Origin of the sequence: Streptomyces sp. ISL-94, from assembly GCF_018614075.1 — a bacterium.
Classification (GTDB): domain Bacteria; phylum Actinomycetota; class Actinomycetes; order Streptomycetales; family Streptomycetaceae; genus Streptomyces.
In genome coordinates, this window is the sequence record NZ_JAGGOZ010000006.1 from 1 (window position 1) to 44,864 (window position 44,864).

The 44,864-nt window shown below is 72.9% G+C and carries 41 protein-coding genes; 26 read left to right on the forward strand and 15 right to left on the reverse strand.

What is annotated here, in order from left to right; genetic code table 11:
* Nucleotides 1–8: 8 nt before the first annotated feature.
* Entirely contained in the window at nucleotides 9–398 is a 390-nt protein-coding gene (locus tag J7E94_RS01640) for a hypothetical protein (RefSeq protein WP_215011642.1), read from the reverse strand.
* 124 nt (nucleotides 399–522) lie between these two features.
* Here J7E94_RS01640 and J7E94_RS01645 point away from each other — a divergent pair, with 124 nt between their 5' ends.
* Both J7E94_RS01645 and J7E94_RS01650 read left to right on the forward strand, forming a co-directional pair.
* Entirely contained in the window at nucleotides 523–1,158 is a 636-nt protein-coding gene (locus J7E94_RS01645; RefSeq protein WP_215011644.1) for a TetR/AcrR family transcriptional regulator, read from the forward strand.
* Nucleotides 1,159–1,329: 171 nt separating this feature from the next.
* Nucleotides 1,330–1,929, forward strand: coding sequence for a 1,4-alpha-glucan branching protein (locus tag J7E94_RS01650; RefSeq protein WP_215011646.1), 600 nt, complete (start codon nucleotides 1,330–1,332; stop codon nucleotides 1,927–1,929).
* Nucleotides 1,930–1,944: 15 nt separating this feature from the next.
* Here the strand turns inward: J7E94_RS01650 and J7E94_RS01655 are convergent, their stop codons facing one another.
* Nucleotides 1,945–4,932 (reverse strand): bifunctional [glutamine synthetase] adenylyltransferase/[glutamine synthetase]-adenylyl-L-tyrosine phosphorylase, encoded by a 2,988-nt coding sequence (locus J7E94_RS01655; protein WP_215011648.1) that lies wholly within the window; start codon nucleotides 4,930–4,932, stop codon nucleotides 1,945–1,947.
* Between the two features lie 381 nt (nucleotides 4,933–5,313).
* On the opposite strand from J7E94_RS01655, the gene J7E94_RS01660 reads away from it, so the two are divergent.
* From J7E94_RS01660 to J7E94_RS01670, 3 genes are all read left to right on the forward strand, one after another.
* Nucleotides 5,314–7,791 (forward strand): PIG-L family deacetylase, encoded by a 2,478-nt coding sequence (locus tag J7E94_RS01660; protein ID WP_251055977.1) that lies wholly within the window; start codon nucleotides 5,314–5,316, stop codon nucleotides 7,789–7,791.
* Between the two features lie 330 nt (nucleotides 7,792–8,121).
* Nucleotides 8,122–10,173 (forward strand): PIG-L family deacetylase, encoded by a 2,052-nt coding sequence (locus J7E94_RS01665; protein WP_215011650.1) that lies wholly within the window; start codon nucleotides 8,122–8,124, stop codon nucleotides 10,171–10,173.
* Between the two features lie 165 nt (nucleotides 10,174–10,338).
* On the forward strand, nucleotides 10,339–11,190 hold the full coding sequence (locus J7E94_RS01670) for an MBL fold metallo-hydrolase (protein WP_215011652.1): 852 nt from the start codon (nucleotides 10,339–10,341) through the stop codon (nucleotides 11,188–11,190).
* Nucleotides 11,191–11,322: 132 nt separating this feature from the next.
* On the opposite strand, the gene J7E94_RS01675 is transcribed toward J7E94_RS01670, so the two are convergent.
* On the reverse strand, nucleotides 11,323–12,684 hold the full coding sequence (locus tag J7E94_RS01675) for a glutamine synthetase family protein (protein WP_030717411.1): 1,362 nt from the start codon (nucleotides 12,682–12,684) through the stop codon (nucleotides 11,323–11,325).
* Between the two features lie 174 nt (nucleotides 12,685–12,858).
* On the opposite strand from J7E94_RS01675, the gene J7E94_RS01680 reads away from it, so the two are divergent.
* The 4 genes from J7E94_RS01680 to J7E94_RS01695 all read left to right on the forward strand — a co-directional run bounded on the left by J7E94_RS01680 (nucleotide 12,859) and on the right by J7E94_RS01695 (nucleotide 15,210).
* A complete protein-coding gene (locus J7E94_RS01680) occupies nucleotides 12,859–13,239 on the forward strand; it encodes a hypothetical protein (protein ID WP_215011654.1) in 381 nt (126 codons plus the stop codon).
* Between the two features lie 56 nt (nucleotides 13,240–13,295).
* Nucleotides 13,296–13,958, forward strand: coding sequence for a DUF3105 domain-containing protein (locus tag J7E94_RS01685; RefSeq protein ID WP_215011656.1), 663 nt, complete (start codon nucleotides 13,296–13,298; stop codon nucleotides 13,956–13,958).
* Complete coding sequence (locus J7E94_RS01690) at nucleotides 13,955–14,632, forward strand: DUF305 domain-containing protein (RefSeq protein WP_308344373.1); 678 nt, start codon at nucleotides 13,955–13,957, stop codon at nucleotides 14,630–14,632. The genes J7E94_RS01685 and J7E94_RS01690 overlap by 4 nt, the downstream gene beginning before the upstream one ends.
* Before the next feature lie 158 nt (nucleotides 14,633–14,790).
* Nucleotides 14,791–15,210: a CBS domain-containing protein gene (locus J7E94_RS01695; protein ID WP_215011658.1), complete on the forward strand. Its 420-nt coding sequence runs from the start codon at nucleotides 14,791–14,793 to the stop codon at nucleotides 15,208–15,210.
* On the opposite strand, the gene J7E94_RS01700 is transcribed toward J7E94_RS01695, so the two are convergent.
* Nucleotides 15,195–15,776, reverse strand: a complete 582-nt coding sequence (locus J7E94_RS01700; protein WP_215011660.1) for an alpha/beta fold hydrolase — start codon at nucleotides 15,774–15,776, stop codon at nucleotides 15,195–15,197. The two genes, J7E94_RS01695 and J7E94_RS01700, sit on opposite strands and share 16 nt — an antisense overlap.
* A gap of 72 nt (nucleotides 15,777–15,848) precedes the next feature.
* Between J7E94_RS01700 and J7E94_RS01705 the strand changes: the two genes are divergently transcribed.
* The 3 genes from J7E94_RS01705 to J7E94_RS01715 all read left to right on the forward strand — a co-directional run bounded on the left by J7E94_RS01705 (nucleotide 15,849) and on the right by J7E94_RS01715 (nucleotide 19,779).
* Nucleotides 15,849–16,214: a hypothetical protein gene (locus J7E94_RS01705; RefSeq protein ID WP_215011662.1), complete on the forward strand. Its 366-nt coding sequence runs from the start codon at nucleotides 15,849–15,851 to the stop codon at nucleotides 16,212–16,214.
* Nucleotides 16,215–16,307: 93 nt separating this feature from the next.
* Nucleotides 16,308–17,966, forward strand: a complete 1,659-nt coding sequence (locus tag J7E94_RS01710; RefSeq protein WP_251055978.1) for a multicopper oxidase family protein — start codon at nucleotides 16,308–16,310, stop codon at nucleotides 17,964–17,966.
* A 58-nt stretch (nucleotides 17,967–18,024) separates the two neighbouring features.
* A complete protein-coding gene (locus tag J7E94_RS01715) occupies nucleotides 18,025–19,779 on the forward strand; it encodes an NAD+ synthase (protein WP_215011664.1) in 1,755 nt (584 codons plus the stop codon).
* 85 nt (nucleotides 19,780–19,864) lie between these two features.
* Here J7E94_RS01715 and J7E94_RS01720 read toward each other — a convergent pair whose 3' ends face one another.
* Nucleotides 19,865–20,893: an endonuclease/exonuclease/phosphatase family protein gene (locus J7E94_RS01720; protein WP_215011666.1), complete on the reverse strand. Its 1,029-nt coding sequence runs from the start codon at nucleotides 20,891–20,893 to the stop codon at nucleotides 19,865–19,867.
* A 288-nt stretch (nucleotides 20,894–21,181) separates the two neighbouring features.
* Here J7E94_RS01720 and panB point away from each other — a divergent pair, with 288 nt between their 5' ends.
* The 3 genes from panB (at nucleotide 21,182) to J7E94_RS01735 (ending at nucleotide 24,074) form a co-directional block, all read left to right on the forward strand.
* Nucleotides 21,182–22,051 (forward strand): 3-methyl-2-oxobutanoate hydroxymethyltransferase, encoded by an 870-nt coding sequence (panB, locus tag J7E94_RS01725; RefSeq protein ID WP_215011668.1) that lies wholly within the window; start codon nucleotides 21,182–21,184, stop codon nucleotides 22,049–22,051.
* Between the two features lie 143 nt (nucleotides 22,052–22,194).
* The gene (locus J7E94_RS01730; RefSeq protein WP_374224367.1) at nucleotides 22,195–23,217 is read left to right on the forward strand and encodes an ATP-binding cassette domain-containing protein; all 1,023 of its coding nucleotides are present in this window, start codon (nucleotides 22,195–22,197) and stop codon (nucleotides 23,215–23,217) included.
* Nucleotides 23,214–24,074 (forward strand): ABC transporter permease, encoded by an 861-nt coding sequence (locus J7E94_RS01735; protein ID WP_215011672.1) that lies wholly within the window; start codon nucleotides 23,214–23,216, stop codon nucleotides 24,072–24,074. The genes J7E94_RS01730 and J7E94_RS01735 overlap by 4 nt, the downstream gene beginning before the upstream one ends.
* Nucleotides 24,075–24,144: 70 nt before the next feature.
* Here J7E94_RS01735 and J7E94_RS01740 read toward each other — a convergent pair whose 3' ends face one another.
* Entirely contained in the window at nucleotides 24,145–27,687 is a 3,543-nt protein-coding gene (locus J7E94_RS01740; protein ID WP_215011717.1) for a BTAD domain-containing putative transcriptional regulator, read from the reverse strand.
* Nucleotides 27,688–27,794: 107 nt separating this feature from the next.
* Here J7E94_RS01740 and J7E94_RS01745 point away from each other — a divergent pair, with 107 nt between their 5' ends.
* Nucleotides 27,795–28,595 carry a site-2 protease family protein gene (locus J7E94_RS01745; RefSeq protein ID WP_215011674.1) on the forward strand — a complete coding sequence of 267 codons (801 nt, stop codon included), beginning with the start codon at nucleotides 27,795–27,797 and terminating at the stop codon, nucleotides 28,593–28,595.
* A gap of 18 nt (nucleotides 28,596–28,613) precedes the next feature.
* Here the strand turns inward: J7E94_RS01745 and J7E94_RS01750 are convergent, their stop codons facing one another.
* Together J7E94_RS01750 and npdG are read right to left on the reverse strand one after the other, a co-directional pair.
* Complete coding sequence (locus J7E94_RS01750) at nucleotides 28,614–28,808, reverse strand: hypothetical protein (protein WP_215011676.1); 195 nt, start codon at nucleotides 28,806–28,808, stop codon at nucleotides 28,614–28,616.
* Nucleotides 28,809–28,898: 90 nt separating this feature from the next.
* Nucleotides 28,899–29,615, reverse strand: a complete 717-nt coding sequence (gene npdG, locus J7E94_RS01755; protein WP_215011678.1) for an NADPH-dependent F420 reductase — start codon at nucleotides 29,613–29,615, stop codon at nucleotides 28,899–28,901.
* 94 nt (nucleotides 29,616–29,709) lie between these two features.
* Between npdG and J7E94_RS01760 the strand changes: the two genes are divergently transcribed.
* Nucleotides 29,710–30,315 (forward strand): hypothetical protein, encoded by a 606-nt coding sequence (locus J7E94_RS01760; RefSeq protein ID WP_215011680.1) that lies wholly within the window; start codon nucleotides 29,710–29,712, stop codon nucleotides 30,313–30,315.
* A gap of 55 nt (nucleotides 30,316–30,370) precedes the next feature.
* Here J7E94_RS01760 and J7E94_RS01765 read toward each other — a convergent pair whose 3' ends face one another.
* On the reverse strand, nucleotides 30,371–30,607 hold the full coding sequence (locus tag J7E94_RS01765; RefSeq protein WP_215011682.1) for a hypothetical protein: 237 nt from the start codon (nucleotides 30,605–30,607) through the stop codon (nucleotides 30,371–30,373).
* A gap of 72 nt (nucleotides 30,608–30,679) precedes the next feature.
* On the opposite strand from J7E94_RS01765, the gene map reads away from it, so the two are divergent.
* Both map and J7E94_RS01775 read left to right on the forward strand, forming a co-directional pair.
* A complete protein-coding gene (gene map / locus J7E94_RS01770) occupies nucleotides 30,680–31,537 on the forward strand; it encodes a type I methionyl aminopeptidase (protein WP_215011684.1) in 858 nt (285 codons plus the stop codon).
* Nucleotides 31,538–31,667: 130 nt separating this feature from the next.
* Nucleotides 31,668–32,315 carry a heme oxygenase (biliverdin-producing) gene (locus J7E94_RS01775; protein WP_215011686.1) on the forward strand — a complete coding sequence of 216 codons (648 nt, stop codon included), beginning with the start codon at nucleotides 31,668–31,670 and terminating at the stop codon, nucleotides 32,313–32,315.
* A 29-nt stretch (nucleotides 32,316–32,344) separates the two neighbouring features.
* Here J7E94_RS01775 and J7E94_RS01780 read toward each other — a convergent pair whose 3' ends face one another.
* Nucleotides 32,345–33,010: a PhzF family phenazine biosynthesis protein gene (locus J7E94_RS01780; protein ID WP_215011688.1), complete on the reverse strand. Its 666-nt coding sequence runs from the start codon at nucleotides 33,008–33,010 to the stop codon at nucleotides 32,345–32,347.
* A gap of 19 nt (nucleotides 33,011–33,029) precedes the next feature.
* Nucleotides 33,030–33,182, reverse strand: coding sequence for a hypothetical protein (locus J7E94_RS01785; protein WP_215011691.1), 153 nt, complete (start codon nucleotides 33,180–33,182; stop codon nucleotides 33,030–33,032).
* A gap of 214 nt (nucleotides 33,183–33,396) precedes the next feature.
* On the opposite strand from J7E94_RS01785, the gene efeO reads away from it, so the two are divergent.
* Genes efeO through efeU form a run of 3 tightly spaced genes read left to right on the forward strand, consistent with a single transcriptional unit; the run spans nucleotide 33,397 to nucleotide 36,760 of the window.
* On the forward strand, nucleotides 33,397–34,551 hold the full coding sequence (efeO, locus tag J7E94_RS01790; protein WP_215011693.1) for an iron uptake system protein EfeO: 1,155 nt from the start codon (nucleotides 33,397–33,399) through the stop codon (nucleotides 34,549–34,551).
* A gap of 31 nt (nucleotides 34,552–34,582) precedes the next feature.
* Nucleotides 34,583–35,887, forward strand: coding sequence for an iron uptake transporter deferrochelatase/peroxidase subunit (efeB, locus tag J7E94_RS01795; RefSeq protein ID WP_374224369.1), 1,305 nt, complete (start codon nucleotides 34,583–34,585; stop codon nucleotides 35,885–35,887).
* 21 nt (nucleotides 35,888–35,908) lie between these two features.
* Nucleotides 35,909–36,760 (forward strand): iron uptake transporter permease EfeU, encoded by an 852-nt coding sequence (efeU, locus tag J7E94_RS01800; RefSeq protein ID WP_308344379.1) that lies wholly within the window; start codon nucleotides 35,909–35,911, stop codon nucleotides 36,758–36,760.
* 45 nt (nucleotides 36,761–36,805) lie between these two features.
* On the opposite strand, the gene J7E94_RS01805 is transcribed toward efeU, so the two are convergent.
* From J7E94_RS01805 to J7E94_RS01815, 3 genes are read right to left on the reverse strand one after another with little or no spacing between them, the layout of a single operon-like run.
* Nucleotides 36,806–37,369, reverse strand: coding sequence for a GNAT family N-acetyltransferase (locus tag J7E94_RS01805; protein ID WP_215011697.1), 564 nt, complete (start codon nucleotides 37,367–37,369; stop codon nucleotides 36,806–36,808).
* Entirely contained in the window at nucleotides 37,366–38,238 is an 873-nt protein-coding gene (locus tag J7E94_RS01810) for a PhzF family phenazine biosynthesis protein (protein ID WP_215011699.1), read from the reverse strand. Before J7E94_RS01810 ends, J7E94_RS01805 begins: the two co-directional genes overlap by 4 nt.
* Nucleotides 38,239–38,264: 26 nt before the next feature.
* Nucleotides 38,265–39,026, reverse strand: a complete 762-nt coding sequence (locus J7E94_RS01815) for an SDR family oxidoreductase (RefSeq protein ID WP_215011701.1) — start codon at nucleotides 39,024–39,026, stop codon at nucleotides 38,265–38,267.
* Between the two features lie 108 nt (nucleotides 39,027–39,134).
* Here J7E94_RS01815 and J7E94_RS01820 point away from each other — a divergent pair, with 108 nt between their 5' ends.
* Together J7E94_RS01820 and J7E94_RS01825 are read left to right on the forward strand one after the other, a co-directional pair.
* A complete protein-coding gene (locus tag J7E94_RS01820) occupies nucleotides 39,135–40,484 on the forward strand; it encodes a Bcr/CflA family multidrug efflux MFS transporter (RefSeq protein ID WP_251055979.1) in 1,350 nt (449 codons plus the stop codon).
* A 506-nt stretch (nucleotides 40,485–40,990) separates the two neighbouring features.
* Complete coding sequence (locus J7E94_RS01825; protein WP_215011703.1) at nucleotides 40,991–42,040, forward strand: small ribosomal subunit Rsm22 family protein; 1,050 nt, start codon at nucleotides 40,991–40,993, stop codon at nucleotides 42,038–42,040.
* Here the strand turns inward: J7E94_RS01825 and ddaH are convergent.
* Nucleotides 42,037–42,876 (reverse strand): dimethylargininase, encoded by an 840-nt coding sequence (gene ddaH / locus J7E94_RS01830; protein ID WP_374224368.1) that lies wholly within the window; start codon nucleotides 42,874–42,876, stop codon nucleotides 42,037–42,039. The two genes, J7E94_RS01825 and ddaH, sit on opposite strands and share 4 nt — an antisense overlap.
* Before the next feature lie 111 nt (nucleotides 42,877–42,987).
* Between ddaH and J7E94_RS01835 the strand changes: the two genes are divergently transcribed.
* Both J7E94_RS01835 and J7E94_RS01840 read left to right on the forward strand, forming a co-directional pair.
* The gene (locus tag J7E94_RS01835) at nucleotides 42,988–43,629 is read left to right on the forward strand and encodes a TetR/AcrR family transcriptional regulator (protein ID WP_215011707.1); all 642 of its coding nucleotides are present in this window, start codon (nucleotides 42,988–42,990) and stop codon (nucleotides 43,627–43,629) included.
* Between the two features lie 164 nt (nucleotides 43,630–43,793).
* On the forward strand, nucleotides 43,794–44,543 hold the full coding sequence (locus J7E94_RS01840; protein WP_215011709.1) for a bifunctional DNA primase/polymerase: 750 nt from the start codon (nucleotides 43,794–43,796) through the stop codon (nucleotides 44,541–44,543).
* Nucleotides 44,544–44,864 lie beyond the last annotated feature (321 nt).

Below are 44,864 nucleotides of genomic sequence, written 5' to 3' on the forward strand. Positions count from 1 at the left end.
TGACACGATCATTGAGATTCTTCTCCTTCTTCGTGTTCTACGTGTTCTACGTGTTCTGCGGGGGCGGGCTCTGCGGCGAAGCGGGCGTAGACCTCGGGGCGGCGGGTCTTCAGCCGCTGGGCGAGGGCGAGGCCGGCGAGGAAGACGGCGGGGACGAGGGCGATGAGGACGGTGTTGACGGTGGCGGAGGCCATGGTGAAGAGGCCCACCTTGGAGACGACCAGGAAGATCGCCACGGCGAGCAGGGCGGCGGCGGTGAAGGGGGCGATCACGGTCCGCCAGGGGCCTTCCGCGTGGGCCACGCCCCGGAAGTAGACGGGTACGGCGATGGCCGCGAGCAGCATCAGGGCCATGAGCCCGGCGGGTGCGGGTGGTGGCGCCGCTGGCGTTTGGGGCATGGGGAGGCGGCACCCTTCTGCGAACGGCAGGCTGCGGAGGGAAGAAAACCTAAAGGCTTTCGGTTTGCGGCAATGTAGCCTCCGGTTTCGGGATACGGGAAGACCTGACGGCGGGAGAAAACCGATGGCACGGCCGCGTACCCCGCTCCTCGACCGGGAGCGCATCGCCACGACCGCGCTCCAACTGGTCGCGGAGCACGGCGAGTTCAGCGTTCCGCAGATCGCCCGGGCGCTGGGCGTGCAGACCGGGTCGGTGTACCACCACGTGGACGGCCGGGCGGGGGTGGTGGAGCTGATACGGGAGCTCGTGTGCGACCGGATCACCGACGGGGCCTGGGCCCTGGAGCCCTGGGACCGGGCCCTGGAGGAGTGGGCCCGCTCCTACCGGGCCGCCTTCGCCGCCTACCCGCGGGCCATCCCGCTGCTGATGACCACGCCGGTGCGGGCCCCGAAGGTGCTCGCGCACTACGAGCGTGCGGTCGGGCTGCTGCTGGCGGCGGGTTTCGCGGGCGGCCAGGTGATGCCGCTGCTGACGGCGCTGGAGAACCTGGTGCTGGGCTCGGCACTCGACCTGGCCGCACCCGAGAGCATGTGGGAACCGTCCCCGGACACCCCGCTGCTCTCCCGCGCGCTGGCGACGGTGGGCCCGGGCCGCGCCGACGCGGCCTTCGAGGTGGGCCTGGCGGCCTTCCTCGCCCATGCGCGGACCCTGCGGGGCGGGGCCGAGCCGGACGAGCTGCCGCGGTCTGGTCCCAAGTAGGCTTCCGAGCACGGTGGTTGCCGCTGCACCGGTCTGCGTTCCGGCCCGCGGCCGGCCCGGCGTCGTGGGGGCCGTCGACTACACTCCTCCACCGGCTGCCGCGGCCCCCCGGGGCCGCGGCGGTGCTGTTCCGCTTCCGCTTCCGCACCCGCGCCCAGGAGTTGTCCCGGCATGGCCGTCATTCACCGCACCACCATGACCCCCGGCAAAGTGGAGCTCCTGGCGGCCTGGCTGCCGAACCAGCCCTGGTACGCCGGTCTCCCGGGCCGGGCCCCGCAGTTGGCCAAGGCGGGCGGCTTCCGGCTTGACGACCCCGAGGGCGAGGTCGGTATGGAGTTCATGGTCGTCACCGACACCGCCGGCGACAGCCCGGTCACCTACCACGTGCCTCTGACGTACCGCGGGGCCCCGCTGGACGGCGCCGAGCACGCCCTCGTCGGCACGTCGGAACACGGGGTCCTGGGGCTGCGCTGGGTGTACGACGGCGCCCAGGACCCGGTGCTGATGGCGCAGCTCCGCGCGCTGCTGCGGGGCGAGGCGGTGCCGCAGCGGCAGAACGAGAGCGGCACGCCGGACCCCACAGTCACCGTCGAAGGCACGGACCTGCCCCTGGACGCCGAGCCCACCGTGACGGTGACCCGCGTCCTGCACCCGGAGTCCCCCGCGGCTCCGGGCGACCACGCCCACGTCCGGGTCACGGCCGGCTGGCAGACCCCGGAGGGCGAGCCCGCCCGCGGCACTTTCGCGGCCGTGCGGCGGGCGGCCGCGTAGGAGGTCGTTCCGGCCCTACGCCCCGTAGAAGTACTCCTCGACCACCGCGCGGGCGCGGCGGGTGATGCGGCGGTAGTCGTCGAGCATCTCGCCGACCGTGCCCTCGGCGTAGCCGAGGTAGCGGGCCACCGCCGCCAGGTCGCGGGCCTCGGAGGGGAAGGTGTCGCCGGCCCGGCCGCGGACCAGCATCACGGCGTTGCGGACCCGGGTCGCCAGCACCCAGGCCTCGTCCAGGATCTGCGCTTCCTCGGTCGGGATGAGGCCGGCGGCGTGCGCGGCGTACAGGGCGCGGCGGGTGCGGGTGGTGCGCAGGCCCGGTTCGGCCCAGGCGTGCCGCATCTGGATGAGCTGGACGGTCCACTCGACGTCGCTGAGGCCGCCGCGGCCGAGTTTGGTGTGGAGGGTGGGGTCGGCGCCGCGCGGCAGGCGTTCCGACTCCATGCGGGCCTTGAGGCGGCGGATCTCGCGGACCGCGTCCTCGCCGAGGCCCTCCGTGGGGTAGCGCAGCGGGTCGATGAGGTCGATGAAGCGGTCTCCCAGGTCCGTGTCTCCGGCGACCTGTTCGGCGCGCAACAGGGCCTGGCTCTCCCAGGTCAGGGACCAGCGGCGGTAGTAGGCGGCGTAGGAGGCCAGGGTGCGGACGAGCGGGCCGGACCGGCCTTCGGGGCGCAGGTCGGCGTCGATGAGCAGCGGCGGGTCGGCGGTGGGGAGTTGGAGCAGCCGGCGCATCTCGGCGACGACGGTCTGGGCGGCCTTCGCGGCCTCCTGTTCGTCGACGCCTTCGCGGGGTTCGTGGACGAAGAGGACGTCGGCGTCGGAGCCGTAGCCCAGCTCGTGGCCGCCGAAGCGGCCCACGCCGATGACGGTGAAGCGGGTGGGCAGCGTGTCGCCGTAGTGGCTGTGGACGGCGGCGCGCAGGGCGCCGGCGATGGTGGCGGCGGTGAGGTCGGAGACGGCTCCGCCGACCCGGTCGACCAGGGCTCCGTGGTCCTCTTCGGCCGGGCTGTCCTCCGTACCGTACGAGCCGATGATGTCGGCGGCGGTGGTGCGGAAGAGTTCGCGGCGGCGGACCCCGCGGGCGGCGGCGACGGCGGCTTCCGGGTTCTCGGCGCGGCCGACGGCGGCGAGGACCTCCTGCTCCAGGGCCTCGTGGCTACGGGGCTGGAGGCCTTCGGGATCGCCGAGCAGGGCCACGGCTTCGGGGGCGCGCATGAGCAGGTCGGGGGCGAGGCGGCCTGCGGACAGGACGCGGGCGAGGTTTTCGGCGGCTGCGCCCTCGTCGCGGAGCAGCCGCAGGTACCAGGGGGTCCTGCCGAGGGATTCGGATACCTTGCGGAAGTTGAGCAGGCCGGCGTCCGGGTCGGCGGAGTCCGCGAACCAGCCGAGGAGCACGGGGAGCAGGGTGCGCTGGATGGCCGCCGCGCGGGTGACGCCGGAGGCGAGGGCTTCGAGGTGGCGCAGGGCGGCGGCCGGGTCGGCGTACCCGAGGGCTTCGAGGCGCTGGCCGGCGGCGCGTGTGGACAGCCGGGTCTCGCCGGGGGTGAGCTGGGCGACGGCGTCGAGCAGCGGGCGGTAGAAGAGCTTCTCGTGGAGGCGGCGGACCACGGAGGCGTGGCGGCGCCAGGCCTTGTTGAGCTCGGCGACGGGTTCGGTGCGCAGGCCGAGTGAGCGGCCGAGGCGGCGGAGGTCGTTCTCGTCCTCGGGGACGAGGTGGGTGCGGCGCAGCCGGTAGAGCTGGATGCGGTGTTCCATGGCGCGCAGGAAGCGGTACGCGTCGTGCAGTTGGGCGGCGTCGGCGCGGCCGACGTAGCCGCCGGCGGCGAGGGCGTGCAGGGCGTCGAGGGTGGTGCCGGAGTGCAGGGTGGCGTCGCTGCGGCCGTGCACGAGCTGGAGCAGCTGGACGGCGAACTCGACGTCGCGCAGGCCGCCGGGGCCGAGTTTGAGCTCGCGGTGGACCTGCGCGGCGGGAATGTTGTCGACGACGCGGCGGCGCATCTTCTGGACGTCGGGGACGAAGTTCTCGCGCTCGGCGGCCTGCCAGACGAGGGGGCTTGTGGCGTTGATGTACTGGGCGCCGAGGTCGGGGTCGCCGGCGACGGCGCGGGCCTTGAGGAGGGCCTGGAACTCCCAGGTCTTGGCCCAGCGCTGGTAGTAGGCGAGGTGGGAGGAGAGGGTCCGGACGAGGGGGCCGTTGCGGCCCTCGGGGCGGAGGTTGGCGTCGACGGGCCAGATGGTGCCTTCGACGGTGGTCTCGGAGCAGATCCGCATGAGGTGGGAGGCGAGGCGGGTGGCGGCCTGGATGCCCTTGCCCTCGTCGGTGCCGGGGGCGGCCTCGCCGACGAAGATGACGTCGACGTCGGAGACGTAGTTCAGCTCGTTGCCGCCGCACTTGCCCATCGCGATGACGGCGAGGCGGCAGGCGGCCGCGTCCGCGGGGGCGGCGGCCGAGGCGATGCGCAGGGCCGCGCGCAGGGTGGCGGTGGCGAGGTCGGCGAGCTCGGCGGCGGTCTCGGCGACGTCTATGGTCCCGCAGACGTCGCGGGCGGCGATGGAGAGCAGGCAGCGGCGGTAGGAGACGCGGAGCTGGACCGGGTCGTGCGCGTCGGCGAGTCCGCGCTCGAAGTCGGCGAGGCCGGGGTGCAGGTCGGCGGCCTCGTACGTGACGAGGGCCTGCCAGTCGAGGGGGTGGCGGGCGAGGTGGTCGCCGAGGGCCTCGGAGGCGCCGAGCACGCCGAGCAGCCGGTCGCGGAGCGGCTTGGCGCTGACGAGGGTGTCGAGGAGCCCGGGCAGCTCGTCGGACGGCTGCGCTTCGGCGAGCCGGACGAGTCCGCGGAGGGCGAGGTCGGGATCGGCGGTCGCCCCGAGGGCGTCGAGGAGCACCGGGTCGGCGCGTACGGCGGCCAGCGCGTCGGCGTCGAGCAGCCGGGCGGCGGCGGAGGGGTCGGTGAAACCGCTGCGGAGCAGCCGGATGAAGGTGCTGCTCCTGCGTCCCGGGACTGTCATCCCGCCGCCTCCCGCGGTTGTCGGTGCCTGCCCTGGCGTGCCTGGGGTGAGCGTAGCCGGAGCAGGCGTTCGACTCACCGCCGCGTATCATGCGGGGGCTTATCTGATGATCCGAAGATTTATGGCGCCATGGGGCCAACTCCCCGCCTCCGGCCGGCCACGAGGAGCCCCATGCCCGACGGACGCCCCGGCCCTGGGGCGTGGCACGCGTTCCCGCCGGCGGAGCACCCGGTCGAGGAGCCCCCGCAGGACACCGCGGCCTTCGGCACCTGGCACGCGGCCGCGGGTCACGGGCAGGGGCCGCAGCCCTGGCGGCCGGCCCCGCCCGCCGCAATGCACGGGCAAGCGTCGCAGCCCTGGCCGCCGAACCCGCCTGCCGCAATGCACGGACAAGCGTCGCAGCCCTGGCCGCCGGCCCCGCCCGCCACCGTGGGGGACGCGCAAGGACCGCAGCCCTGGCCGCCGGCCCCGCCCGCCACCGTGGAGGACGCGCAAGGACCGCAGCCCTGGCCGCCGGCCCCGCCCGCCACCGTGGAGGACGCGCAAGCACCGCACGGTGAGGGCCCGCAGGCCACCGCACCCGCCGGTGCCCGGCAGGGCCGGCGGGCCGCTCGGCGTGCCGGGAAGGCCGGTGAGGCCGGGCGCCGCTCGGGCGGGGCGGGCGCCGCGGCCGCGCGCGCTCGGCAGGCCGGGCTGCGGGCCCCTACCGCCGAGGCCGGCACGGAGGCCGAGACCGGGGCCGGGGGCCGCCGGGCACGTGGCACCTCGCGCCCCCGCGGCCAGTGGAAGGGGCTCGTCAAGGTCGTGGCGTTCTGTGCCGCCACCGCCGCCGGCAGCATGCTCGTCCTGCGCGGCAACGACGCCCTCGACCGTCTCGCCGCCCCCGCGCCCCCCGACAGCAAGGCCACCGCCCCCGCGGCCCCGGCCGACGCGCCCGACCCCGGTCGCGTGCTCCAGGTCGTCGCGCATCCGGATGACGACCTCTACTTCATGAATCCGGACCTGCGCTACTCCATAGCCGCCGGCCGCCCCGTGACCTCCGTCTACCTGACCTCCGGCGAAGCCGACGGCATCAACGCCGCCGACGGCAGGCGGGGCTCGGCCAAGCCCGACAAGCCCGCCTACGCCGAGGCCCGCCAGAACGGCATACGCGCCGCCTACGCCAAGATGGCCACCGGCGACCGCAGCAGCGCCTGGAAGCGCACCGTCGTCCCGACCAAGGGCGGCGGCCACGCCGAGGTCGACGTCCTCGTGGCCGCGCCGCAGGTGAACCTCGTCTGGCTGCAGATGCGCGAGGCCGGCACCGTCCACGAGCCCGCCCCCGACAGCCTCCACGGCCTCTGGGACGGCACGGTGGCCCGCCTGGAGTCGGTGCTCGCCTCGGGGACCCCGGTCAAGCAGAGGTTCACGTACACGAAGGACCAGGTCGTCCAGACGCTGGTCGGCGTCCTGGAGCAGTACAAGCCGACCACCATCCGCGCCCAGGACCCGACCCCCGGCCGGTTCCCCGACACCAAGCGGTACACCGACCACCAGGACCACCTCTACGGCGCCCGCTTCGTGCAACTGGCCACCGCCGCCTACGCGAAGGACGTCAAGGACCGCCCGCACTTCGCGGTGCAGAACTACGTCGGCTACTTCAACGGCTCCCTCCCCAGCACCCTGGATCCGGAGGAGGCCCAGGCGAAGCTGGACATCCTGGGCACCTACGCCTGGCTCGACCGGCAGAACCACTGCGGCAGCGACGCCGGCTGCGGCGACCTCAAGGTGTCCGGGAACCCGGCGGGCAACCGGTGGACGGAGTCCATCAACTACGCCCGCGGCACCGGCACCTCCTGGCTGACCTCCGACAAGGAGCACGGGCTGTGGGCCTTCAAGGTGCTCGACGGCCAGGTCGCCGTCTGGCACCGGACCGGCCTCATCGGCCGCTGGAGCGGGCCCACCCTGCTCCCTGGCACCGGCATGGACCAGGGCATGTCCACCGTCACCCTGGAGGACGGCCGGATCGCCGTCTTCGGCACCCGCACCTCCTTCGGCGCGAAGCCCGCCGACTACCGGCGCGAGGTCGTCCACGCCGCCCAGAAGGCTCCGGGCTCCGAGGAGTTCGGGGAGTGGCAGTCGCTGGGCACCCCCGAGACGGCGGACGAGAACTGGACCTCCGACATCAGCGCGCCCGCCGTCTCGGTCGACGGCACCGGCCGGCCGGCGGCGTACGTCCGCGACGGCTCGTACACCCTGCGCGGCCGGGTGCAGCAGGCGGACGGCAGCTGGGGCCCGTGGGAGAAGTACGGCGGCACCGACCTGCACGGCACCCCGGCCACCGCCACCGACGGCGCCGGCCGGCGGATGGTCTTCTCCTCGACCTCCAAGACGGTGGTGGGCTGGGTGCAGCCGAAGCCGGGCGCCCCCCTGGGCCCGGCCACCGCCACCGGGCTGCCGGACACCACGCTCCCGCTCACGGCGGAGGGCCGCGAGGGCGGGGTGCGGCTGTGGTTCCGCAAGCCGGGATCCGGCAACGTCCGTACCGCCCTGGTCACGGGTGACGGCGGGCTGAAGGTGAACCACCTCACCGACCTCGGCGGCCTCCAGGGCTTCGGCGCGGTGACGGCGAGCGGGCACGTGCTGGCCGGCCGCGCGGCGGGCGGGCAGCTGGGCTCGGACCTCGGGTGGGGGCGGCCGTGGGAGCGGTCGGCGCTGATGTTCGTCGGCGCGCCGGCCTCGACGATGACCGGAAAGAACATGGTCAGCCTGGCGGTGGTGGGGCTCGACGCACGGCTGTACGTGACCTCGACGGCGGACGCCCCGGACGCGTACCTGGCGCCGTGGCAGCCGGTGGGGCCGCGCAACGCCGCCCCGTAGCGGGACGCAGCAGCACATAGGGAGCGTTCCACGCACAACACCGCGGATCGGGCTACCGGTTGACCCAAGGGGCGGAAGAATTGCTTCCATATTTCGGTCACATATCCGGACTAAAAACTCCGCAGGGTGCAATCACGTCCGGTCTTTTCCGGAAACCGGCGGTCATCGGCCAAATGAGTGAACCAACTTGCCGGTATGGGCCTCTCTCTGACTGCTCAGCAGTTCTCCCGACCGGAACGACCTGACGACTGACGACTGACGACCGGAACGACCGGAACGACCGGAACGACCGAACGACCGAACGACCGAACGACCCCCGAGGCGTGACCGATGCCCATGACCCGCCGCCGCTTCGCGGCGCTCGCAGCCGTGCTGACCGCCGGTACCACCGGTGTGCTCGCCGTCGCCTCCGGCCAGCAGACGCCGGCCGAGGCCACCCAGGACAAGGCCCCGGCGGCCGCGCTCCCGGCGAGCACCACGGCCGGATCGGTCGTCCAGGTCGTCGCCCACCCCGACGACGACCTGTTCTTCATGAACCCCGACCTCAGCCGCTCGCTGCAGGCCGGCATCCCGGTCGCCACCGTCTACCTCACCTCCGGCGAGGCCGACGGCCGCAACGGGGCCAAGGGCGGCGCCGCCAACGACCCGGAGCAGCCCGCCGACCACGCCCACTACGCCGAGGCCCGGCAGAACGGCATACGCTCCGCCTACGCGCAGATGGCCCTCGGGGACCGGACCGGCGTGTGGCGCCGTACGGTCATACCCACCACCGGCGGCGGCCAGGCCGAGCTGGACGTCCTCGTCGCCAAGCCGGAGATCAACCTGGTGTGGCTCCAGATGCGCGAGGCCCGCTCCACCGGCGAGGACACCCCGGAGAGCCTGCGCGGCCTGTGGAACGGGCGGATACCCGCGCTGCCGTCCCAGCTGGCCTCCGGCACCCCGGTCAAGCGGACGTACACGTACACCAAGGACCAGCTGATACAGGCGCTGGCCGGCCTTTTGGAGCGGTACCGGCCGACGACGATACGGATGCAGGACCCGACTCCGGGCCGGTACGAGTCCGGCAAGTGCACCGACCACCAGGACCACATGTACGGGGCGCGCTTCCTGCAGGCCGCGACCGCCGCCTACGCGGAACGCGTCACGAACCGCCCGCGCTTCTCGGTCCAGAACTACCTCGGCTACCACAACGGCGACCTCCCCCACGCGCTGGACCCGCAGACGGCCGAGACGAAGACCGGGTACCTGCGGACCTACGCCTGGCACGACCACGAGAACTACTGCGGCTCCCCCTCGGGCTGCGGCGACCGCAAGGTCGCGGGCAACCCGACCGGGCGCAACTGGGCCCAGTCGCTGCGCTACAGCCGCGCCGACCACTCCTCCTGGCTGGCGGAGGGCACGCCCGGCCGCCTCTGGGCCGTCGCCGCGCTGGACGGGCAGGGCGCGTACTGGTCCCGGGGTCCCGGCGGCGACTGGGCCGGACCGGTCCTCCTCCCCGGCACCGGCATCGACCCGGGTCCGACCGCCACCAGCCTCCCCGACGGCCGGATCGGGATCCTCGCCACCCGCACGGTCTTCGGCTCCGCGCCCGCCGACTACCGGCGCGAGGTCGTGTACGCCGTCCAGTCCGCGCCCGACGGCCCGTTCGGCCCGTGGCAGTCGCTCGGCACGCCCGAGCGGGGCGACGAGGAGGGCACCTCGGCGATCAGCGCGCCCTCGGCGGGCGTGGACGCGGAGGGCCGCGTCACCGTCTACCTCCGCGACGCCCGCCGCACCCTGCGCGCCGCCGCCCAGCAGCCGCACGGCGGCTTCTCCTCCTGGCAGCGGCTGGGCGGCGACGACCTGCAGGGCGATCCGGTGACGGCGGTCGACTCCGCCGGTCGCCACCACGTGTACGCCACCACCACCGACTCGGTCCTGGCCTGGATCCGGGCCACCCCCGGCGGCCCGCTGCTCGGACCGTCGCCGACGGGCCTGCCCGCCACCACGGTCCCCCTGTCGGCGACCCCGGAGGGCGCGGGCGTCCGCCTGTACTTCCGCCGCCCCGACTCGGGGGTCGTCCGTACCGCCCTGGTCACGGCGACCCCGGGCAGACCGCAGGTCTCCAGCGTCGCGGAGGCGGGCGGCCGGGCCGGCTACGGCGCGGTCGGCGTCGCGGGCCGTGTCATCGCCGGCCGCGCGGACACCGGCACCATCGGCACGACGGCCCTCGGCGGCCCCCCTGCCTGGGCGGAATCCCGCATGCTCTACGCGGGCGCCCCGGGCGCCGTCCTCGAAGCCTCCGGCACCACGACGGCAGTCCTCGGCCTCGACGCCGAACTCCACATCACGACCACCCCCCACACCCCGAGCACCCCCACCTGGCACCGCGCGGTGCACTGATCCGCGCAGCGGCGACGGGCGACGGGGGACGGGGGGCGGCATCGATTACCGGCGCCGGCTCGTCCGGCGGCGGTGCCCGGTGTTCCGCATTTGACGACGGCCCGCAATGGGCATGGACTGGATTCACGGGCGCGCCGGCCACACTCCGTCCTAGGGAGAGCGGCGATGACAACCAGCGGATCCTTCAATCTCCTGCAGCCCCACCAGATCGCCGAGGAGACGTTCGTCATCCCGTGGGCCCTGGAAGCCCCGCCGGTCGGCCACTTCCCGATGAACTCGATGGTGATCCGCGGCGCCGAACCGGTGCTCGTGGACACCGGGGCGCCGGCGGTGCGGGCACAGTGGCTGGAGGCTGCGTGGTCCGTGGTGGATCCCCTGGACGTCCGGTGGGTCTTCCTCACCCACGACGACCGTGACCACGCCGGCAACCTCTTGGCGGTCCTCGCCGCATGCCCGAACGCGACCCTGCTGACCACGTGGTTCTCGATCGGGCGCATGGCCGAGGAGTGGGAGACGCCCATCAACCGGTGCCGCTTCATGACCGACGGCGACACCGTGGACGTGGGCGACCGGACCCTGGTCGCCAAACGGCCGCCGTTGTACGACAACCCGACGACCCGCGCCCTCTTCGATCCGAAGACCAACGTCTTGTGGGCGGTGGACACCTTCGCGACAAACGTGCCGACTCCCATGCCCGACATCGCAGAACTGTCCGCCGGCGAATTCCGGGACGGCCAATTCTTCGGCGGGCGCCTGGTCTCGCCCTGGGTCGCGCTGCTGGACGGCCAGAAGTTCCAGGCGGTGGTCAACGACATCCAGCGGCTCGGCGCCGAGGTCATCGCCGGCTGCCACACGCCGGTGCTTCGCGGGCCACGGATCGCGGAGGCGTTCGACCTCCTCCGCCAACTCCCCGGGATTCCGCCGTGGACAGAGTTCACACAGGTCGACCTCGACCAGTGGATGGCGCTCGCCGAGAGTTCGGTCCCACCGGAACAGCCCCGGCCGTCGGCCACGTGATGTCCCGCTCAAGCTGCTGAAGACCCCGTCGGGGGATGTCGGCCCAAGACCGGTGAGACGCTTCAGGGCCGACGACGTGACGTCGCCGGCCCTGAAGGTGGTTCCGCTCCGGGATACCGCCCCTGACTGCGGCTACAGCACCGGGAGGTTCTTGCGGAGTTCGAAGGCCGTGACCTCGCTCCGGTATTCCTCCCACTCCTGCTTCTTGTTGCGGAGGAAGAAGTCGAAGACGTGCTCGCCGAGGGTTTCGGCGACCAGTTCGCTGCGCTCCATCAGGGAGATGGCCTCGCCGAGGTTCTGCGGAAGGGGTTCGATGCCCATCGCGCGGCGTTCGGCGTCGGAGAGGGCCCAGACGTCGTCGTCGGCGCCGGCCGGGAGTTCGTAGCCCTCCTCGATGCCCTTGAGGCCCGCCGCGAGGAGGACGGCGTACGTGAGGTACGGGTTGGCGCCCGAGTCGATCGAGCGGACCTCCACGCGGGAGGAGCCCGTCTTGCCCGGCTTGTACATCGGGACGCGGATCAGGGCCGAGCGGTTGTTGTGGCCCCAGCAGATGTACGAGGGGGCCTCGCCGCCCGCGCCGGCGCTGCGGGAGGAGCCGCCCCAGATGCGCTTGTAGGAGTTGACCCACTGGTTGGTGACCGCGGCCGTCTCGGCGGCGTGCTTGAGGAGGCCCGCGATGAAGGAGCGGCCGACCTTGGAGAGCTGGTACTCGGCGCCCGACTCGTAGAAGGCGTTGCGGTCTCCCTCGAAGAGGGAGAGGTGGGTGTGCATGCCCGAGCCGGGGTACTCGGAGAAGGGCTTCGGCATGAAGGTGGCCTGGACGCCCTGTTCGAGGGCGACCTGCTTCATCACCAGGCGGAAGGTCATGATGTTGTCGGCCGTGGAGAGCGCGTCGGCGTAGCGGAGGTCGATCTCCTGCTGGCCGGGGGCGCCCTCGTGGTGGCTGAACTCGACCGAGATGCCCATCGATTCGAGCATGGTGATCGCCTGGCGGCGGAAATCCATGCCCACGTTCTGCGGAGTGTGGTCGAAATAGCCGGAGTTGTCCGCCGGGACCGGGCGGGTGCCGTCCAGCGGCTTGTCCTTCAGCAGGAAGAACTCGATCTCCGGGTGGGTGTAGAAGGTGAAGCCCAGGTCGGAGGTCTTGGCCAGGATGCGCTTGAGGACGTAGCGCGGGTCCGCGAAGGACGGGGAGCCGTCCGGCATCAGGATGTCGCAGAACATCCGGGCGGTCCCGGGGGCCTCGGCGCGCCACGGCAGTATCTGGAAGGTGCTCGGATCCGGCTTGGCGATCATGTCGGACTCGTAGACCCGCGCGAAGCCCTCGATGGCGGAGCCGTCGAAGCCGATGCCCTCGTCGAAGGCCTGCTCCAGCTCCGCGGGTGCGACCGCGACGGACTTGAGGAAGCCCAGTACGTCGGTGAACCACAGGCGCACGAAGCGGATGTCGCGCTCCTCAAGCGTCCGGAGGACGAATTCCTGCTGCTTGTCCATGCCTTCATCCTCGCAGTTCAGACGGCCTGTGCACCACCGCCCTCGGGGGGTTTGGGCACAGTCGGGCCGGCCCAGTATCGCCAGCGGTGGTTTCCGCCACATTACGCACCTGCCACAGGTCGCGGCACCCCCGCACTGACCTCGGACCCGTCATGAGCATTACCATCTGCGCCCATGGGGGGCCGGCAGGACACGCAGCAGGGGCGTCGCGTACGCCCCGGACTGCTGCGCGCCGTCCTGCTGACGGCCTTCGGGCTGCTGGCGGGGGTGCTCCTGCTCTGCGCGCGGCCCGGTGAGCCCCATGCCCCGGCCCCGACGGCCTCGCAGGTCCGGGAGCCGGCGCACGCCGTCTGCGTGTCCCCGTACGACCTGCCCGGCTGCTCGTCCCTCGCGCATACGATCCCGGGCGTCCTGCCCGTGCCGCCGCCCGCCGTGGCCGTGGCGGGCGGCGGTCCGCTGCCCGCCGCCGCGGCCGGCGGGGCCGGCCGGATGCGGGCGCCCGAGCCCCTCGCGCGCGCCCCCGGCCTGCATGCCCTCCAGGTGCTGCGGACCTGACCGGTCCGGTTTCCCGTTCCATCCACCCCCCTCATCAGCAGAAGGAATCAGGGCACATGGCCAGCAGGACCTCGGACAACCACTCCCGCCAGCAGCGCATAGCCGAGATGCGCCGGGCCGACAAGGCGCGGGACCGGCGCAACACGGCCATCGCGATCACGGTCTCGTCGGCCGTCGTCGTCGGCCTGGTCGGCTTCGGCGCGTGGGTGCTGATCGACCAGAAGCAGACCGAGCAGCGCAAGCTGGACGCCATCGAGAAGGCCCGCAACACGCCGGTCGACGGCGAGCGGGAGTGGGACGCGAAGAAGCTGGGCCGCAACCACGTCGAGACCCCGGTGAAGTACGAGATGAACCCGCCGGTCGGCGGTGACCACCACCCCCGCTGGATGAACTGCAACGGCGACGTCTACGCGAACCCGCTGCCGGAGGTGAACGCCGTGCACTCGCTGGAGCACGGCGCCGTCTGGGTGACGTACAACGAGAAGGCCGCCAAGGGCGACCTGGACACGCTCGCCGCGACGGTGGGCAAGACCCCGTACACGCTGATGAGCCCGGTCAAGGAGCAGGCCGGCACGATCATGCTCAGCGCCTGGGGCAAGCAGCTGACCGTGGAGAAGGCGGACGACCCCCGGGTGGCGCAGTTCTTCACCAAGTACGTGCAGGGCCCGCAGACCCCGGAGCCGGGCGCGGCCTGCACCAACGGGCTGGGCGACAAGTGAGCCGTACGCCCCGTACGTACTGGGTGGCGGGCACGGCCGTCCTGCTGGCGCTGCTGTTCGCGGCGGCCGCCACGGTCGCCGCCGCCGGCGGGGACTCCGGTACGGGGCCCCGCACGCCGGGGCTCCACTCGGCGGACGCGGGCTTCGCCCGGGACATGGCGGTGCACCACCAGCAGGCGGTGGAGATGTCCTTCATCGTCCGCGACCGCACCCAGGACGAGGCGGTCCGCAGCCTCGCCTACGACATCGCCAACACGCAGGCCAACCAGCGGGGCATGATGCTCGGCTGGCTGGACCTGTGGGGGCTGCCGAAGGTGGTGGCGGGCGAGCCGCCGATGTCGTGGATGGGGAGCGAGGACGAGCACGCGGGCCACTCGGGACACGGGGAGCACGCCGGACCCGGAGCCAAGCCCGGCGCGCTCATGCCCGGCATGGCCGGCAAGGAGGAGCTCGCGCAGCTGGGCTCCGCCTCCGGCCGGGACGCGGAAGTGCTCTACCTCCAGCTGATGACCGGCCACCACCAGGGCGGCGTCGCGATGGCCGAGGGCTGTGCCCGGCTGTGCGGGACCCTGGTCGAGCGGGAGCTGGCGCAGGGCATGGTCGACGCGCAGCGTTCGGAGCTCACCCTGATGGCGGACATGCTGAAGCAGCGCGGAGCTGCGCCGCGCGGGTGACGGGACACGCTCGTACGGTGGTGGGAGGCGCCCTCTCACCCGTACGGGCGTGTGTACCGCCGTGCGGGGCCGCGCGGGCCGAACGGGCCCGTCGCGGCGGGGCGCCGAGCCGGGCGCGACCGCGTCCGGCGCGAACGGCGCGTTCAGGAGGTTAAGCGATGACCACCGCCGCAGAGATCATGCACGCCGGGGCCCAGTGGATCCCCGCCACCGAGACGCTGGACCGGGCCGCCGAGCTGATGGCCCGCCTCAATGTGGGCGCGCTGCCCATCAGCGACGCCGACGAACGGCTGTGCGGCATCATCACGGACCGCGACATCGTCGTGGGCTGTATAGCCAAGGGCAAGGACCCGGCGAAGATGACGTGCGGTGACATGTGCCAGGGCACCCCGCGCTGGATCGACGCCGACGCGGACGTGTCCGAGGTGCTGGAGGAGATGGAGAGCCACCAGATCAAGCGCCTGCCGGTGATCAGGAACAAGAAGCTGGTCGGCATGATCAGCGAGGCCGACCTGGCGCAGCACCTGTCGGAGGACCAGATCGCGGAATTCGTCGAGAAGGTCTACGCGAGGCGCTGACCCCTACCCGGCTCCCCCGCTGTGAGGACCGCCCGGGCCACCTGGTCCGGGCGGTCCAGCATGACCAGGTGTCCGGCGGGCTCGGCGACCTCGAAGCGGGCGCCGAGCCGGTCGGCGAGGTCCGCCTGGCGGGCGAGCCAGCGCAGGGCGCCGCGCCCCGCGCTGCCGTCGTGGCCCGCGAGGACGGTGGCGGGCGCGGTCAGGGGGTGCGTGCCGCGCAGCGCCAGGACTTCCGCGGCCATGTCCGGGTAGCGGGAGTTCTCCAGCAGGGCCCCGCGCCAGACGCGGCCGGTGCGGTAGCAGCGGCGTACGAGGTCCCGCGCGGCCGGGTCGCCGCCGCCGGTCCGGGAGGCCCGTACGGTCGCGCGGCGGGCCGCCGGGCCCAGCGCGGCGGGCAGCCCGGCGGCGGTGACGACCCGGCCGAGGGCGCGGGCGGCGGCGGCGCGCAGCGTGGCGGGCAGGGCCGTACGGGGGCGCTCCTCGACGCTGCCGTCGACCACGGCGCCCAGGCCTAGGAGCGCCGCGACGGGCCAGGCGGTGTGCGGGGAGAGGCCATGAGGGGACATAGTGTGACTAATCCTCAGCAGATGGGGCGTCGGTCCCTCGCTCGGATACCCACCCCCGGTAGGGTTCCGATCATGACGCGCAGTGACCAGCGAGCCGCCCCCTGGCGCCGCCTGCTCCTGCTGCCCCTGCTGCTCGCCGCGCTGCTGCTGGGCTTCGTCGCCCTGCACACCGGGGGCCGTCCGGCTGAGTCCCACGCCTTCGCAGACGTGCCCGGGGGCCACTTCGTTGCCTCGGCCCCCGCACCGGTCGCCGAGGGAGCCGTGCCGGCCGCCGAGGGAGCCGTGCCGGCCGCCGGCCTCGCCGTGCTCGGAGAGCTCACCCTTCCGGTCCTCGGCGCCGGCCCCGCCGGCTCCCGCGAGACCGCGCCGCTCGGGGGCGCGGCCCGCGCTCCGGGCCGGCCGTCCGGCGCAGGCCGGCCGCCGGTACTGCGGATATAGGACCGGCCCTCGCGCCGCCCCCGGTCAGCCGTGGGGCGGCGCCCCAGCGCGCCCACCCCTGCCCGTGCCCCGACACCCACGAGGTGCTCCCCCATGCCCGCTTTCCCCGCCCGAACGCCCTCCCCCCTGCCTTCGCGGCCCTCCCGCCGCTCCGTGCTCGGCGCATCCGCATCCGCTGCCGCCGCCGTCGCCGGTGCGGCGCTGCTCACCGCCTGCGGCGGCTCCGCCGGCTCGCGCTCCGGCCCTTCCCACGACTCCGGCCGGGGTCACGGGGCCATGCAGCACGGCGGTTCCGCCGCCGATGTGGCCGGCTACGTCGACCCCGCCGGCCCCGAGGTCAAGGCCGCCGAGGCCGCCCGCAAGGCCACCGGCCCGCTCACCGAGGTCAAGCTCACCGCCACCGCCGCCACGCTCGACCTCGGCGGCGGGCACTCCGTCCGCTCGTGGGCGTACGGGGGCGAGCTGCCGGGCCAGGAGGTCCGGGTCACCGCGGGCGGCACCCTCGCCCTCACCCTGGCCAACAACCTCCCCGAGGCCACCTCCCTGCACTGGCACGGCATCGCGCTGCGCAACGACATGGACGGGGTCCCTGGGGTGACCCAGCGGGACATCGCCCCGGGCGGCTCGTTCGCGTACCGGTTCGCCGTCACGCACCCGGGGACGTACTGGTTCCACCCGCACACCGGCGTCCAGCAGGACCGCGGGCTGTACGCGCCGCTCATCGTCGAGGACCCGAAGGAGCCCCTCTCGTACGACAAGGAGTGGGTGGTGGTCCTGGACGACTGGATCGACGGGGTCGACGGCGCCACCCCGGACGCCGTCCTCGCCGAGCTCCGCAAGCGCGCGAACCCCCAGGGGCACGCCGCACACGGCCGGGCGCCCAGCCCCACCCCCAAGACCACCGGCACCTCCCGCAGGCCCCCGCGCCTCCTCGTGGGCGCCGACAGCGACATCCTCGGCAACGAGGCGGGGGATGTCGCCTACCCGTACTACCTGGTCAACGGCCGGGTCGCGCAGGACCCGTCCGTCTTCACCGCGAGCCCCGGCGACCGGATCCGGCTGCGCATCATCAACGCCGGCGGGGACACGGCCTTCCGGATCGCACTCGGCGGCCACGAACTGACGGTCACCCACACGGACGGCTACCCGGTGGAGCACGCGACGACGGGCTCCCTGCTGCTGGGCATGGGCGAGCGCTACGACGTGCTGGTCACCGCGAAGGACGGGGTGTTCCCGCTCACCGCGCTCGCCGAGGGCAAGGGGCAGTCGGCCCTCGCGGTGCTGCGTACCGGGGCGGGGACGGCGCCGACCCCGGCCACCCGGCCGGCCGAGCTGGACGGGCCGCCGCTGATGGCGGACTCGCTCAAGCCCGCGGAGTCGGCCGCGCTGGCCCCGCGCGAGCCGGACCGTACGGTGCGGCTGCGACTGACCGGCTCCATGTCCCGGTACAACTGGGCCTTCAACGGCGCGCCGTACACGCCGGACCAGCGGCACCCGGTGAAGGCGGGCGAACGCGTCCGGCTGGAGTTCGCCAACGCCACGCCGATGTGGCACCCGGTCCACCTGCACGGCCACACCTTCACCCTGGGCGGCGAGGCCGGCGGGGCCCGCAAGGACACCGCGATCCTGCTGCCGGGCGCGAGGCTGACGGCGGATTTCGACGCGGACAACCCCGGGCTGTGGATGACCCACTGCCACAACGTCTACCACTCGGAATCCGGGATGATGACGGTCCTCGGCTACCAGCTGTAGGGGCGAAAAGAGGCCAGGCCCAGGGCATTGCGTCAGAAAGACGATTACACTGGGCCGCGTGCCTCAACTTCGCCTCGCTCTGAATCAGATCGACTCGCGCGTCGGCAACATCAGCGCCAACGCCGACTCGGTCGTCCACTGGACCCGGCACTCCGCCGAGCAGGGCGCCCACCTGGTGGCGTTCCCGGAGATGATGCTGACCGGGTACCCCGTCGAGGACCTCGCCCTGCGGGAGTCCTTCGTCGAGGCCTCCCGCACCGCGCTGCGCGAGCTCGCGGCGCGCCTCGCGGCCGAAGGCCTCGGCGAGCTGCCGGTCGTCGTCGGCTACCTCGACCGGACCGAGAAGGCCGCGCCCCGGCTCGGCCGCCCGGCCGGCTCCCCGGAGAACGCGGCCGCCGTGCTGTACAGGGGCGAGGTGGTGCTGCGCTTCGCCAAGCACCACCTCCCCAACTACGGCGTGTTCGACGAGTTCCGGTACTTCGTGCCGGGCGACACCCAGCCGGTGATCCGGGTGCACGGCGTCGACGTGGCCCTGGCCATCTGCGAGGACCTCTGGCAGGAGGGCGGCCGCGTCCCCGCCACCCGCTCCGCCGGGGCCGGACTGCTGATCTCGATCAACGCCTCCCCGTACGAGCGCAACAAGGACGACTTGCGCCTCGAACTGGTGCAGAAGCGCGCCCAGGAGGCCGGCTGCACGCTCGCCTACGTGGCCATGATCGGCGGCCAGGACGAGCTGGTCTTCGACGGCGACTCGATCGTGGTGGACGGCACCGGCGAGGTCATCGCCCGCGCACCGCAGTTCTCCGAGGGCTGCGTCCTGGTCGACCTCGACCTGCCGGCCGCGCGCGCCGACGCCCCCGAGGGCGTGGTCGACGACGGGCTGCGCATCGACCGCGTGGTCCTGTCCGAGGATCCGGTGGCCCCGTACGAGCCGGTCGTCACGGGCGGCTACGCCGACCGCCTCGACGACGACGAGGAGATCTACGACGCGCTGGTCGTGGGCCTGCGCGCGTACGTCACGAAGAACGGTTTCCGCTCCGTCCTGATCGGCCTCTCCGGAGGCATCGACTCCGCGCTCGTCGCCGCCATCGCCTGCGACGCGATCGGCGCGCAGAACGTGTACGGCATCTCGATGCCCTCGAAGTACTCCTCGGACCACTCCCGGGGGGACGCGGCCGACCTGGCCGTGCGGACCGGCCTGAACTTCCGGACCGTGCCGATCGAGCCGATGTTCGACGCGTACATGGGCGGGCTGGGCCTGACCGGCCTGGCCGAGGAGAACCTCCAGTCCCGGCTGCGCGGCACCCTGCTGATGGCCGTCTCCAACCAGGAGGGCCACCTCGTGCTGGCCCCGGGCAACAAGTCCGAGCTGGCCGTCGGCTACTCCACCCTGTACGGCGACTCGGTCGGCGCCTACGGCCCCATCAAGGACGTCTACAAGACGGACATCTTCCGGCTGGCCCATTACCGCAACCGCGCGGCGGCCGAGCGCGGCGAGACCCCGCCCATCCCGGAGAACTCCATCGTGAAGCCGCCGAGCGCCGAGCTGCGCCCCGGCCAGATGGACACGGACTCGCTGCCGGACTACCCGGTGCTGGACGCGATCCTCACCCTGTACGTGGACCGCGACCGGGGCATCGAGGAGATCGTCGCGGCCGGATTCGACCGCGAGCTGGTCGCCAAGACCCTGCGGATGGTGGACACGGCTGAGTACAAGCGCCGCCAGTACCCGCCGGGCACGAAGATCTCCGCGAAGGGCTTCGGCAAGGACCGCCGGCTGCCGATCACGAACGGCTGGCGCGAGCAGGCGTAGCGGCTCCCGCGCCCCGGCCCGGAGGCAGACGCAGGGAGGGGGCCTCCGCCGCATCAGCGGCGGGGCCCCCTCCGTCTGCCTCCGCCTACTTCTTCACCGTCAGCCGCGCCGCGACCGGGAGGTGGTCGCTGCCCGTGCGCGGCAGGGTCCAGGAGGCCTCCGGCTTCATGCCGCGCACCATGATCTGGTCGATGCGGGCCATCGGGAACTGGGCCGGCCAGCTGAAGCCGAAGCCGTCGCCCGCCGCGCCCTGCGTGGAGCGCATCTGCGAGGTGACCTCGGACAGGGCCCGGTCGTTCATCGTGCCGTTGAGGTCGCCGAGCAGGACGACCTTCCGCAGCGGTTCGGCGGCGAGCGCGGACCCGAGCGCGTCGGCGCTGTTGTCGCGCTGGTTGGCGGTGAAGCCGGCGTTCAGCTTGACCCGGACCGAGGGCAGGTGGGCGACGTAGACGCCGATGTCGCCCTCGGGGGTGGCCACGGTGGTGCGCATCGCGCGGGTCCAGCCCAGCCGGATGTCCACGGGCCTGCTGGAGGTCAGCGGGTACCTGCTCCACACGCCGACCGTGCCCTCGACCGCGTGGTACTTGTACGTGCCCGCCAGGGCCTTCTCGTAGACGGGGACGGCGCTCCCCTTGAGCTCGGTCAGGGCCAGTACGTCGGCCCCGGACTTCGCCACGGACTCGGCGGTGCCGCGCGGATCGGGGTTGTCGGCGTCGACGTTGTGGGCGGCGACCATGAGGTTGCCGCCGCCGCCGGACTTGTCGGTGACCAGTCCGGCGAACAGGTTCATCCAGACCGCGGCCGTCAGCAGTATCGCGATGAGCGCGGTCGCCGACCTGCGGTACACGGCGGACGCCAGCAGGACCGGGACGGCCAGGCCCAGCCAGGGCAGGAAGGTCTCGGTGAGGCTGCCGAGGTTGCCCACGTCATTGGGCAGCTCGGCGTGGAAGATCATGACCAGCGAGAGCAGTACGGCGAGCCCCGCCAGCACGAGCCCGCGGCGCCAGATGCCGCGGTCCCCTCTCAGAGCGGCCAGCCGGCGCCGGAAGCGGGATCCGGAGGGCTCGTGCTCCGAGCCGCCATTCCCCTTTTCCGTCAGATACGCCTGTGCCATGCCGCTGCCCTCACTGCCGTGCTCGCGCTCCGTCCCCGCCCCTTGACCCTAGGCGATGTACGGAGCCTTCCGTGCCCTACATCACGACCGCCCGTCACGGTCGTACGTCCGGGAGGACGAACGGCCGTACGCCATGGGTTCCGCTTGTCACGAAACGCGCACATTGGAGTGCGCGGGCCGGGCGCGCCCCCCGCGGCACTTCCGCCACGGGCCCGGCGGATGCCACCATGGTGGATGAGTCCGGGGACGCCGTAAGGGTGCCTCGAGATGACACAAGGAGCAGTTGCAATGACGCCTGCCGTTTCGCCTGCCCGCGAACCCGCGTCCAAGGCCTCCCCCACCCTGTATGGAGGCACGGGCACCCGGCGCATCACCGTCCGCGACCTGACCCTCGCCAAGGAACGCGGCGAGAAGTGGCCCATGCTCACCGCCTACGACGCGATGACCGCGTCCGTGTTCGACGAGGCCGGCATCCCGGTGATCCTCGTCGGCGACTCGATGGGCAACTGCCACCTCGGCTACGACTCCACCGTCCCGGTGACGATGGACCAGATGACCATGCTGTCGGCGGCCGTCGTACGCGGCACGAGCCGGGCGCTGGTCATCGGCGACATGCCGTTCGGCTCGTACCAGGAAGGCGCCGTGCAGGCGCTGCGCAGCGCCACCCGTCTCGTGAAGGAGGCCGGGGTCGGAGCGGTGAAGCTGGAGGGCGGCGAGCGCTCGCTGCACCAGACCGAGCTGATCGTCCAGTCCGGCATCCCCGTCATGTCCCACCTGGGCCTGACCCCTCAGTCCGTGAACGCCATGGGCTACCGGGTGCAGGGCCGCGGCGACGAGGCCGCGCACCAGCTGCTGCGCGACGCCAAGGCCGCGCAGGACGCGGGCGCCTTCGCGGTGGTCCTGGAGCTGGTTCCGGCCGAGCTGGCCGCCGAGGTCACCCGGTCCCTGCACATCCCGACGGTCGGCATCGGCGCGGGCGCGGAGTGCGACGCGCAGGTGCTGGTGTGGACGGACATGATGGGGCTGACCGGCGGGAAGATGCCGAAGTTCGTCAAGCAGTACGCGCAGCTGCGCCAGACCATGGGCGACGCGGCGAAGGCCTTCGCCGAAGACGTCATCGGCGGAACGTTCCCGCAGGAGGAGCACGCCTTCCACTGATGAAGTGGGCATGAGCTGAGCACGGCCGACGGCCCGCCGACGACACAAGCCGGGGGCCGTCGGCTGCCTGTCGGCCGGCTGTCGGTCGGCTGTCGGTCGGCTGTCGGTCGGCTGTCGGTGCTTTGTCAGTGGCGGCTGCTCCCATGGTGGGCATGACGCGAAACGACAAGAATCCCCACGCCGTACAGGTACGGGGGCTGGTCAAGCACTTCGGCGAGACCAAGGCCCTGGACGGTGTCGACCTGGACGTCCGCGAGGGCACCGTCCTCGGGGTCCTCGGACCCAACGGAGCCGGCAAGACCACCCTCGTGCGCTGCCTGTCCACCCTGATCATCCCCGACGCCGGAACGGCGACGGTCGCGGGCTTCGACGTGGTCCGCCAGCCGCGGCAGCTGCGCCGCACCATAGGCCTCACCGGCCAGTACGCCTCGGTCGACGAGAAGCTCTCCGGCTGGGAGAACCTCTACATGATCGGCCGGCTGCTCGACCTGTCCCGCAAGGACGCCCGCCGCCGCGCGGACGAGATGCTGGAGCGGTTCTCGCTCACCGAGGCGGCCAAGAAGGCCGCCATGAACTACTCCGGCGGCATGCGCCGGCGGCTCGACCTCGCCGCCTCGCTGATCGGCAACCCGGCCGTGCTCTACCTGGACGAGCCGACCACCGGTCTCGACCCCCGGACCCGCAACGAGGTGTGGGACGAGGTCCAGCGGCTGGTCGCCGAGGGCGCCACCGTCCTGCTCACCACCCAGTACATGGAGGAGGCCGAACAGCTCGCCAGTGAGCTGACGGTCATCGACCGCGGCAAGGTCATCGCCAGCGGCAAGGTCGACGAGCTCAAGGCCCGGGTCGGCGGCCGCACCCTGAAGATCCGCCCCGTGGACTCCTCGCAGCTGCCGGGCATGGCCCGCGCGCTGGCCGAGGCGGGGCTGGACGGCGTGGCCGGCTCGCAGGCCGTGCCGGACGAGGGGGTGCTGCTGGTGCCGATCCTGAGCGACGAGCAGCTGACCGCCGTCGTCGGCCTGCTGGCCGCCCGCGGGTACGCGATCGCCGACCTCGGCACCTACCTGCCCAGCCTCGACGAGGTGTTCCTGTCCATCACCGGACAGAAGCCCGCCCCGGCCGAGGACTCCCTTTCCGCCGAGAAGCCCGAGGAGGTCGCGGCATGAGCACCGTAACCACGACGAAGCCCCACGACACCGCCGGTACCTCGGCCTCCCCGGCGGCCGCGGCCGCCGCGTCCGGCGAGGGCCGGATCGGCCTGCGGGCCAACCTGCGGCACATCGGCGCCCTGGTGCGCCGCAACGCCCTGCAGATCAAGCAGGACCCCGAGTCGATGTTCGACGTCCTGTTCATGCCGATCATCTTCACGCTGCTGTTCGTGTTCGTCTTCGGCGGCGCGATCTCCGGCAAGGGCAACCAGGGCGCGTACGTCAACTACGTGGTCCCCGGCCTGATGGCGATGATGGGCATGAACATCGCCATGGGGGTCGGCACCGGCGTCAACGACGACTTCAAGAAGGGCGTGATGGACCGGTTCCGGTCCATGCCCATCGCCCGGTCCTCGGTACTCATCGCCAAGATCGTGGTCGAGCTCGGCCGGATGATGGTCGCCATCGCGATCCTGCTCGGCATGGGCTTCATCCTCGGTCTGTCGATCAAGACCTCGGTGCTGGACCTGTTCCTCGCCATCGGGCTGTCGGCGGTCTTCGGCGCCTCGCTGATGTGGATCTTCATCCTGCTGGGCCTCACCCTGAAGACCGCCCAGGCGGTGCAGGGCATGGCGATGATCGTCCTGATGCCGCTGCAGTTCGGCAGCTCGATCTTCGCCCCGCCGTCCACGATGCCGGGCTGGCTGCAGAGCTTCACCGACTACAACCCGCTGTCCAACCTGGCCGACGCGGCCCGCGCCCTGATCAACGGGACGCCGATGGGCAACTCGGTGTGGGTCACGCTGGCCTGGTCGATCGCCATCACGGCGGTCACCATGCCGATCGCGGTCCGCAAGTTCCGCCAGAAGACCTGATCCGGCCCGGATCGCTGTGGATCGGTCCGTTCGGATCGCGTCCCGGACGGACTCCTTCCCGGGGACCGGATCAGACCAGGGCGGCGGCCTCATCCAGGGTGAGGCCGCCGCCTTCGGCATACGCCGCCTCGTACCCGGCGCCGCCGAGCGCGGCCCGCGCCAGCTCCTCGGCCCGGGCCGCGTCCGCGCGCTCGACGGTGACCATGACGTGCCCCGGAGGCAGGTGGGCCCGGTAGGCGCCGACCAGCCGCGCGGCGTCGTACACCCGCCGCGGACCGCCGGGCGAGGCGAGGGAGACGGCGGCCGTCAGCAGGAACACGGCGGGCAGTTGCGGGGCGACCATCACCGCGAGCGGGTCCTGGGCGGCGGCCGTGGCCTCGCGGACCAGCACCAGCGCGTCCTCGTACCGGCCGTCCTGGTTGTCCAGCCAGGCCATCGTGGCGAGCAGGAACACCTCGAAGACGGCGTACGCGCCGAAGGCGAACTCCTCGCGCAGCAGCCGGATCTGGGCCCGGGCCTCGTCGATCCGGCCGGTGCGGCCGAGGATCCCCGCGAGGAACATGCGGGCGGCGGGCAAGGCCTCGTTGCCGTACTGCTGCTCCGTGGCGACGATCTCGGAGAGGATCTTCTCGGCCTCCTCCATCCGGCCGTTCTCGCTGAGGGTCCCGGCCATCCGGACCCGGAGCACCGTCACCTGGGCCTTGGCGCCGAGCCGTTCGGCGTGCTCGATGGCCGCGCGGAAATCCTGGGCGGCCAGGGCGTACTCGCCGCGCTTCTCCCGGGACTCGGCGCGGGCGGAGAGCGCCTCGGCGCAGCCCCAGTCGTCGCCGAGCTCGCGGAAGAGGGCGTGGCTCTCGTCGGCGTCGCGGGAGGCATCGCCGGCCCAGTCGGCGCGGTTGGCCAGGATGTTGGCGCGGAGCTGGAGGGCCGAGGCCAGCTCCCAGCCGTAGCCGAGCTCGCGGGCGGTGTCGACGGTCGCGTCGACGGCCCGCTGGAGCAGCCGGGGGTCGCCCGCGATCATGACGGCGTAGATCCAGAGGGCGGAGGTGGTCCGGCAGGTCTGCGGGAGCCCGGGCCGGTAGGCGGTGAGCACCCCGTCGATCCGGGCGCGGACCTCGGGGGTGTTCCAGTTGGTGTTGGTCTGGTCGCGGGAGGCCAGCCGGACCAGGTGGACGGCGCGCCAGGCCTCGGTGAGCAGTTCGCCGGAGTAGGGCGGGGGTGTGTCGACGAGCCGCTCGTACACGGGCTCGGCGGGGACCACCGGCGGGGCGAAGGGGTCGGGGCCGAGGGCCGCGGCCGCCTCGGACCAGTGCCGGGACTCGGCGCGCAGGTCGTGCATGTGCCAGTACCAGGCCAAGGAGTGGATGAGGCAGAGCACTTCGTCGGTTTCGCGGGCGGCCACGGCCCGGCGCAGGGCGGTACGGAGGTTCTCGTACTCGGCGGCCAGCCGGTCGACGGCCGCGCGCTGCCCGTGGCCGCGGAGCAGGGGCTCGCAGGTGCGGGCGAGTTCGCGGTAGTGGACGAGGTGGCGGCGCTCGGTGTCGGCGCGGTCGCCGCCGGCCTCGGCCAGGCGCTCGGCGGCGTATTCGGCGACGGTCTCCAGGAGGCGGTAGCGCATGCCGGAGCCGTCGGGGCCGGGGGCGGCCACGACGAGGGATTTGTCGACGAGGGAGCCGAGGGTGTCGGCGACGTCGAGTCCGGTCTCGTTTGCGCAGACGGCTTCGGCGGCGGCGAGGTCGCAGCCGCCGGCGAAGACGGACAGCCGGCGCAGGACCCTGCGCTCGGGCTCGTCGAGGAGGTCCCAGGACCAGTCGACGACGGCGCGCAGGGTCTGCTGGCGGGGCAGGACCGTACGGGAGCCGCTGGTCAGGAGCCGGAAGCGGTCGTCGAGGCGGTCGGCGATCTGGCGCGGGGTCAGCAGCCGCAGCCGGGCGGCCGCCAGCTCGATGGCGAGCGGCAGGCCGTCGAGGCGGCGGCAGATCTCGGCGCAGGCGGCCGGGTCGTCGTCGGTGCTGAAGCCGGGCCGGGCGGCTGCCCCGCGGTCGGCCAGCAGCCGCAGCGCGACGGGGTCGGGCAGCGGCTCCACCGGGCGCAGGGACTCCCCCGGCACGCCGAGGGGTTCGCGGCTGGTGGCGAGGATCTGCACGCCGGGGCAGCGGGCGAGGACCTCCTCGGCGAGCTCGGCGGCCGCCCCGATGACGTGCTCGCAGTTGTCGAGGAGCAGCAGCATCCGCCGCCGGGCGGCGTGCTCGACCAGCCGCTCCACGGGGTCGTCCCCGGTGCGGTCGGTCAGCGCCCGCAACTCCTCTGCGGCGGCGCCGCGCAGCTTGGTCTCCCGCGCCCCGAGGGCGGCGAGCACCGCCTCCGGCACGTCCTCCGGGTCGTCCACGGGGGCGAGTTCGACGAGCCACACCCCGTCGGGCCAGCCGCCCGCGGCATGCGCCTCGGCGGCCTCCTGCGACAGCCGCGTCTTCCCGGCCCCACCGGGCCCGAGCAGCGTGACGAGCCGCGCCCGGCCGAGGTCTTCGCCGATGACGCGGATGTCCTGCTCCCGCCCGACGAAGGTGGTCAGCCGCGCCCGCAGGTTCCCGCGCCAGGGCCCCCCGGGCGCAGACGACGGGTACACCCCGGGCCCGCCCGAAGCCCCGGCGTGGCCGCCGGCATCCTGCCCCGGCCGCGCCGGACGGCCGCCCGCGCCGGGGCCGCCCGCGCCGGGGCCGCCCGCGCCGGGGCCGCCCGCCGGCGGCTGCGCCCCGGCCCAGCGCGCGGCAGGACCCGCCGGGGCGGCGGAGGCCTGCACGGGCCGGGCCGGAGACCCGGCCGCGCCCGGCGAGGGGGCGTCGGACTGGGCGTCGGGCTCGGCGGCGGGCTCGGCGGCGGGCTCGGCAGCGGGCTCGGCAGCGGGCTCGGCAGCGGCCGGGTACCGGCCGGGCTCCGGCGGGGAGAGGAGGCCGGCGTGGAGGGCGCGGAGGGCGGGGCCCGGGTCGGTGCCCAGGCGGGCGGCGAGGTCCCGGCGCACCGCGTCGTAGGCGGCCAGGGCTTCGGCCGGGCGGCCCGCGTCGCGGAGGGCCTGGACGCGCAGGGCCTGGAGGGGCTCGTCCAGCGGGTGCTGCGCGCACAGCGCGGTCAGCTCCGGCAGTGCCTGCCCGGCTTCGCCCAGGGCCAGGGCCGCCGCGAGCCGGCCCCGGCGCGCGTCCGCCCGTACGGCATCCCAGCGCGCGGCCTCCGCGGACCGGTCCGGGAGGTCCGCCAGCGCGGGCCCGCGCCACAGGGCGAGGGCCTCGTCGTACAGGGCGGCCGCCCGGGCCGGGTCCGGCGCCCCGCCCGCGGCCCGGGCCAGCCGCTCGAAGCGGTACAGGTCGATGTCCTCCCGCTCGGCGGCCAGCAGGTAGCCGCCCTCCGCGGAGCGCACGGCCTCGTGCCCCAGCGCCCGCCGCAGCCGCGCGACCAGCGCCTGCAGGGCGGCCACCGCGTCGGCCGGCGGGTCCGCGTCCCACACCTCGGCGACCAGCAGGTGCGCCGGAACCGCCCGCCCCGGCCGCAGCGCGAGCGCCGTCAGCAGCGCCCGCAGGCGCGCTCCGCCGACGGCGACGGGGGTCCCGTCGTCGCACATGGCCTGGGTGGTGCCGAGAATCGCGTAGCGCACCGGCCCATTGTCCCTGGTAGCCGTGCCCGACCCCGCCCCCTTTTACGGCCCCGGGCCGGGATAGGTTTCGCCGCATGGGTCACCAGGGCAGCCGCGGCGAGCGGCAGATCAGTTCCGTATTCCTCGGCATCGCCGCCGTCATGGCGGTCACCGGCTGGGCCGTGTGGACGGGGTACTCGACGAGCACCGGGCTCGCGGTGTTCCTCTTCGTGACCTCGGCGTGGATCGTCTCCCTCTGCCTCCACGAGTACGCGCACGCCCGCACCGCGCTGCACAGCGGCGACCTGACGGTCGGCGCCAAGGGCTACCTGACGCTGAATCCCCTCAAGTACACGCACGCGCTGCTCAGCATCATCCTGCCGGTGCTCTTCGTGATCCTGGGCGGTCTCGGCCTGCCCGGCGGCGCCGTGTACATCGAGCGCGACCGGATCCAGGGCCGCTGGAAGCACAGCCTCATCTCGGCGGCGGGCCCGCTGACGAACGTGGCCTTCGCCGTCGTGTGCACGGCCCCGTTCTGGCTGGATGCCCTCGACGGCGTCCCGCAGGCCTTCCGCTTCGCGCTCGCCTTCCTCGCCCTGCTCCAGGTCTCGGCGGCGATCTTGAACTTCCTGCCGGTACCGGGCCTCGACGGCTATGGGGTGATCGAGCCCTGGCTGTCGTACCGGGTCCGCCGCGAGGTGGCGCCGCTGGCGCCGTTCGGCCTGATCGCGGTCTTCGCGCTGCTCTGGATCCCGGAGGTCAACGCGTTCTTCTTCGACGTGGTGCGCGACGTGCTGTCCGGACTGGGCGTGTCCGACCTGGAGACGTACTGCGGCCGCGACCTCTACCGCTTCTGGCAGGACTCCGACGGCTTCTGCGCGATCCCGGAGTCCTAGTGCTGTGGCCCAAGGCCCCTAAGCGGTCGTGTCCTGCCCGGCGGCGGCCTTCTCTGCCTTCGCCTTGCGGATGTAGTACCAGGCCATGTTGGACGTGAGGCCCGCCAGCAGCACCCAGACGATCCCGAGGAAGCTGCCCTGCACGAAGGCGACGACGGCCGCGGCCACCGCCAGAACGCAGACGACAACGGCGAAGACGGCAAGGCGGGGCATGGGAAGAGCTCCTCGGGGACACGAAGCGGGGTCGAGCCCCTCCAGTGTCCCCCATGCCCCGCAGTGCTCCCGTAAAGACGCCGACGAGACTCAGACGTCCGTGAGGCGCAGGCCCGCGTGGGCCTTGTAGCGGCGGTTGGTCGAGATCAGGTTCGCGACCAGCGACTCGACCTGGTGGGCGTTGCGCAGGCGGCCGGCGAAGACCCCGCGCATGCCCGGGATGCGGGCGGCGAGGGCCTGGACGAGGTCGGTGTCCGCGCGGGCTTCGCCGAGGACCATCACGTCGGTGTCGATCTCGTCGATCGACTCGTCCTGGAGGAGCACCGCCGAGAGGTGGTGGAAGGCCGCCGTGACGCGGGAGTCCGGGAGCAGGGCGGCGGCCTGCTGGGCGGCGCTGCCCTCCTCGACCCGGAGGGCGTAGGCGCCCTGCTTGTCGAAGCCCAGCGGGTTCACGCAGTCCACGACGAGCTTGCCGGCGAGGTCCTCGCGCAGCGCTTCGAGGGTCTTGGCGTGGCCCTCCCACGGCACCGCGATGATGACGATGTCGCTGCGGCGCGCGCACTCGGCGTTGTCGGCGCCCTCCACGCCGAGGCCCAGTTCCTCCGCGGCCGTGCGGGCGCGGTCGGCGGCGCGGGAGCCGATGATCACCTTCTGTCCCGCGCGGGCGAGCCGGTAGGCCAGGCCGCGGCCCTGGTCGCCGGTGCCGCCGAGGACGCCGACGACGAGGCCGGAGACGTCCGGGAGGTCCCACGGGTCCTTGGCCGGTGCCTTCGCGGGGAGCTGCTGCGTGCTGTCTGTGGAGGTCATGGGGGCGAGGGTAGCCCCGAGATCCACAGAGCCGAATGGGGTGGGCCGGAGGGAACCGCTCCCCTGTGTCCTTTCCATACGGCAGGATGCCGATGTGGATGCCGTGAGAGTCGCGCTGCTGCGCGAGGTCCTCGCCGGTACGCAGTGGCCGGGCGCCGCGCGCCGGTTCGCCGGGGCGCTGCGGCGCTCGGTCGTACCGGCCGGCGGGAACCTGCTGCTGGTGGGGACCGAGCAGTACGAGCCCTGGCATCTGGCGGCGCACCTGGTGGACGAGGCCGCCTGGTCGGGGCTGCCGGAGCTGGCGCCCACGCTCGTACGCCACCACGTGCTGCCCGGGGAACCGCCGCACCTCTCGGTGGGGCTCGGCAGGCTGGAGGCGGCCCGGCGCGGGCACACGCTGCTGGTGGTGGCTCCGGAGGAACCGGGCGCAGGACTGCTGGAGCGGGTGCACGACGCCCGGCGCGCGGGGGCGACCGTACTGTCGCTGGACGGCGGGGATCCGGATCTGCGGACGCTCGCGCACGACGCGCTGTCGGTGGCGGAGGGAACCGCCGAGCTGGACCTGGACACCGTGCAGCACCTGGTCAGCGCGGCGGCCGGGGAGAACAGCCTGCCGGTGCAGCGCGGGCCGCGCCGCTTCCGGGACCGGCTGGCGCGGCTGGCCGATCAGCTGACCGCCCCGCCGCCCAGTCGCTGGTAGGGAGCCAGTACGAGCCGGCAGGGACCAGGAGCCCGGCTCTACGCGGCCCGGGGCCCTACGGCGTCGTGCCTTCCTCGCCCTCGCGGGTCTTGTCGTTCCACTTCGGGTCGCTCTGCCATTCGAGGTTGCGTTCCTCCGCCGTCTCCATGGCGTGGGCCGCCTCCGCCGGCGTCCCGTAAGGGCCGAAACGATCCTTCGCCGGACACTCCGGGCCTTCTTCGACCTTCTTGTGGACCAGGCAGTAGAACCACTCGCCGGGTTTGCCCACCTGGCGCTTCTTGAACAGGGCCATCGCTGTCGGGCTCCTCTCGATACCGCTCTATGCCGCCATGCTGCCCCATCCCCGCTGGATACACTCGCTTGCATGTCTGGCCAGTCGCTGCTCGTACCAGGCGAGCTTTCTCCCGTCCGTTCCGTTCCCGGAAACATCCGCCGGCCCGAGTACGTGGGCAAGTCCGCGCCCACGCCGTACACCGGACCGGAGGTGCAGTCGGCCGAGACCATCGAGGCCATGCGCATCGCCGGCCGCATCGCCGCACAGGCGATGGAAGAGGCCGCCAAGCTGATCGCCCCGGGGGTGACCACCGACGAGCTGGACCGGGTCGCGCACGAGTACATGTGCGACCACGGCGCCTACCCGTCGACGCTGGGCTACCGGGGCTTCCCGAAGTCCCTCTGCTCCTCGGTCAACGAGGTCATCTGTCACGGCATCCCCGATTCCACCGTCCTGCGCGACGGCGACATCGTGAACCTCGACGTGACCGCGTACATCGGCGGGGTCCACGGCGACAACAACGCCACCTACCTGTGCGGGGAGGTGGACGAGGAGTCGCGGCTGCTGGTGGAGCGGACGCGCGAGGCGCTGAACCGGGCCGTCAAGGCCGTCAAGCCGGGCCGCCAGATCAACATCATCGGCCGGGTCATCGAGTCGTACGCGAAGCGCTTCGGCTACGGGGTGGTCCGGGACTTCACCGGCCACGGCATCAATTCGTCCTTCCACTCCGGCCTGATCATCCCGCACTACGACAGCCCGCACGCCACCAGCGTCATCGAGCCCGGGATGACCTTCACCATCGAGCCGATGCTGACCCTGGGCACCCACGAGTACGACATGTGGGGGGACGGCTGGACGGTCGTCACGAAGGACCGCAAGCGGACCGCGCAGTTCGAGCACACGCTGGTGGTGACGGACAGCGGGGCGGAGATCCTGACCCTGCCGTAGCTCCGTTGCGCCGGAACGGTTTTTTTACCGACAACGCGTCGGGAACACATTGACTTAGGTTTACCTAAGCAGGAGGATCGGGTGTGGCGGCGCTGCCGCCACGCCTGCTCCCCTTTCCTGGAGGTCCGTCTTGGACGCCTTCTCTACGGTCATTCGCGTCGCTTCGCACGAGCAGCACAGCGAGGCGGAGACGTCGACCTTCATGAGCGACCTGCTGGGCGGGCGGCTCGGCGTGGACGCGTACACGCGCTACACCGAGCAGCTGTGGTTCGTCTACCGGGCCTTGGAGGACGCGGCCGAGTCCCTCAAGGACGACCCGGTCGCCGGACCCTTCATCCGGCCCGAGCTGATGCGCGTCGCCGCGATCGAGCGGGACCTGGCGCACCTGATGGGGCCCGGCTGGCGCGGATGCGTGGCGGCGCTGCCCGCGACCGAGGCCTATGCCGCCCGGGTGGCCCGGTGCGCGGCCGAGTGGCCGGGCGGATACGTCGCCCACCACTACACGCGCTACCTGGGCGACCTCTCGGGCGGCCAGATCATCCGCGACAAGGCGGAGCGGACCTGGGGCTTCGAGCGCAAGGGCGACGGCGTCCGCTTCTACGTCTTCGCGGACATCTCCAATCCGGCGGCCTTCAAGCGGACCTACCGCGAGCTGCTCGACGCGATCGCCGCGGACGACCTGGAGAAGCAGCGCATCATCGACGAGTGCAAGCGCGCCTTCGACTTCAACGGCGCGGTCTTCCGCGAGCTGGGCGAGCAGTTCCGGCTCAGCGCGTAGCCCGTACAGGGGTGCTTGAACGGGACCCGCTACGACAGGCCGCGGCCCGGGGCGAAGCGGACGCGGCCGCCGATCTCGACGGTGCCGTCGGGGCCGGGGGCCGTGAGGATCTGGGAGCCGGCGCCCTGGGTGATGTTCAGGGCGCGGTTCAGCTGGGCGGTCAGCAGGATCGCCGCCGAGCCGGTGGCCTCGTCCTCCGCGATGACCCCGTCGGCGCGGCGCGGAAAGCCGCGGGCCCGGATCCGGCCCGCGGCCTCGTCCTCCCAGGCCCAGGCGTACAGCCAGCCCTCGCCCGGCGGCGGGGCGGGCAGCGCCTCGACCTCGGCGACGCTCGCGTACTGCTCGGTGCGCTTGCCCTCGACCCACTCGGCGCGGGCCGTGATCCACGTGAACTCCCCGTCGTCACGGGCCCATACGGATCCGGCCGGCGGCTGGAGCTCCTCGATGTCCAACAGCCAGGCGAGCCCGACCAGCGGGTGTCCGGCGAAGGCCATCCGCGTGCCGGGGGTGCGGATGTCGACGACCCCGCGCTCGGGGTCGTCGACGAACACCGTCTCGCTGTAGCCCAGTTCGGCGGCCAGCGCCTGCCGCGACGCGTCGTCGGGGCAGGTGCGGCCGTCGCGTACGACACCGAGCAGGTTGCCGAACCGGCCGTCGGCCGCGCAGAAGACCCTCAGGACGTCCAGATCGTTCACGCGGGCATTCAAGCACGGCTCAGCGCTGGGCCGTGCGCCACCTGCGGGCGAACCAGACCGCGCCCGCACCGGCCGCGATCGCCGGGCCGGAGATGGCGAGCAGGGCCCCGGCCGGGATATCGGCGCCGGTGGCGGCGAGGTTGCCGCCGCACCGCGGCGAAGACCGTCCCACCGTACGGAACGGTCACTCCGGCTTGACCTCCGCTTGACCCGGCCATGGGGAAGCCGTGGAGGGCCCGTGACGGCGCCGTGTCCGGCGCGGGAAGGTGAGAGCTGAATCACTGGACGAGTGGGCATGGGTCAGGTAAGCCTCGGTTAAGTTAGGTCCGCCTCACCGGCCCTCCCCTCTGGGACGGGCCCGATTCGTCCGACGCCCAGGAGCCCGCATGCGCCCCGCCCGCCTCTCCGTCATCGCCGCCGCGTCCGTAGCGGCGGCTCTGACCGCCGTCACCGGCTGCTCCCAGAAGAGCGACGCGGGCGGCGACGGCGCGATCAAGGTGGCGGCCTCCGACACTGCCTGCGAGGTGTCGAAGACCGAGTTCCCGGCGGGCAAGGTGCAGATCGACGTCGAGAACAAGGGCTCCAAGGTCACCGAGGTCTACGTCCTCTTCCCGGACGCCCGCATCGTGACCGAGCGCGAGAACATCGGCCCCGGCACCAAGGCCTCCATCACCGCCGAGATCAAGGCGGGCGAGTACGAGATCGTCTGCAAGCCCGGCATGAAGGGCGACGGCATCACCCAGAAGGTCAAGGCCACCGGCAAGGGCACCGCCGAGGGGAAGCGCAGCCCCGAGGCCGACGCCGCGGTCGCCGCCTACCGCGCCTACGTGGTCGCGCAGGCCGAGGAGACCCTCCCCAAGGCGCAGGCCTTCGCCGACGCGGTCAAGGCCGGCGACATCGAGACCGCGAAGAAGCTGTACGCCGCCTCCCGCATCGGCTGGGAGCGCACCGAGCCGGTCGCCGAGTCCTTCGGCGACATCGACCCGAAGGTCGACGTCCGCGAGGACGGCCTGGAGGCCGGCCAGGACCCGGCGAAGGACTGGACGGGCTGGCACCGCCTGGAGAAGTCCCTGTGGGCCGACAACAAGATCGACGAGAACGACAAGAAGCTCGCCGACACCCTGATCGCGGACCTGACCGACTGGCAGAAGAAGGTCGGCACGGCGGAGATCACCCCCTCCTCGATGGCCAACGGCGCCAAGGAGCTCCTCGACGAGGTGGCCACCGGCAAGGTCACGGGCGAGGAGGAGCGTTACTCCCGCACCGACCTCGTCGACTTCAAGGCCAACATCGAGGGCGCGCAGAAGGCGTACGAGCTGCTCAAGCCGATCGCCGCGAAGAACGACCCGGAGCTCGCCAAGCAGCTGGACACCCAGTTCGCGGCGATGAACGGGCTGCTGGACAAGTACCGCGCCGACAAGGCCTCCTACGAGTTCACCGCGTACGACAAGGTCGGCGAGGCGGAGCGCAAGGAGCTCTCGGACGGCGTCAGCGCCCTCGGTGAGCCGCTCTCCAAGCTCGCCGCCGCGGTCACCAAGTAACAGCACCCGATCGAGTCGAAGGAGGCGGAAGATCACGATGACCGAGTCCGGGTCGGAGCCGGCGGCGCAGCAGCAGCAGCCGGAAGAGCAGAACGACAGCGGCAGCACCACCGCGCCCTCGCGGCGCGCCGTGCTGGGCTGGGGCGGCGCCGGGCTGGCGCTCGGCGCGGCCGCGGCCGGCGGTGCGGTGGCTGCGTTCAACAGCGGCTCGGACCTGGTCTCGGCGTCCGCCGCCGGGGCGGCGGTGCCGTTCCACGGTGAGCACCAGGCCGGTATCGCCAGCGCCGTGCAGGACCGCCTGCACTTCGCAGCCTTCGACGTGAAGACGAAGAGCCGCGAGGAGCTGGTCCAACTCCTCAAGGAGTGGACCGAGGCGGCCCGCCGCATGACGGCCGGCCAGCCGGTCGGCGAGGGCGGCTTCGGCGGCCTCCCGGAGGCTCCGCCGGACGACACGGGCGAAGCGCTGGGCCTGAAGGCCTCCCGCCTCACCCTGACGATCGGTTTCGGGCCGGGCCTGTTCGCCAAGAACCGGTTCGGTCTGGAGGGCAAGCGCCCCGAGGCGCTGGTCGACCTGGAGCTGTTCCCCGGCGACAACCTGGACCCGGCCCGCTCCGGCGGCGACCTGTGCGTCCAGGCCTGCGCCGACGACCCGCAGGTCGCCGTGCACGCGATCCGCCAGCTGGCCCGCATCGGCTTCGGCAAGACCGCGGTGCGCTGGTCGCAGCTCGGCTTCGGCAAGACCTCGTCGACCACGCCCGACGAGCAGACCCCGCGCAACATGATGGGCTTCAAGGACGGCACCCGGAACATCTCGGGCACCGACGAGGCGGCCCTGGACAAGCACGTGTGGGTCGGCGCCGGCGACGGCAGCGACTGGATGACCGGCGGCTCCTACCTGGTGGCCCGCCGCATCCGGATGAACATCGAGATCTGGGACCGCACCCCCCTGCAGGAGCAGGAGGACATCTTCGGCCGCGACAAGGGCGAGGGCGCCCCTGTCGGCAAGTCCAAGGAGCGCGACGAGCCGTTCCTGAAGGCGATGAAGCCGGAGGCGCACGTCCGCCTCGCGCACCCGGACAGCAACAATGGTGCGACCATCCTGCGCCGCGGCTACTCCTTCACGGACGGCACGGACGGCCTGGGCCGCCTCGACGCGGGCCTGTTCTTCCTGGCCTACCAGCGCGACGTCCGCAAGGGCTTCATCCCCATCCAGCGCAACCTGGCGAAGTCCGACGTCCTCAACGAATACATCCAGCACGTGGGTTCGGCCGTCTTCGCCGTCCCGCCGGGCGTCCGCGACAAGGACGACTGGTGGGGCCGGACGCTGTTCGCGTAGTCCCGCCGGAGAGGAAACGCCGTGTTCGGCAACTATCTGATCGGCCTGCGCGAGGGGCTGGAGGCCAGCCTGGTCGTCTGCATCCTCGTCGCATACCTGGTCAAGACCGAGCGCCGGGACGCCCTGCGTCCCGTGTGGCTCGGCATCGGGATCGCCTGCGGGCTCTCGCTCGTCTTCGGCGCCATGCTCGAATTCGGCACCCAGGAGCTGACCTTCGAGGCGCAGGAGCTGCTCGGCGGCAGCCTGTCGATCATCTCGGTGGGTCTGGTGACGTGGATGGTCTTCTGGATGAAGCGCACCGCGCGGCATCTGAAGGCCGAGCTGCACGGCAAGCTCGACACGGCGCTCGCCATGGGCACGGGCGCGCTGGTCGCCACCGCCTTCCTGGCCGTCGGCCGTGAAGGCCTGGAGACCGCGCTGTTCGTGTGGGCGTCCGTACGGGCCAGCGGCGAGGGCTCTTCGGCGCCGCTGATCGGCGTGCTGCTGGGCATTGCGACGGCGATCGTGCTGGGGTACCTCTTCTACCGGGGCGCCCTGAAGATCAATCTGGCGAAGTTCTTCAGGTGGACCGGCGGCATGCTGGTGGTCGTGGCCGCGGGCGTGCTCGCGTACGGGGTCCACGACCTCCAGGAGGCCCGCTTCCTCGGAGGCCTGAACGACAGGGCCTTCGACATCAGCGGGGCCATCCCGCCGGACAGCTGGTACGGGACCCTGCTCAAGGGCGTCTTCAACTTCCAGCCCGACCCCACCGTGCTCCAGCTGGCGGTGTGGGCGCTGTACCTGGTGCCCGTGCTGGCGCTGTTCCTCGTGGACCAGAGCCGTCCGGCGGGCAAGAAGCAGTCCTCCGACGCCACCCCCGTCAGCAGCCGCTGACGGGGCCGGCGTCCGACAGGCTGTGGTGACCGGCTCTCCCGCCGATCACCACAGCCTGTCGGTGTTTCCGGGGTGCAGCGGGACGCGGACGCCGGTGAAGGCCGCCCGGTCCCGGTCCGGGTCGTCCGTGAAGAAGGCCGCCAGGACCGTCTTGTCGAAACCCTGCCCGTCGGTGGCCAGCGGCCGCTCGGGCGTCCCGCCGACCAGGACCGTGCCGGGCAGCGCGGTGAATCCGGCCGCCTCGTAGAACGGCGCCAGCGGATAGTCGCAGCTGAACAGCGCAAGGTCCACGGCCGGATCGGCCGCCAGCTCGGCGCGGGCCGCCGCCACCAGCCGGCCGCCGAACCCCTGCCCGCGCAGCGCGGCCCGCGTCACGACCGCGCTCAGCCCGGCCGCGCGGTAGGTCCGCCCGGCGAGGCGGACCTCCTTGTACAGCAGCGCCAGCGCGGCGGCCACCGCCCCGGCCCCGTCCACGAGCAGCATCGCGCGGGGGGTGAGCGCGGGGTCGTGGCCCGGGGTGGAGCCCGGCCAGGCCTCGGCCTCCAGTGCGGCCACCTCGCGCGCCAGGGCGGCCGGAACCTCGGAGTCGGGGCAGGTCAGGACCCTCACGGAATCCGCACGCCCGCGCCGCCCACCCGCACCCGCGGGTCCCCCGCCCGCAGCTCCACCGTCAGCGTGCCCGGGCGGCCCATGTCATCGCCCTGGTGGAGGGTGAGCACGGCGTCCTGCGGAACCAGTCCGAGCTCGCGGGCGTACGCGCCGAAGGCGGCCGCGGCGGCTCCGGTGGCGGGATCCTCGACGACCCCGCCGACCGGGAAGGGGTCCCGTACGTGGAACTCCGCCGGGCCCGCCCGGTGCACCAGCTGGACCGTGGTGAGGTCCAGGCGCCGCATCAGGGCCTCCAGCCGGGCGAAGTCGTAGGCGAGGTCGGCGAGCCGGGCCCGGGTGGCGGCGCCGAGCACCAGGTGCCGGGCTCCGGCGTAGGCGATCCGGGGCGGGAACGCCGGGTCCAGGTCCGCCTCCGGCCAGTCCAGCGCGGCCAGCGCCTCGGCGAGGTCGGCGGCGCCGATCTCCTCGGTGTGCGGCTCGACGCTGGTCAGGGTGGCCCGAAAGCCCCCGCCCGACGCGGTCACCGACACCGGAACGGTCCCCGCGCGGGTCGCGAGGACCAGCTCGCCGGGGCCGATCCGCTCCCCGAGCGCCACGGCGGTGGCCACCGTGGCGTGCCCGCAGAAGGGAACCTCCCCCTTCGGGCTGAAGTACCGCACGGTGAACGACCGGCCGGGCTGACCGCCGAGCCCCTCGGGCGGGGCGGTCAGGAAGGCCGTCTCGCTGTAGCCCAGCCCGGCGGCGATCTCCAGCATCGCCCCGTCGTCCAGCCCGGCGGCGTCGAGGACGACCCCGGCGGGGTTGCCGCCTTCGGGATCGGTGGAGAAGGCGGTGTAGCGCAGTACTTCGGCACCGGTGTCATCAGTCATGCGGCCCATGATCACCCACGGGGCGGCTAGCCGCGGCCGATATACGGCATGGAGGTCGCCATCACCGTCGCGAACTGCACGTTCGCCTCCAGCGGCAGCTCCGCCATGTGCAGCACCGTGCGGGCCACGTCGGCGGCGTCCATGACCGGTTCGACCGCCAGCTGCCCGTTGGCCTGGAGGATGCCGGTCTGCATCCGCTCGGTCATCTCGGTCGCCGCGTTGCCGATGTCGATCTGGCCGCAGGCGATGCGGTACGGGCGCCCGTCGAGCGACAGCGACTTGGTCAGGCCCGTCATGGCGTGCTTGGTCGCGGTGTAGGCGATGGAGTTCGGGCGCGGCACGTGCGCGGAGATCGAGCCGTTGTTGATGATCCGGCCGCCCTGCGGGTCCTGGTCCTTCATCTGCCGGAAGGCGGCCTGCGCGCACAGGAAGGCGCCGGTCAGGTTGACGTCCACGACGGAGCGCCAGGCCTCGTAGCTGAGGTCCTCCAGCGGGACCCCGCCCGGGCCGAAGGTGCCCGCGTTGTTGAAGAGCAGGTCGAGGCGCCCGTAGCGGGCGCGGACCGCCTCGAACAGCGCGGTCACGTCGTCCGGATCGCTCACGTCCGTCCGTACGCACAGCACGTCCGCCTCGTCCCCGGCCGCCTTGGCCGTCTCCTCCAGCGGTTCGGTGCGGCGGCCCGCGACGGCCACGGCCCAGCCGGCGGCGGCCAGGGTCAGGGCGACGGAACGGCCGATCCCGGAGCCGGCCCCGGTCACCACAGCGATCTTCTTGGCACTTGCGTTCATGGGGCCGCAGAGTACGTCACACCGGGCTCCGGCCCCCGGGCGTTCCGATAGCTGAGAGCATGGTCCGGTCAGGGGTGCACGAAGCAGATCAGAGGACTGGAGTTCCGCATGCCGGAGAGAGCCCCCGCGACGGCCCCCTCAGCCGAGGCACCCGAGCCGTCACCCGAATCGCCCTCCGCCTCCGCCCCCGCACCCGCACCCGCACCCGCCGACACGGTTGCCGGCGTTGCCGGCCCCCTGAAGGCCGCGGCCCGCCGCACCGGCCTGCTCGTCACCTTCATACTCGGGGGCCTCACCGCCCTCCCCCCGCTGTCCATGGACATGTACCTCCCGGCCCTGCCGGAGGTCACCACCGCCCTGCGCAGCCCGGCCGCAACCGTCCAGCTCACCCTCACCGCCTGCCTCGCCGGCATGGCGCTGGGCCAGCTGGTCATCGGCCCGATGAGCGACAAGTGGGGCCGCCGCCGGCCGCTGCTCACCGGCATGATCGTGTACGTCCTCGCCACCGCGATCTGCGCCCTCGCCCCGAGCGCCGAGCTGCTGATCGCCTTCCGCCTGGTCCAGGGCCTGGCGGGGGCGGCCGCGATCGTCATCGCCCGGGCCGTCGTACGCGACCTGTACGACGGCGTCGAGATGGCGAAGTTCTTCTCCACCCTGATGCTCATATCCGGGACCGCCCCGATCATCGCCCCGCTCATCGGCGGCCAGGTGCTGCGCTTCGCCGACTGGCGGGGGGTCTTCGTCATCCTGACCGCCGTCGGCATCGTGCTCACCCTGATGGTCTGGCGCGGCCTCGGCGAGACCCTGCCGCCCGACCGCCGGCACACCGGCGGCGTCGGTTCCGCTCTGCGGACCATGCGCGGTCTGCTCGGCGACCGCGTCTTCGCCGGCTATACGCTGGCCGGCGGTTTCGCCTTCGCCGTGCTCTTCTCCTACATCTCCGCGTCGCCCTTCGTGGTGCAGGAGATCTACGGTGCTTCGCCCCAGGCCTTCAGCCTGCTCTTCGGGGTCAACTCCGTCGGCCTGATCGCCGTCGGCCAGATCAACGGCAAGCTGCTGGTCGGCCGGGTCAGCCTGGACAAGGCCCTGGCCGTCGGACTCGGCGTCATCACGCTCGCCTCGGTGTCCCTGCTGCTGATGTCGACCGGGGTGTTCGGGGAGGTCGGCCTGGCGCCGATCGCGGCCGCGCTGTTCGTCCTGATGTCGGCGATGGGACTGGTCCTGCCGAACACCAACGCCCAGGCCCTGATGCGCACCCCGCACGCGGCGGGTTCGGCGTCGGCGCTGCTCGGCACGTCGTCCTTCCTGGTCGGCGCGGTCGCCTCCCCCCTGGTCGGCATAGCGGGCGAGGACACGGCCGTCCCGATGGCCCTGGTCCAGGTGGCATGCGCCCTCCTGTCGGTGACGTGCTTCCTCACCATGTGCCGCCCCTGGCACCCCCGGGAAGCCCCCGCCTGACCGTCGCCTAACCGCACAGCGCACATCCTGCGGCGCCGCTGCCGGGGGCTCCGCCCCCAGACCCCCGCGCCTCAAACGCCGGCGAGGCTGGATACCCCCATGCCGTCCACCTGGCCAGGGCACACCCCCGTCGGCACATCCAGCTTCGCCCGGGGCAAACCCAGCCTCGCAGGCGCGGGGCCCGGGGCGGAGCCCCGATCTTGTACCTGCACCCGTGCACCCAGGCGGGGCAAACCCAGCCCCGGCCGGGGCACACCCAGCCCCGCCGGCGTTTGAGGCGCGGGGTCCGGGGCAGAGCCCCGATCTTGTACCTGCACCCGTGCACTCAGGCCGGGCAAACGCAGCCCCGGCCGGGGCACACCCAGCCCCGTCGGCGTTTGAGGCGCGGGGTGCGGGGCGGAGCCCCGGTCCTGAAGCCGCACCCGCGCACGCGCCTCGGCCTCGGCGGCGCACACGGCAGGGGACCGCCCGCCCGGCGGAGCCGCCCGGCGCCGTAAACTTCGCTGGTGAACGCCTCCGCCCCCACCACCGCCGAGACCCTCCGCAGCACCCTCGCGGGGTTGCTCGACGGCCTCCCGCCGAAGCAGGCCTCCGCCGCCGTCGAGCGGCTCATCGCCAGCTACCGGGGGCAGACCCCCACCGACGCCCCCGTCCTCCGCGACCGCTCCGACGTGGCGGCCTACGCCGCCTACCGCATGCCCGCCACCTTCGAGGCGGTCCGGGCCGCCCTCGACGCGCTGGCGGAGGCCGCACCCGACTGGACACCCGGCTCGCACGTGGACGTCGGCGGCGGCACCGGCGCCGCGACCTGGGCGGTGGACGCCACCTGGGACGGCCCCCGCGAGACCACCGTCCTCGACTGGGCGGAGCCCGCACTCGCCCTCGGCAAGGAACTGGCCGCGGCCTCCGCCTCCCCCGAGCTGCGCGCAGCGGACTGGCGGCGGGCGGTCATCGGCTCCGGGCTGTCCCTCCCCGACGCCGACCTGGTGACGGTGTCGTACGTACTCGGAGAGCTGAAGCCAGAAGCCCGCACCGCCGTCGTCGCCGAGGCGGCCCGCGCCGGCCAGGCCGTGGTGCTGATCGAGCCCGGCACCCCGGAGGGCTACCTCCGCATCCGCGAGGCCCGCGACCAGCTGATCGCGGCCGGGCTGAGCGTCGCCGCCCCCTGCCCGCACGACGGGACCTGCCCGATCGAGGTCGGCCAGGACTGGTGCCACTTCTCGGCGCGCGTCAGCCGTTCCTCCCTGCACCGGCAGGTCAAGGGCGGCTCCCTCGCCTACGAGGACGAGAAGTTCAGCTACGTCGCCGCGACCCGCTTCCCGGCCCGCCCGGCCCCCTCCCGGATCACCCGGAAGCCGCAGATCCGCAAGGGGCTCGTCCTGCTGGACCTGTGCGGTCCCGAGGGCGAGGGCCTGACCCGGGCCACCGTGACCAAGCGCCACGGTGACCTCTACAAGGCGGCGCGGGACGCCGACTGGGGCCAGGACTGGCCGCCGCCGCCTCCGGCGGCGACGGCCGAGGACCGCCAGGGCCGCCAGGGCCGCCAGGGCCGCTAGGGCCGCAGCTCCTGCGTGCAGCACTTCACGCTGCCGCCGCCCTTGAGCAGCTCCCCCAGGTCCATCGGGATCGGCTCGAAGCCCCGGTCGCGCAGCGGCGCCAGCAGCCCGGTCGCCGCCTGCGGCAGCAGCACGTGCCGGCCGTCCGAGACCGCGTTCAGGCCCAGCGCGGCCGCGTCCTCGCCGTCGGCGAGCAGCGCGTCCGGGAAGAGCCGTCTGAGCACGGCCTGGCTGCCCGCCGAGAAGGCGCCGGGGTAGTACATGACCTCGTCGCCGTCGAGGACGCTGAGCGCCGTGTCCAGGTGGTAGTACCGCGGGTCCACCAGGTCGAGGCCGATGACCGGGCGGCCGAAGAACTCCTGGGCCTCGTCGTGCGAGAGGGGGCTGGAGCGGAAGCCCCGGCCGGCCAGGAGGTAGCTGGCGGTGACGGCGAAGTCCCCCTCGCCCTCGTTGACGTGGGACGGTTCGTGGACGTCCCGGTAGCCGTGGCCACGGAACCAGTCGAGGTGGATCTCGGCCTCGGGGGCGCGTTCCGGATAGGCGAACCGGGCGCCGAGCACCCGGCCGTCGACGACCAGGGCCCCGTTGGCCGCGAAGACCATGTCGGGCAGCGCGGGGTCCGGTACGAGGGTCTCGACGGTGTGGCCGAGGGAGCGGTAGCGATCCCTCAGGTCCTCCCATTGGGCGAGTGCGAGGGGCAGGTCCACCGGTTTCGTGGGGTCCATCCACGGATTGATGGAGTACGTGACCTTGAAGTGTGCGGGTGGGCACATCAGGTAGCGCCGGGGTGTGGCGTCTCTGCGCAAAGAAGGCTCCTCACGACTTTCACGACTCACGACGAGTAGTGGAGAGAATCGTCTCTCCTCAAGCGGGACAACGCAGTGAACTGATTGGGTGGTTTACCGGACCAGGGGAAGACGAGACGTCTCGGTTGGTAGTTTGGCGGGATGCCCAAGACCCCTGACGCCAGCCGCCGCAGCGACCGCTCCCGGCGGGCCATTCTCGATGCCGCGCTCGCCCTCGTGGGAGAGGTCGGCTACACCAAGCTGACGATCGAGGCCATCGCGGCGCGCGCCGGGGTCGGCAAGCAGACCATCTACCGCTGGTGGCCGTCGAAGGCCGCCGTCCTCCTCGACGCCGCGCTCGCCCTCGCCGGGGACGCGGAGACGGAGGCGGAGTGGACGGGGCTCCCGGATACGGGGGATCTCGCGGCCGACCTGAAGTACGTACTGCGGGCGACGGTGGACGAGCTGAACGACGAGAAGTACGAGGCCCCCTTGCGCGCCCTGACGGCGGCCGGGGCGAGCGACCCCGAGCTGGGGGCCCGCTTCAACGAGCGGCTGCTGGAGCCGCAGCTCGCCCTGTACGAGGCGCGGTTGCGCACGGCGAAGGAGGCCGGCCGGCTCGCGCCGGACCTCGATCTGCGACTGACGGTGGAGATGCTGCTCGGTCCGCTGACGTACCGGTGGCTGCTGCGGACGGCGCCGCTGACGCATGGTTATGCGGATGCGCTGGTGGACCGGGTGCTGGGCGGGGTGGCGGCGGGCGGGGTGGCGGCGGGCGGGGTGGGAAACGTCACCGCGGACTAACCGCGCCGGAGGCCACTCAGGCCCAATTGCCCGAGTTCTACGCTTATCTGGGGATTCTCGGTCGCCCATCCCGAACCCCCCGGTCGCGGAGAGCGGTCACCCGGGGCGCAGGATGATGGGACCATGTGAAGGTCCGCCGGGGCAACGGTGAGGTGAGGGGATAGATGGGGTCCGAGTCCGGCCGCGTCAAACGCGGCGAGCAGAGCAGGATTTCCCAGTGGCTGCGCCGGCGGCAGAAACCCACCGCCGAAGACCCCGGACGCGAGCGCGAGGCGCTCCTCCTGGCCGTCGCCGCCGCCGGCCTGCCGCTCGCCCCCGCCGCCCACCCTGCCGGCTACCGGTGTTCGTGCGACCGGATCGGCTGTCCGACGCCCGCACGGCACCCGCTCTCCTTCGCCTGGCAGACCCAGTCGACCACCGACCGCGCGCAGGTCGAACGCTGGGTGCGCAACCAGCCCCAGGCCAACTTCATCACCGCGACCGGCATGGTCCACGACGTACTCGACGTACCGCTGGAGGCCGGCGCCGCCGCCCTCGCCCGCCTGCTGGAGGCCGGCATCGAGGTGGGCCCGGTCGCCGAGTCCGGCGGCACGGGCGACCAGGCCCGCATGCTCTTCTTCACCGCCACGCGGGGTACGCCGGAGGACGAGGACGAGTGGTGGCCGTGCGAACTGGACTGCCACCCCGAGACGATGGACGAGCACCCGGGGCTTCGCTGGCACTGCCGCGGCAGCTACGTCCTGGTCCCGCCGGCGGCCCTCCCCGGTGACCACTCGGTGACCTGGCTCCGCGGCATGGAACACCCCCTCCCTGACCCCCTCACCCTCCTGGAAACCCTGACGGACGCCTGCGCCCAGTACGCGGGCACCACCGCCCACACCCCCTCCGCCGTAGCCTGGCCGCTGGGCCGCTAACCCCCGGCGGCCCCCCGGGGCTCCGCCCCGCACCCCGCGCCTCAAACGCCGGAGGGGCTGGACATGAACCGCCCCGCCTGGCAGGCCCCTGGGGCTCCGCCCCAGACCCCGCGCCTCAAACGCCGGCGAGGCCGAATATGGCCCCGCCGAGTGTGTGAGCGCGGCTTCAAAACCGGGGCTCTGCAGGTGCGCTCCGGCGAGCTGGATTGCCCGCAGGGCAATGCCTCCCCGCCGGGCGATTGAGGCCAGGGGGATGGAAGCTGGATTGCCGGCAGGGGAAATTTCAGCCCCGCCGGCGTTTGAGGCGCGGGGGCTCGGGGG

Coding starts and splice junctions, on each gene's coding strand:
- J7E94_RS01640 (WP_215011642.1), bottom strand. CDS start 398: ATGCCCCAAACGCCAGCGGCGCCACCACCCGCACCCGCCGGGCTCATG.
- J7E94_RS01645 (WP_215011644.1), top strand. CDS start 523: ATGGCACGGCCGCGTACCCCGCTCCTCGACCGGGAGCGCATCGCCACG.
- J7E94_RS01650 (WP_215011646.1), top strand. CDS start 1,330: ATGGCCGTCATTCACCGCACCACCATGACCCCCGGCAAAGTGGAGCTC.
- J7E94_RS01655 (WP_215011648.1), bottom strand. CDS start 4,932: ATGACAGTCCCGGGACGCAGGAGCAGCACCTTCATCCGGCTGCTCCGC.
- J7E94_RS01660 (WP_251055977.1), top strand. CDS start 5,314: ATGCACGGACAAGCGTCGCAGCCCTGGCCGCCGGCCCCGCCCGCCACC.
- J7E94_RS01665 (WP_215011650.1), top strand. CDS start 8,122: ATGCCCATGACCCGCCGCCGCTTCGCGGCGCTCGCAGCCGTGCTGACC.
- J7E94_RS01670 (WP_215011652.1), top strand. CDS start 10,339: ATGACAACCAGCGGATCCTTCAATCTCCTGCAGCCCCACCAGATCGCC.
- J7E94_RS01675 (WP_030717411.1), bottom strand. CDS start 12,684: ATGGACAAGCAGCAGGAATTCGTCCTCCGGACGCTTGAGGAGCGCGAC.
- J7E94_RS01680 (WP_215011654.1), top strand. CDS start 12,859: ATGGGGGGCCGGCAGGACACGCAGCAGGGGCGTCGCGTACGCCCCGGA.
- J7E94_RS01685 (WP_215011656.1), top strand. CDS start 13,296: ATGGCCAGCAGGACCTCGGACAACCACTCCCGCCAGCAGCGCATAGCC.
- J7E94_RS01695 (WP_215011658.1), top strand. CDS start 14,791: ATGACCACCGCCGCAGAGATCATGCACGCCGGGGCCCAGTGGATCCCC.
- J7E94_RS01700 (WP_215011660.1), bottom strand. CDS start 15,776: ATGTCCCCTCATGGCCTCTCCCCGCACACCGCCTGGCCCGTCGCGGCG.
- J7E94_RS01705 (WP_215011662.1), top strand. CDS start 15,849: ATGACGCGCAGTGACCAGCGAGCCGCCCCCTGGCGCCGCCTGCTCCTG.
- J7E94_RS01710 (WP_251055978.1), top strand. CDS start 16,308: ATGCCCGCTTTCCCCGCCCGAACGCCCTCCCCCCTGCCTTCGCGGCCC.
- J7E94_RS01720 (WP_215011666.1), bottom strand. CDS start 20,893: ATGGCACAGGCGTATCTGACGGAAAAGGGGAATGGCGGCTCGGAGCAC.
- panB (WP_215011668.1), top strand. CDS start 21,182: ATGACGCCTGCCGTTTCGCCTGCCCGCGAACCCGCGTCCAAGGCCTCC.
- J7E94_RS01730 (WP_374224367.1), top strand. CDS start 22,195: ATGGTGGGCATGACGCGAAACGACAAGAATCCCCACGCCGTACAGGTA.
- J7E94_RS01735 (WP_215011672.1), top strand. CDS start 23,214: ATGAGCACCGTAACCACGACGAAGCCCCACGACACCGCCGGTACCTCG.
- J7E94_RS01740 (WP_215011717.1), bottom strand. CDS start 27,687: ATGTGCGACGACGGGACCCCCGTCGCCGTCGGCGGAGCGCGCCTGCGG.
- J7E94_RS01745 (WP_215011674.1), top strand. CDS start 27,795: ATGGGTCACCAGGGCAGCCGCGGCGAGCGGCAGATCAGTTCCGTATTC.
- J7E94_RS01750 (WP_215011676.1), bottom strand. CDS start 28,808: ATGCCCCGCCTTGCCGTCTTCGCCGTTGTCGTCTGCGTTCTGGCGGTG.
- npdG (WP_215011678.1), bottom strand. CDS start 29,615: ATGACCTCCACAGACAGCACGCAGCAGCTCCCCGCGAAGGCACCGGCC.
- J7E94_RS01765 (WP_215011682.1), bottom strand. CDS start 30,607: ATGGCCCTGTTCAAGAAGCGCCAGGTGGGCAAACCCGGCGAGTGGTTC.
- map (WP_215011684.1), top strand. CDS start 30,680: ATGTCTGGCCAGTCGCTGCTCGTACCAGGCGAGCTTTCTCCCGTCCGT.
- efeO (WP_215011693.1), top strand. CDS start 33,397: ATGCGCCCCGCCCGCCTCTCCGTCATCGCCGCCGCGTCCGTAGCGGCG.
- J7E94_RS01810 (WP_215011699.1), bottom strand. CDS start 38,238: ATGACTGATGACACCGGTGCCGAAGTACTGCGCTACACCGCCTTCTCC.
- J7E94_RS01815 (WP_215011701.1), bottom strand. CDS start 39,026: ATGAACGCAAGTGCCAAGAAGATCGCTGTGGTGACCGGGGCCGGCTCC.
- J7E94_RS01820 (WP_251055979.1), top strand. CDS start 39,135: ATGCCGGAGAGAGCCCCCGCGACGGCCCCCTCAGCCGAGGCACCCGAG.
- J7E94_RS01835 (WP_215011707.1), top strand. CDS start 42,988: ATGCCCAAGACCCCTGACGCCAGCCGCCGCAGCGACCGCTCCCGGCGG.
- J7E94_RS01840 (WP_215011709.1), top strand. CDS start 43,794: ATGGGGTCCGAGTCCGGCCGCGTCAAACGCGGCGAGCAGAGCAGGATT.